The 55652-nt window shown below is 74.4% G+C and carries 54 protein-coding genes (2 of these 54 only partly in view); 33 read left to right on the top strand and 21 right to left on the bottom strand.

The window, feature by feature from the left end:
- Positions 1-152, top strand: the final stretch of a protein-coding gene (locus K4S16_RS10555; protein ID WP_235036696.1) for a phosphomannose isomerase type II C-terminal cupin domain. The gene continues 244 nt to the left of window position 1, outside the view; 152 of the gene's 396 nt are visible here — the last part of the coding sequence; its start codon lies off the left edge, out of view; the stop codon is at positions 150-152.
- Here the strand turns inward: K4S16_RS10555 and K4S16_RS10550 are convergent.
- Both K4S16_RS10550 and K4S16_RS10545 read right to left on the bottom strand, forming a co-directional pair.
- Entirely contained in the window at positions 137-1207 is a 1071-nt protein-coding gene (locus K4S16_RS10550) for an ABC transporter ATP-binding protein (RefSeq protein ID WP_149258653.1), read from the bottom strand. The two genes, K4S16_RS10555 and K4S16_RS10550, sit on opposite strands and share 16 nt — an antisense overlap.
- The gene (locus tag K4S16_RS10545; protein ID WP_149258652.1) at positions 1204-2238 is read right to left on the bottom strand and encodes an ABC transporter ATP-binding protein; all 1035 of its coding nucleotides are present in this window, start codon (positions 2236-2238) and stop codon (positions 1204-1206) included. Before K4S16_RS10545 ends, K4S16_RS10550 begins: the two co-directional genes overlap by 4 nt.
- A gap of 131 nt (positions 2239-2369) precedes the next feature.
- Between K4S16_RS10545 and K4S16_RS10540 the strand changes: the two genes are divergently transcribed.
- Positions 2370-3452 (top strand): RNA-guided endonuclease TnpB family protein, encoded by a 1083-nt coding sequence (locus tag K4S16_RS10540; protein WP_149258651.1) that lies wholly within the window; start codon positions 2370-2372, stop codon positions 3450-3452.
- A gap of 463 nt (positions 3453-3915) precedes the next feature.
- Here the strand turns inward: K4S16_RS10540 and mctP are convergent, their stop codons facing one another.
- Positions 3916-5526, bottom strand: coding sequence for a monocarboxylate uptake permease MctP (gene mctP, locus K4S16_RS10535; RefSeq protein ID WP_149258650.1), 1611 nt, complete (start codon positions 5524-5526; stop codon positions 3916-3918).
- Between the two features lie 4 nt (positions 5527-5530).
- The gene (locus K4S16_RS10530; protein WP_149258649.1) at positions 5531-5782 is read right to left on the bottom strand and encodes a DUF3311 domain-containing protein; all 252 of its coding nucleotides are present in this window, start codon (positions 5780-5782) and stop codon (positions 5531-5533) included.
- Between the two features lie 363 nt (positions 5783-6145).
- Here K4S16_RS10530 and K4S16_RS10525 point away from each other — a divergent pair, with 363 nt between their 5' ends.
- The 4 genes from K4S16_RS10525 to K4S16_RS10515 all read left to right on the top strand — a co-directional run bounded on the left by K4S16_RS10525 (position 6146) and on the right by K4S16_RS10515 (position 10180).
- Entirely contained in the window at positions 6146-8311 is a 2166-nt protein-coding gene (locus K4S16_RS10525; RefSeq protein ID WP_149258648.1) for an anthranilate synthase component I, read from the top strand.
- A 258-nt stretch (positions 8312-8569) separates the two neighbouring features.
- On the top strand, positions 8570-8716 hold the full coding sequence (locus tag K4S16_RS45035) for a GPGG-motif small membrane protein (RefSeq protein WP_165959128.1): 147 nt from the start codon (positions 8570-8572) through the stop codon (positions 8714-8716).
- Between the two features lie 69 nt (positions 8717-8785).
- Positions 8786-9703 carry an SDR family oxidoreductase gene (locus tag K4S16_RS10520; RefSeq protein ID WP_149258647.1) on the top strand — a complete coding sequence of 306 codons (918 nt, stop codon included), beginning with the start codon at positions 8786-8788 and terminating at the stop codon, positions 9701-9703.
- Positions 9704-9775: 72 nt separating this feature from the next.
- Positions 9776-10180 carry a ChaB family protein gene (locus K4S16_RS10515; RefSeq protein ID WP_149258646.1) on the top strand — a complete coding sequence of 135 codons (405 nt, stop codon included), beginning with the start codon at positions 9776-9778 and terminating at the stop codon, positions 10178-10180.
- Between the two features lie 30 nt (positions 10181-10210).
- On the opposite strand, the gene K4S16_RS10510 is transcribed toward K4S16_RS10515, so the two are convergent.
- On the bottom strand, positions 10211-11185 hold the full coding sequence (locus tag K4S16_RS10510) for a YafY family protein (RefSeq protein WP_149258645.1): 975 nt from the start codon (positions 11183-11185) through the stop codon (positions 10211-10213).
- 98 nt (positions 11186-11283) lie between these two features.
- Between K4S16_RS10510 and add the strand changes: the two genes are divergently transcribed.
- Positions 11284-12309: an adenosine deaminase gene (gene add / locus K4S16_RS10505; RefSeq protein WP_200841789.1), complete on the top strand. Its 1026-nt coding sequence runs from the start codon at positions 11284-11286 to the stop codon at positions 12307-12309.
- A 9-nt stretch (positions 12310-12318) separates the two neighbouring features.
- Here the strand turns inward: add and K4S16_RS10500 are convergent, their stop codons facing one another.
- A complete protein-coding gene (locus tag K4S16_RS10500; RefSeq protein ID WP_149258644.1) occupies positions 12319-13572 on the bottom strand; it encodes a DUF1266 domain-containing protein in 1254 nt (417 codons plus the stop codon).
- A 73-nt stretch (positions 13573-13645) separates the two neighbouring features.
- Here K4S16_RS10500 and K4S16_RS10495 point away from each other — a divergent pair, with 73 nt between their 5' ends.
- A complete protein-coding gene (locus K4S16_RS10495; RefSeq protein ID WP_200841788.1) occupies positions 13646-14047 on the top strand; it encodes an NUDIX domain-containing protein in 402 nt (133 codons plus the stop codon).
- Positions 14048-14094: 47 nt separating this feature from the next.
- On the opposite strand, the gene K4S16_RS10490 is transcribed toward K4S16_RS10495, so the two are convergent.
- The 3 genes from K4S16_RS10490 to K4S16_RS10480 are packed head-to-tail and all read right to left on the bottom strand — an operon-like array spanning position 14095 to position 16877.
- Positions 14095-14253, bottom strand: a complete 159-nt coding sequence (locus K4S16_RS10490; RefSeq protein ID WP_149258643.1) for a GrpB family protein — start codon at positions 14251-14253, stop codon at positions 14095-14097.
- Positions 14250-14768 (bottom strand): DinB family protein, encoded by a 519-nt coding sequence (locus K4S16_RS10485; protein WP_149258642.1) that lies wholly within the window; start codon positions 14766-14768, stop codon positions 14250-14252. Before K4S16_RS10485 ends, K4S16_RS10490 begins: the two co-directional genes overlap by 4 nt.
- A 60-nt stretch (positions 14769-14828) precedes the next feature.
- Complete coding sequence (locus tag K4S16_RS10480) at positions 14829-16877, bottom strand: molybdopterin-dependent oxidoreductase (protein WP_149258641.1); 2049 nt, start codon at positions 16875-16877, stop codon at positions 14829-14831.
- Positions 16878-17027: 150 nt separating this feature from the next.
- On the opposite strand from K4S16_RS10480, the gene thyX reads away from it, so the two are divergent.
- The 3 genes from thyX (at position 17028) to K4S16_RS10465 (ending at position 19910) form a co-directional block, all read left to right on the top strand.
- Positions 17028-17759 (top strand): FAD-dependent thymidylate synthase, encoded by a 732-nt coding sequence (thyX, locus tag K4S16_RS10475; RefSeq protein ID WP_149258640.1) that lies wholly within the window; start codon positions 17028-17030, stop codon positions 17757-17759.
- Positions 17760-18051: 292 nt separating this feature from the next.
- Positions 18052-19056: an LAGLIDADG family homing endonuclease gene (locus K4S16_RS10470; protein WP_149258639.1), complete on the top strand. Its 1005-nt coding sequence runs from the start codon at positions 18052-18054 to the stop codon at positions 19054-19056.
- A 131-nt stretch (positions 19057-19187) separates the two neighbouring features.
- Positions 19188-19910: a dienelactone hydrolase family protein gene (locus K4S16_RS10465; RefSeq protein ID WP_235036695.1), complete on the top strand. Its 723-nt coding sequence runs from the start codon at positions 19188-19190 to the stop codon at positions 19908-19910.
- Between the two features lie 34 nt (positions 19911-19944).
- Here K4S16_RS10465 and K4S16_RS10460 read toward each other — a convergent pair whose 3' ends face one another.
- Positions 19945-20349: a PaaI family thioesterase gene (locus K4S16_RS10460; RefSeq protein ID WP_149258638.1), complete on the bottom strand. Its 405-nt coding sequence runs from the start codon at positions 20347-20349 to the stop codon at positions 19945-19947.
- Positions 20350-20466: 117 nt separating this feature from the next.
- On the opposite strand from K4S16_RS10460, the gene K4S16_RS10455 reads away from it, so the two are divergent.
- A complete protein-coding gene (locus K4S16_RS10455; RefSeq protein WP_149258874.1) occupies positions 20467-21267 on the top strand; it encodes a helix-turn-helix domain-containing protein in 801 nt (266 codons plus the stop codon).
- Positions 21268-21273: 6 nt separating this feature from the next.
- Here the strand turns inward: K4S16_RS10455 and K4S16_RS10450 are convergent, their stop codons facing one another.
- The gene (locus K4S16_RS10450; RefSeq protein WP_235036694.1) at positions 21274-22377 is read right to left on the bottom strand and encodes a globin domain-containing protein; all 1104 of its coding nucleotides are present in this window, start codon (positions 22375-22377) and stop codon (positions 21274-21276) included.
- Positions 22378-22940: 563 nt separating this feature from the next.
- Here K4S16_RS10450 and K4S16_RS10445 point away from each other — a divergent pair.
- The 3 genes from K4S16_RS10445 (at position 22941) to K4S16_RS10435 (ending at position 25582) form a co-directional block, all read left to right on the top strand.
- Entirely contained in the window at positions 22941-23756 is an 816-nt protein-coding gene (locus K4S16_RS10445) for a gamma-glutamyl-gamma-aminobutyrate hydrolase family protein (protein ID WP_149258636.1), read from the top strand.
- Positions 23757-23828: 72 nt separating this feature from the next.
- Complete coding sequence (locus tag K4S16_RS10440) at positions 23829-24794, top strand: alpha/beta hydrolase (protein WP_149258635.1); 966 nt, start codon at positions 23829-23831, stop codon at positions 24792-24794.
- Complete coding sequence (locus tag K4S16_RS10435) at positions 24791-25582, top strand: enoyl-CoA hydratase/isomerase family protein (RefSeq protein WP_149258634.1); 792 nt, start codon at positions 24791-24793, stop codon at positions 25580-25582. The genes K4S16_RS10440 and K4S16_RS10435 overlap by 4 nt, the downstream gene beginning before the upstream one ends.
- Before the next feature lie 59 nt (positions 25583-25641).
- Here K4S16_RS10435 and K4S16_RS10430 read toward each other — a convergent pair whose 3' ends face one another.
- A complete protein-coding gene (locus tag K4S16_RS10430; RefSeq protein ID WP_149258633.1) occupies positions 25642-26823 on the bottom strand; it encodes an acyl-CoA dehydrogenase family protein in 1182 nt (393 codons plus the stop codon).
- Positions 26824-26995: 172 nt separating this feature from the next.
- On the opposite strand from K4S16_RS10430, the gene K4S16_RS10425 reads away from it, so the two are divergent.
- Entirely contained in the window at positions 26996-28429 is a 1434-nt protein-coding gene (locus tag K4S16_RS10425) for an aldehyde dehydrogenase (RefSeq protein ID WP_235036693.1), read from the top strand.
- Positions 28430-28432: 3 nt separating this feature from the next.
- On the opposite strand, the gene K4S16_RS10420 is transcribed toward K4S16_RS10425, so the two are convergent.
- Both K4S16_RS10420 and K4S16_RS10415 read right to left on the bottom strand, forming a co-directional pair.
- On the bottom strand, positions 28433-29026 hold the full coding sequence (locus tag K4S16_RS10420) for a TetR/AcrR family transcriptional regulator (protein ID WP_149258632.1): 594 nt from the start codon (positions 29024-29026) through the stop codon (positions 28433-28435).
- A 25-nt stretch (positions 29027-29051) separates the two neighbouring features.
- Positions 29052-30284 carry an ROK family transcriptional regulator gene (locus tag K4S16_RS10415; RefSeq protein WP_149258631.1) on the bottom strand — a complete coding sequence of 411 codons (1233 nt, stop codon included), beginning with the start codon at positions 30282-30284 and terminating at the stop codon, positions 29052-29054.
- 196 nt (positions 30285-30480) lie between these two features.
- On the opposite strand from K4S16_RS10415, the gene K4S16_RS10410 reads away from it, so the two are divergent.
- Complete coding sequence (locus K4S16_RS10410) at positions 30481-33696, top strand: carboxyl transferase domain-containing protein (RefSeq protein WP_149258630.1); 3216 nt, start codon at positions 30481-30483, stop codon at positions 33694-33696.
- Here the strand turns inward: K4S16_RS10410 and K4S16_RS10405 are convergent.
- Both K4S16_RS10405 and K4S16_RS10400 read right to left on the bottom strand, forming a co-directional pair.
- Positions 33629-34474, bottom strand: coding sequence for an ATP-binding cassette domain-containing protein (locus K4S16_RS10405; RefSeq protein WP_149258629.1), 846 nt, complete (start codon positions 34472-34474; stop codon positions 33629-33631). The two genes, K4S16_RS10410 and K4S16_RS10405, sit on opposite strands and share 68 nt — an antisense overlap.
- Before the next feature lie 108 nt (positions 34475-34582).
- Positions 34583-35386: an SDR family oxidoreductase gene (locus tag K4S16_RS10400; RefSeq protein ID WP_149258628.1), complete on the bottom strand. Its 804-nt coding sequence runs from the start codon at positions 35384-35386 to the stop codon at positions 34583-34585.
- Between the two features lie 154 nt (positions 35387-35540).
- Here K4S16_RS10400 and K4S16_RS10395 point away from each other — a divergent pair, with 154 nt between their 5' ends.
- The gene (locus K4S16_RS10395; protein ID WP_149258627.1) at positions 35541-37574 is read left to right on the top strand and encodes an AAA family ATPase; all 2034 of its coding nucleotides are present in this window, start codon (positions 35541-35543) and stop codon (positions 37572-37574) included.
- Between the two features lie 18 nt (positions 37575-37592).
- Here K4S16_RS10395 and K4S16_RS10390 read toward each other — a convergent pair whose 3' ends face one another.
- Positions 37593-38186 (bottom strand): TetR/AcrR family transcriptional regulator, encoded by a 594-nt coding sequence (locus K4S16_RS10390; protein WP_149258626.1) that lies wholly within the window; start codon positions 38184-38186, stop codon positions 37593-37595.
- Between the two features lie 81 nt (positions 38187-38267).
- Here K4S16_RS10390 and K4S16_RS10385 point away from each other — a divergent pair, with 81 nt between their 5' ends.
- From K4S16_RS10385 to K4S16_RS10370, 4 genes are all read left to right on the top strand, one after another.
- Positions 38268-38666 (top strand): nuclear transport factor 2 family protein, encoded by a 399-nt coding sequence (locus K4S16_RS10385; protein ID WP_149258625.1) that lies wholly within the window; start codon positions 38268-38270, stop codon positions 38664-38666.
- A complete protein-coding gene (locus K4S16_RS10380) occupies positions 38663-39079 on the top strand; it encodes a nuclear transport factor 2 family protein (protein WP_149258624.1) in 417 nt (138 codons plus the stop codon). The genes K4S16_RS10385 and K4S16_RS10380 overlap by 4 nt, the downstream gene beginning before the upstream one ends.
- Before the next feature lie 183 nt (positions 39080-39262).
- Positions 39263-40456, top strand: a complete 1194-nt coding sequence (locus K4S16_RS10375) for an acyl-CoA dehydrogenase family protein (RefSeq protein WP_149258623.1) — start codon at positions 39263-39265, stop codon at positions 40454-40456.
- Positions 40453-41526 carry an acyl-CoA dehydrogenase family protein gene (locus K4S16_RS10370; RefSeq protein ID WP_149258622.1) on the top strand — a complete coding sequence of 358 codons (1074 nt, stop codon included), beginning with the start codon at positions 40453-40455 and terminating at the stop codon, positions 41524-41526. The genes K4S16_RS10375 and K4S16_RS10370 overlap by 4 nt, the downstream gene beginning before the upstream one ends.
- Positions 41527-41568: 42 nt before the next feature.
- Here the strand turns inward: K4S16_RS10370 and K4S16_RS10365 are convergent, their stop codons facing one another.
- From K4S16_RS10365 to K4S16_RS10355, 3 genes are read right to left on the bottom strand one after another with little or no spacing between them, the layout of a single operon-like run.
- The gene (locus tag K4S16_RS10365; RefSeq protein WP_149258621.1) at positions 41569-42426 is read right to left on the bottom strand and encodes a 1-aminocyclopropane-1-carboxylate deaminase/D-cysteine desulfhydrase; all 858 of its coding nucleotides are present in this window, start codon (positions 42424-42426) and stop codon (positions 41569-41571) included.
- A complete protein-coding gene (locus K4S16_RS10360) occupies positions 42423-43064 on the bottom strand; it encodes a nucleoside monophosphate kinase (RefSeq protein WP_149258620.1) in 642 nt (213 codons plus the stop codon). Before K4S16_RS10360 ends, K4S16_RS10365 begins: the two co-directional genes overlap by 4 nt.
- Positions 43065-43124: 60 nt before the next feature.
- Positions 43125-43679 carry a universal stress protein gene (locus tag K4S16_RS10355; protein WP_160160876.1) on the bottom strand — a complete coding sequence of 185 codons (555 nt, stop codon included), beginning with the start codon at positions 43677-43679 and terminating at the stop codon, positions 43125-43127.
- A gap of 179 nt (positions 43680-43858) precedes the next feature.
- Here K4S16_RS10355 and K4S16_RS10350 point away from each other — a divergent pair, with 179 nt between their 5' ends.
- The 11 genes from K4S16_RS10350 (at position 43859) to K4S16_RS10305 (ending at position 53361) form a co-directional block, all read left to right on the top strand.
- Positions 43859-44356: an XdhC family protein gene (locus K4S16_RS10350; protein ID WP_149258618.1), complete on the top strand. Its 498-nt coding sequence runs from the start codon at positions 43859-43861 to the stop codon at positions 44354-44356.
- Between the two features lie 13 nt (positions 44357-44369).
- On the top strand, positions 44370-45455 hold the full coding sequence (locus K4S16_RS10345; protein ID WP_149258617.1) for a zinc-dependent alcohol dehydrogenase family protein: 1086 nt from the start codon (positions 44370-44372) through the stop codon (positions 45453-45455).
- 99 nt (positions 45456-45554) lie between these two features.
- On the top strand, positions 45555-46541 hold the full coding sequence (locus K4S16_RS10340) for a sigma-70 family RNA polymerase sigma factor (protein WP_200841787.1): 987 nt from the start codon (positions 45555-45557) through the stop codon (positions 46539-46541).
- A gap of 80 nt (positions 46542-46621) precedes the next feature.
- Positions 46622-47347 (top strand): protocatechuate 3,4-dioxygenase subunit beta, encoded by a 726-nt coding sequence (gene pcaH / locus K4S16_RS10335; protein ID WP_268843219.1) that lies wholly within the window; start codon positions 46622-46624, stop codon positions 47345-47347.
- Entirely contained in the window at positions 47347-47910 is a 564-nt protein-coding gene (gene pcaG, locus K4S16_RS10330) for a protocatechuate 3,4-dioxygenase subunit alpha (RefSeq protein WP_149258614.1), read from the top strand. Before pcaH ends, pcaG begins: the two co-directional genes overlap by 1 nt.
- Positions 47900-49120 (top strand): 3-carboxy-cis,cis-muconate cycloisomerase, encoded by a 1221-nt coding sequence (gene pcaB / locus K4S16_RS10325; protein WP_235036692.1) that lies wholly within the window; start codon positions 47900-47902, stop codon positions 49118-49120. Before pcaG ends, pcaB begins: the two co-directional genes overlap by 11 nt.
- Positions 49117-49890 (top strand): 3-oxoadipate enol-lactonase, encoded by a 774-nt coding sequence (gene pcaD, locus K4S16_RS10320; protein WP_200841786.1) that lies wholly within the window; start codon positions 49117-49119, stop codon positions 49888-49890. The genes pcaB and pcaD overlap by 4 nt, the downstream gene beginning before the upstream one ends.
- Positions 49887-50276: a 4-carboxymuconolactone decarboxylase gene (gene pcaC, locus K4S16_RS46780; protein WP_200841785.1), complete on the top strand. Its 390-nt coding sequence runs from the start codon at positions 49887-49889 to the stop codon at positions 50274-50276. Before pcaD ends, pcaC begins: the two co-directional genes overlap by 4 nt.
- A gap of 28 nt (positions 50277-50304) precedes the next feature.
- Positions 50305-51117, top strand: coding sequence for an IclR family transcriptional regulator (locus K4S16_RS10315; protein ID WP_235036691.1), 813 nt, complete (start codon positions 50305-50307; stop codon positions 51115-51117).
- 51 nt (positions 51118-51168) lie between these two features.
- The gene (locus K4S16_RS10310) at positions 51169-52326 is read left to right on the top strand and encodes a 4-hydroxybenzoate 3-monooxygenase (protein ID WP_149258613.1); all 1158 of its coding nucleotides are present in this window, start codon (positions 51169-51171) and stop codon (positions 52324-52326) included.
- 210 nt (positions 52327-52536) lie between these two features.
- On the top strand, positions 52537-53361 hold the full coding sequence (locus K4S16_RS10305; RefSeq protein WP_235036690.1) for a phosphatase PAP2 family protein: 825 nt from the start codon (positions 52537-52539) through the stop codon (positions 53359-53361).
- On the opposite strand, the gene cphA is transcribed toward K4S16_RS10305, so the two are convergent.
- Positions 53358-55652 carry the 3' portion of a cyanophycin synthetase gene (cphA, locus tag K4S16_RS10300; RefSeq protein WP_149258612.1) on the bottom strand. Its footprint extends 345 nt past the window's final position, so only the last 2295 of its 2640 coding nucleotides appear in the window; its start codon lies beyond the right edge, outside the window; it ends in the stop codon at positions 53358-53360. The genes K4S16_RS10305 and cphA overlap by 4 nt on opposite strands.

The following is a 55652-nucleotide window of genomic DNA, read 5'->3' as shown; positions in this document are numbered from 1 at the left end:
TGCCGGAGGTGGGGGAGCGGGTGCTGATCCGCGCCGGTGACACCCACCGGCTCGGCTCGGACGGCCCGGCCGTGCGCGTCATGGAGATCGCCTTCGGCCGGTTCGACGAGGACGACATCGAGCGCCTCGAGGACGCCTACGGCCGCGCATGATCCGTCCCGGCCCGCCCGTCCGGCTCCGACCCTTCCCGGGGCGGGGCCGTGGTCCCGGCGCCGTCGGCGAAATGGCAGGCGACCGCCTGGGGCGGCCCGCCCCGCGGGACGAGCGCCGGCGTCTCCCGCTCGCAGACGTCGGCCGCCATGTAGCAGCGGGTGCGGAACCGGCACCCGCTCGGCGGCTCGGCCGGGGACGGCACCTCCCCGCGCAGCACGATCTCCCCGGCGCCGTCGTCCGGCCGGTCGCGGACGGACGGCGCCGCCGACAGCAGCGCCCGCGTGTAGGGGTGCTGCGGGTCGCCGAACACCTCGGCGGCCGGGCCCTGCTCCACGACCGTCCCGAGGTACATGACGGCGACGTCGTGGGCGATGTGCCGGACCACGTCCAGGTCGTGGGAGATGAACAGGTACGCCACGCCCAGTTCGGCCTGCAGGTCGGCCATCAGGTTGAGGATCTGCGCGCGGACCGACACGTCCAGCGCGGACACGGCCTCGTCGCACACCAGGAGCTTCGGCCGCAGCGCCAGGGCGCGGGCGATCGCCACCCGCTGGCACTGGCCGCCCGACAGCTGGTGCAGGTGCCGCTGCCCGTGCTCCAGGCTCAGCCCCACGAGGTCGAGCAGCCGCGCGACCTCGGCGTCCTCCCGGTCGCGCGGCACGATCCCGGGATGGACGCGCCAGCCCTCGGCGACGACGGCGGCGACGGTCATCCTCGGGTTCAGCGACGTGTAGGGGTCCTGGAAGACCATCTGCAGGTCGCGGCTCATCCTGCGGCGCCGCCGGGCGGGCACCGACGCCAGGTCCGCGCCCGCGAACTCGATCGACCCGGCGAACGCGGGGCGCAGCCCGACCACGGCCCGCGCCAGCGTCGACTTGCCGCAGCCGGACTCGCCGACGACGCCGAGCGTCCGCCCGGCCCGGACGGCCAGGTCGATCCCGGCGACGACCGGCACCCGCCGCCGCCCGAACCCGTGCCGGCCGGGGCGCTCGTACCCCGCCTCCAGGCCGCTGACCTTGAGCACGACCTCGGTGTCCTGGGCGGTGGCCGTCATCGGGGCTCCTCGCTGGGCCGGGAGGCGGCGACCTCCGCGGAGTGGTGGCAGGCGACGGCGCGGTCGCCGTCCTCGGTGAGCGGCGGATCGTCGGTGCGGCACCTCTCGGTCGCGAACGGGCAGCGCGGGTGGAACGCGCAGCCGCCGGGCCGGTGCCGCGGGTCCGGCGGGACGCCCTCGATCGGCTTGAGGCGCCCGCCCGACCCGGCGTCCGGCACGGCCTCCAGCAGCCCGAGCGTGTACGGGTGGGCGGGCCGCGTGTAGACGGCGTCCAGCGGGCCGCGCTCCACGATCCGCCCGGCGTACATGACCGCGACGTCCTGCGCGACCCGCGCCACGACGCCGAGGTCGTGCGAGACCAGCAGCGTCGCGAGGTCCGCCTCCCGCTGCCGCCGCGCGAGCAGCCGCAGGATCTGCGCCTGCACGGTGACGTCGAGCGCCGTGGTCGGCTCGTCGGCGAGCAGGACCGACGGGCCGAGCGCGAGCGCCATCGCGATCACCGCGCGCTGCCGCATGCCGCCGGAGAACTCGTGCGGGTGGTCGCCGTAGCGGCCCTCGGCGTCGGCGATCCCGACCTCGCGCATGAGCGCGACCGCCCGCTCCCGGGCCTCCCGCCGGCCGAGGCCGAGGCGCCGCCGGAAGGGCTCGGCGATCTGGGCGCCGACGGCGAAGCCGGGATTCAGCGCCGCCATCGGATCCTGGAAGACCATCGCGACGCGGCTGCCGCGCGTCTCACGCCAGCGCCGGGCGGAGAACCCGGCTGTGTCCTCGCCGTCCAGGACGACGGCGCCGGACATGACCTCCGCGCCGGGCGGGAGCAGCCCGATGAGCGCGAGCGACGTCAGGCTCTTGCCGCTGCCCGACTCGCCGACCAGGGCGAGGACGCGGCCGCGCCGCAGCCGCAGGCCGACGCCCCGCACGACCGGCGTGACCTGCCGGCCGGAGCGGAAGCCGATGTGCACGTCGCGCAGCTCCGCGGCCACCTCCCCGGCGGCCGGGGCGTGCGCGTGATCAACGGCTGGAACGGTCATCGGGGTTCCTTCGTGGAGGCCCCCGCCTTCAGGCTGGGGAGGAAACGGACTCCTGTGGAGCGGAATGGAGGAGTCAGGGCGTTTCGGCGTCCGCCGGATCGGCTCGAAGCGCAGCTGCTAGAACGTGCGTCATGGCGCGGCAGGTCAGGCGGGCGTTCAAGTACCGCTTCTACCCCACCGTCGAGCAGGCGGCCGAGCTGTCGCGCACCTTCGGGTGTGTGCGGCTGGTGTACAACAAGGCGCTGGAGGAACGCACCCGAGCCTGGTGCGGCGAGCAACGCCGCATCTCCTATGTGGAGTCCTCGGCCGCGCTGACGCACTGGAAGAAGACCCCCGAACTGGCCTTCCTCGCGGAGGTGTCGTGCGTTCCGCTGCAGCAGGCGCTGCGGCATCTGCAGACGGCGTTCAGCAACTTCTTCGCTAAGCGGGCCGCCCATCCGCGGTTCAAGTCGCGCAAGCGGTCGCGCGCCTCGGCCGAGTACACCCGCAGCGCCTTCACCTGGCGCGACGGGCACCTCACGCTGGCGAAGATGGCCGAACCCCTGGACGTCCGCTGGTCGCGTCCACTGCCTGAGGGAGCTGAGCCGAGCACGGTGACGGTGTCGCGCGACAGCGCCAACCCCCGGCACGAGCGCCGTGACCGCGCCCGCCTGGCCAGAGCGCAGCGGGAACTGTCGCGCAAAGCCCCGGGTTCGGCGAACCGGGACAAGGCCCGCCGCAGACTTGCCCGCGTGCATGCGCGGATCGCCGACCGGCGTCGCGACTTCCTGCACAAGCTGTCGACCCGTCTCGTCCGTGAGAACCAAACGGTCGTGATCGAAGACCTCACCGTCGGCAACCTGCTCAAGAACCGCACGCTCGCCCGCGCCATCTCCGATGCCGCGTGGCGGGAACTGCGGACGATGCTGGAGTACAAGTGCGCCTGGTACGGGCGCGACCTGGTCGTGATCGACCGCTGGTTCCCCTCCTCCAAGCTCTGCGGGGCCTGCGGCACGGTTCGCGCCGAGTTGCCGCTGGACGTCCGAGAATGGACGTGCGGGTGCGGCAGCCTGCATGACCGCGACGTCAACGCCGCGCGCAACATCCTGACCGCCGGGCTGGCGGTGACCGCCTGTGGAGACGGTGTAAGACCTCAACGGGACACCTCCCGGACGGGGCGGTCGTCGGCGAAGCAGGAAACCCAGCGGGCGACCGCTGGAATCCCCTGCCTGTAGGCGGGAGAGGAAGTCAACGTCTTGCCGTAGATCCTCGGTGGAGTCCGGCAGCCACAGCAGGTCGTGGGGGAGCGGCCTGCCCCGCTCGTCCAGGTAGGAGAACCTGCGGGCGTCGTAGGTGAAGCGTCCGGCGCCGGACTTGAGCGGGTAGCCCTCCTGGGGTGCCTGGTGCCCGCCCAGCCGGCGGGCATCCGTGCCCGCAGGTGTTGTAGGTCGCGATCCGCAGGTCGAGCTTGCGGTGCGCGCCGGGGCCCTCGGCGGCCTGCACGCCCGCGGCGGGGACGAGCAGGGCCGCGGCGGCGAGAGCGGCGGTCAGAGGCGCGAGCGGAGGGACGCGTGGTCCTCGTGGGAGGGGCCCCTCCCTTGTCGAAGGCGCCACATGAAGCCGAAAAGAAGACGACCCGGCCGTCCGCGTGAGCGGACGACCGGGCCGTCGCCGTGCTTAGCCCGTGGCCGGGCGGGATCAGGTGCTGGAGCTGAGCTCCAGGTCCTTGACCCTCGGGTCGCCCTCGTCGGCGAGGTAGTCCGCCGCGCGCGTGGCGTCCTCGCCGTCCGCGAGCTTGGCCGCCCGGCAGACCAGGGTGCCGGCGACCGCGACCACCACGTTGACGGCGAGCGCCAGCATGCCGGTGTAGATCGTCGTCTTGGTGTCCAGGCCGAGGTCGCTCAGCGGGTAGGCCGAACCGCCGAAGTGCTCCTTGCCCTTCACCGGGTTCGGGATCTGGTACAGCATCCACAGGCCCGCCGCCATGCCGGCGGCCCAGCCGGCGATGAGGGCGCCGCGGTGGAACCAGCGGGTGAGCAGGCCGAGCCCCACCGCCGGCAGCGTCTGCAGGATGATGACGCCGCCGATGAGCTGCAGGTCGATGGAGAACTCGGGGTCGAGCGCGAGGATGCACAGGACCGCGCCCGCCTTGACGATCAGCGAGACCAGCTTGCTGACCGTGGCCTCCTGCTTCGCGGTGGCGTCCCGGTTGATGTACTCCTTGTAGATGTTGCGGGTGAACAGGTTCGCCGCGGCGATCGACATGATCGCGGCCGGGACCAGCGCGCCGATGCCGACGGCGGCGAACGCCACGCCGGCGAACCAGTCGGGGAACATGTGGTCGAACAGCAGCGGGACCACGGTGTTGGTGTCGGGCTTGCCGCCCGTGCTGACCGGCTTCACGCCCGCGGCGATGGCCATGTAGCCGAGCAGCGCGATCAGGCCCAGCACGAAGCTGTAGGCGGGCAGCGCCGCCATGTTGCGCTTGATCACGTTGCGGTTCTTGCTGGCCAGCACGCCGGTGATGCTGTGCGGGTAGAGGAACAGCGCCATCGCCGAGCCGAGCGCCAGCATCGCGTAGTTGAGCTGGCCGCTTCCGGCGATGGTGATGCCGTCGCCGGGCGCGGGCGTCTTGTCGAACTTGGCCTTGGCGGCGTCGAAGATGTCGCCCCAGCCGCCGAGTTTGGCCGGGATGTACAGCACCGCGACGATGATGACCAGGTAGATCAGCACGTCCTTGACGAAGGCGATCAGCGCGGGCGCGCGCAGCCCGGACTGGTAGGTGTAGGCGGCCAGGATCACGAACGCGATGATGATCGGCCAGTGCCCGTTCACGCCCATCGCCTTCAGCACCGCCTCGATGCCGACCAGCTGCAGCGCGATGTAGGGCATCGTGGCGACGATGCCGGTGATCGCGACGACGAGCGCCAGTGTCGGGGAGCCGAACCGGGCCCGGACGAAGTCGGCCGGCGTCACGAAGCCGTGCACGTGCGAGACCGACCAGAGCTTGATCAGGACCAGGAACACCAGCGGGTACACGACGATCGTGTAGGGGACGGCGAAGAACCCGGCGGCGCCGGCGCCGAACACCAGGGCCGGGACGGCCACGAACGTGTAGGCGGTGTAGAGGTCGCCGCCGATCAGGAACCAGGTGATCCAGCTGCCGAAGCTGCGGCCGCCCAGGCCCCATTCGTCCAGGCTGTGCATGGAGTCGGGCCGCCGCCACCGGGCGGCGACGAAGCCCATCCCGCTGACCAGCAGGAACAGGACGGCGAATACGATGATCTCGGTGAGGTGGTCGCGTGCCATCGGCTCAGCCCCGCTTCTTCGTCATCTGGTACACGAGGACGGTGCAGGCGACGCCCAGCGGGATGAAGGCCAGCTGGATCCAGTAGAAGGCGGGAAAGCCCGCGAGGCGGGGCTTGTCGCTGTTGTAGAGCAGGGTGAGCAGCGGGATCGCCACGGGGATGATCAGCAGCCAGTTCCACGGGCTCCGATCGGTGCGGTCGGAGCCCGGCGGCGGGGGCTGGGTCGGAGTCGGTTCCCGGGAGTCGTCGGGAGTCATGGGGGTCCTCCTCGTCTTGCCCGCGCACGGCCCGCCCGGATCGCGAGGCGGCACCGTGCCGGGGGTGCGGCCGGGCGAGCCTACACACCCGCTGGTCACAGCCTGATATCGGCTTCGGCACGAGTTCGATGGATCGTTCCAGCTCAGGAAGGGCCAGGTAGGAGCCGGTCTCCGCGTGCGAGCAGACCCTCGCGCATGCGCCCGTGGTAACCTCGCCGCATGCGAACCCCAGCCTCCCGGTGGTGGTGGCGCCGCTGAGGCGGTGCCGGTTCGCGCATGTTCCAGACCAGGCGACCGCCCTCACCCGGCGGTCGTTTCGCGTTTTCGCCGCCCGGTGGGGGCCCGACATGAGGGGCCACCGCGGTGGAGACCGTCTCACGACAGCCGCTGACCAGCGAGTTCGTCACGGCCGGGGGAGTACGGGTGAGCCGTACGGCGACCCCGGTCGACTCCGAGCGCAAGTCCGATGTGCTGAACGCCCTCGTCGCCGCCGTGGGGGAGCGGCGCGGCGGCGTGCTCAGCTCCGGCATGGAGTACCCGGGCCGCTACAGCCGCTGGCACATGGCCTACGCCGACCCCTGCCTGGAGATCGTCGCACGCGGCCGGACGGTCGCCGTCCGGCCGCTGAACGGGCGCGGCCGGGTCCTGCTGCCGGCCCTGGCGGGCGCGCTGCGCGCCGCCGGCGAGGTGCGGGCCGACGAGCCCGGGCTGTTCGAGCTCTTCGTCCCCGAGTCGGAGGAGTTCTTCGCCGAGGAGGAGCGCAGCCGACGGCCGACCGTCTTCACCGCGCTGCGCGCCGTCGTCGACCTGTTCCGCTGCGACGACCCCCACCTCGGCCTCTACGGGGCGTTCGGGTACGACCTGTCGCTGCAGTTCGAGCCGCTGCGGACCCGGCTGGAGCGACCTGACGACCAGCGCGACCTCGTCCTGCACCTGCCCGACGAGATGGTCGTCGTCGACCGCAAGCGCGAGACCTCGCACCGGATCTCCTACGAGTTCGAGGTGGGCGGGGCGGGCACCGCGGGGCTGCCGCGCGACACCGGGGCGACGCCGGTGCGGCGGTGCGGGGACCTCCCGCCGCAGCCCGTCCCCGGCGTGTACGCGCAGATGGTGCGCGACGCCAAGGAGAAGTTCGTCAGGGGCGACCTGTTCGAGGTCACGCCGGGCCACGCGATGTACGGGCGCTGCGACGCGCCCGCGGCGTTCTTCGAGCGGCTGCGCGAGTCCAATCCGGCGCCGTACGAGTTCTTGTTCAACCTCGGCGAGGGCGAGTTCCTGGTCGGCGCGTCGCCGGAGATGTTCGTCCGGGTCAGCGGCGACCGCGTCGAGACGTGCCCGATCGCGGGGACCATCAGGCGCGGCGGCGACCCCCTGGAGGACGCCGAGCAGATCCGCACGATCCTGTCCTCGGCGAAGGACGAGTCCGAGCTGACCATGTGCACCGACGTGGACCGCAACGACAAGTCGCGGATCTGCGTGCCCGGCAGCGTGCGCGTCCTCGGCCGCCGGCAGATCGAGATCTACTCCCGCCTGATCCACACCGTCGACCACATCGAGGGGCGGCTGCGGCCGGGCTTCGACGCGCTCGACGCCTTCCTCACCCACATGTGGGCGGTGACGGTCACCGGGGCGCCCAAGGCGTGGGCGATGCAGTTCATCGAGGACCACGAGGACTCGCCCCGCCGCTGGTACGGCGGCGCGGTCGGCTTCGTCGGCTTCGACGGCTCGATGAACACCGGCCTCACGCTGCGGACCGCGCAGATCCGCGACGGCGTCGCCACCGTCCGGGCCGGGGCCACGCTGCTCTACGACTCCGACCCGGACGAGGAGGAGCGCGAGACGCACCTCAAGGCCAGCGCGCTGCTGAGCGCGCTCGCCGCCGCGCGGAAGGGCGCCGGGACCGCCGCGCCGCAGGAGGCCCCGCTCCCCGCGCAGCCGGGCGAGGGCCTCACGGTCCTGCTGGTCGACCACGAGGACTCGTTCGTCAACACCCTCGCCGACTACTTCCGGCAGCACGGCGCCTCCGTGGTGACCCTCCGGCACGGCTTCCCGGTGCGGATGCTGGACGAGTACGCGCCCGACCTGGTGGTGCTGTCGCCGGGGCCCGGGCGCCCGCAGGACTTCGGCACCCGCGCGCTGCTGGACGAGCTGGGCGCCCGGGGCCTGCCGGTCTTCGGCGTCTGCCTCGGGCTGCAGGCGATGGTCGAGCACGCGGGCGGCGAGCTGGCGCTGCTGCCGGAGCCGTCCCACGGCAAGCCGGGCCAGGTGAAGGTGACGGGCGGCGAGCTGTTCGAGGGGCTGCCGGACGACTTCACCGCCGCCCGCTACCACTCGCTGCACGCCACGCCCGACGGGGTGAAGGGGTTCCAGGTCACGGCGCTGACCGGGGACGTCGTCATGGCGATCGAGGACCCCGAGCGGCGGCGCTGGGCCGTCCAGTTCCATCCGGAGTCGATCCTCACCGCGGCCGGGGGCGCCGGGCACCGCATCGTCGCCAACGTCCTGCGCCTGTGCCGTCCCCAAGGCTGAGGACCTGGGACGGGGCCCACTAGTTCCGAAGCACTAGGAATCCTTGGCGGGAATTGGTCCTGAGGTTCCTGTCGCGGCCCCCGCCGCGACGGAAGACTTGTTCCCGGCCACACCGCGCCGCCTTCCGCGCCGCGGGTGATCGCCGTTATCCCGGCGTCGGGGGGAGGCCCGTCCTCCCCCCGACACCAAAACGGGTAATTCGGTCATCCACAACGAGATGGTGGTTTCTTGGCGTTCTCTGGGGGGACGCCGGGGGCCATGATGACAATCCTGTGGCTCATCGCGGTCATCCTGGTGATCGCCGGCATCTACGTGATCCTCGCGCGGCGCGACCTGCTGTGGGGGATCGTCCTCATCGTCGTCGGGCTGCTCGTCGGGCCCGGCGGGGTGAGCATCTTCACCTGACCGAAAACGCGGCCGACCGGGACGAAACCCTGACGTGACCTGTCAGGTTTCGGTGCCAGCATCGTCCCCATGAGCCGTGCACTGAAGGGAAAGACCGCACTGGTCGCGGGCGCCACGCGCGGGGCCGGACGGGGCATCGCCGTCCAGCTCGGCGCCGCGGGCGCGACCGTGTACGTGACGGGACGGTCCACCCGGACCCACCGGTCGGAGATGGACCGTCCCGAGACGATCGAGGAGACCGCCGAGCTGGTCACCGCCGCGGGCGGCGAGGGCGTCGCCGTCCAGGTCGACCACCTCGACCCGGCGCGGGTCGCCGCCCTCGTCCGCCGCATCGACGACGAGCGCGGCCGGCTGGACGTCCTCGTCAACGACGTGTGGGGCGGCGACCGCCTCTTCCAGTTCGGCAAGCCGCTGTGGGAGCAGTCCCTGGAGGACGGCCTGCACATGCTCAGGCTGGCCGTCGACACCCACGCCATCACCAGCCACCACGCCCTGCCGCTGCTGATCCGCCAGCCCGGTGGGCTGGTCGTGGAGGTCACCGACGGGACCGCCGAGTACAACGCGGCCTACCGCAAGGAATGCGGCCTGTTCTACGACCTCGCCAAGAGCGCCGTCATCCGGATGGCGCTCGCCCAGTCGGTGGAGATTGCCCCGTACGGCGCGACGGCCGTCTCGCTGACGCCGGGATGGCTCCGCTCCGAGGCGATGCTCGACAACTACGGCGTCACCGAGGAGAACTGGCTCGACGCCACGAAGACGACCCCGCACTTCGCGATCTCCGAGACGCCGGCGTTCGTGGGACGCGCCGTCGCGGCCCTCGCCGCCGATCCCGACCGGGCCCGCTGGAACGGCGCGTCGCTGTCCAGCGGCGGCCTCGCCCAGGTCTACGGGTTCACCGACGTGGACGGCAGCCGCCCCGACGCCTGGCGCTACATCGTCGAGGTCCAGGGCGCGGGCCTTCCCGCCGACGTCACCGGCTACCGGTAGCGGCGGGGCCGGCCGCCGGTTTGAGGGCGCGCTGACCGGTTATCGGCGTGGAGAGAGGCGAAAGGAGGAGCCATGCCGATGACGAACAAGAGCGGCGAGCCGCGCAAGGGTGAGCTTCCCGGCACGCTCCAGCGCTCTCCGAAGGAGGCCCAGGAGACCTTCGCCAAGGCCCACGACTCCGCCGTCGAGACCTACGGCGAGGGGGAGCGGGCGCACCGCACCGCCTACTCGGCGCTCAAGCACAAGTTCGAGAAGCGCGGCGACCGGTGGGTGCCGAAGGGGCACAAGGGGCCGTCGGACCCGCGGGCGAAGAACCCCGACGCGCGCCGCGGCAAGGGCAGGAGCTTCGGCGGCGTGGACTACGAGGGCAGCAGCAAGCGGGAGCTGTACGAGCGCGCCGCCGACCTCGACGTCCAGGGCCGCTCGAAGATGACCAAGGCGGAGCTGGCGGAGGCGATCGCCCGCAAGCAGGACTAGCCGCCGCCGGCGGGGCCGCGTCCGCGGCGGCTAGTCCGCCGACAGGTACAGCTCCGCGAGCCGGGCGGCGTTGTCGGCCATCCGCTCCCGCAGCTCCGGCGGCGCGAGCACCTCGACCTCCGCCCCGAGCCGCATCAGCTCGGACGCCGCGACGACCGTCGACTCGACCGGCAGCGTCGTCACCACCCATCCCCGCTCGTCGGGCTCGCCGGCGGCCGCGGCCGCCTCCTGGGCCGCGTGCGGCTGGACGGCGTACCGCAGGATCCGCATGCCGGCGGGGGACAGGCGCACCGTGGCCTCCTCGCGCAGCATCGACCGCACGAAGGCGGCGGCCTGCCCGCGCCAGTGCTCCGCGAGGTCGAAGTCCTCGTCGCGCTGGAAGAACTCCCCGGTGGGGCGGACGGCGGCGACGCGGTCCACCCGGTAGGTGCGGTGCGCGCCGCCGACCCGCGCGACCAGGTACCAGGTGCCGTTCTTGAGGACGAGCCCGTGCGGCTCGGCCGTCCGGACGACCTCGGAGCCCTTGCGGCGGTAGCGCAGCTCCACGGTCTCGTCGTCCCACACGGCGCGGGCGAGGTCGCGCAGCAGCGGCGGCGGCCCGCTCTCGCCGAACCAGCCCGGCGCGTCGAGGTGGAACCGCTGGTTCGCGCGGGCGGGCGCGTCCCGCAGCGCCCTCGGCAGCGCGGCGAGGACCTTCAGCTCGGCCGCCGCGAGCGCGTCGGCCCGCCCCATGTCCCCGGCCGGGCCGGGCAGCCCGGACAGGAACAGCGCCTCGGCCTCCTCGCGGGTGAGGCCGGTGAGCCGCGTCCGGTACCCGCCGAGCAGCCGGTACCCGCCGCCGCGGCCCTGGTCGGCGTAGACCGGCACCCCGGCCGCCGACAGCGCCTCCATGTCCCGGTACACGGTGCGCTCGGACACCTCGAGCTCGCGGGCCAGCTCGCCGGCCGTCATCGTCTCCCGCGACTGCAGCAGGAGCACGGCGGAGATCAGTCGGGCGGCGCGCACGGGACCATCCTGCCGAACGGAGGGGTTTCTGACAATTTCGTGGGAGGTTCGGCGGGTTCGCCTGTTCCGGCAGGTCGGATCGCTGTTAGCTTCGCGGCGTGCCTACCGACAACACCAGCATCGCGGCGTTCATCGACGCCCTCCCGAAGGTCGAGCTCCACGTCCACCTCGTGGGCTCCGCCTCCGTCCCGACCGTCCTGGAGCTCGCCCGCCGCCACCCGGACGGGCCCGTCCCCGTCGACGAGCGCGAGCTGCGCGCCTTCTACGAGTTCCGCGACTTCCCGCACTTCGCCGAGGTGTACGAGTCGGTGTCCAGCCTGGTCCGGACGCCCGAGGACGTCGGCACCCTCGTGTCCGGCGTCGCCCGCGACCTCGCCGCGCAGAACGTCCGGTACGTCGAGCTGACCGTCACGCCCTACACCCACCAGCGGGCCGGCATGCCGATGCCCGCGGTGACCGAGGCGCTCGACCTCGCCGCCCGCGAGGCCCGCGACCGGCTCGGCATCCGCGTCGCCTACATCTTCGACATCCCGGGCGAGTTCGGCGCCGACGGCGCCCGCGGCACCCTCGACCACGCCCTGCGGCATCCGCCGGAGGCGCTCGTCGGGTTCGGGATCGGCGGCATCGAGCAGTGCCGCCCGCCGCACCGGGACGCGTTCCGCGACGCGTTCGCCGCGGCCCGCGCCGCCGGGCTGCGCAGCCTCCCGCACGCGGGGGAGATGACCGGCCCGGAGACGATCTGGGAGGCCCTGGAGGGCCTCGGCGCCGAGCGCATCGGCCACGGCACCAGCTGCCTGGACGACCCCCGCCTCGTCGCCCACCTGCGCGAGACGCAGCTGCCGCTGGAGGTGTGCCCGACCTCCAACGTCTGCACCGGCCAGGTCGCCGACCTCGCCGCGCACCCGCTGCCGCGGATGCTGGAGGAGGGGCTGTTCGTCACCCTGAACAGCGACGACCCGCCGATGTTCAACACGACCCTCACCGGCGAGTACCGCGTCGCCGCCGAGGCGTTCGGGCTCGGCCGCGCCGAACTGGCGTCCCTGGCCCGCAACGCCGTGGAGGCCTCGTCGCTGGACGGCGAGGGACGCAAGGCGGTCATCGCCGACATCGACGCGCTGGGCTGAGCCCGGCGGTCAGCCCCAGGCCATGCGCCGCCACGGGCTGCCGGGGTCCTCGGCGAGGACGCGGTGGCCGGTGAGGGAGCGCTCGTACCACTCGCCGAACTCGCCCTCGTCGAACCGCAGCATCCGGCCGAGGACGTACCCGGCGGAGAACTCCCGCCACGACGCGTACACCTGGTGGGCGCGGTGCCCCGCCGTGAGGACGCACTTCTCGGCCTCCTCGGCGTCGCAGTACCCGGCGTTCAGGCCCCAGCGGGCCATGTTCACCGCGCGCCCGAAGTCGTAGCCGTAGACGCTCTCGACCCGGCCGTCCGGCGGGAGGAGGCCGTCCGCCCGGAACCGCGCCTCGTAGCGCAGGACCGTCCCGGACAGCTCCACGACCTCCCGGACGGTCGGCTCGGCGATGTCGCGCTCCCGGCACCAGGCGACGATCGCGTCCTCCCACGCCCTCCGGTCGGTGCCCCTCCCGCGCCGGTCGAGCACCATCTGGATCGCCGGGTCGCTGTTGCGGGCGTCGAGCAGCGCGTCCATCTGCTCGCGCCAGCCCTCGGTGTCGGTGATGCCCCAGTCGCGCTCCAGCAGCACCCGGTCGTCGCGGGAGCTCCCGTCGTCGCCGGCGAGCGTGTTCCAGGCGACGCCGTTCCCGACGGCCAGGTGCGCGCCCACGGCGAGGGCCGCGGCGAGCCGTCCCCACGCGGCGCCGTCCGGGTCGGTGACGAGGATGTCGTGGTCGCGGTCGGGGCGCCGCTCGGCGTCCGCGAGCAGCTTCGCGACCTGCCCGTACGCCTCGCCGCCGGGCGGCATCTGCGCCAGCAGCTCGCGCAGCGGACGCAGCGCCCCGCGCGGCCCCGCGTCCTTCAGGATCAGCCGCGCGGCGTGGACGCCGGCCGCGCCGGCGCGCTTGGGGTCCTGCGACGCCCCGAACGCCGACATCGCCGCCCAGGCCCGCCGCGCCGCCTCGCCGGTCCGCCCCGCGGCGGCCAGGACGTGCGCCGCCTGCGCGTCCAGGCCCGCCCGGACCCCGGCGGGCAGCGACGCGGCCGCCCGGTCGAGGACGTCGAGGACGCGCTGGGCCTCGCCGGTCCGTCCCGCGGCCGCGAGCGCCCGCGCGTACCGGGCCCGCGCCGCCGCGGCGGACGCCCGGTCGCCGCGCGCCTCCATGGCCTCGGCGGCGCCGGCGTAGGCGGCCGCGGCCTCCTCGGCCCGCCCCTGCCGCTCGTACTTCCTGGCACGTTCGAGCGCCCCGGCATCGCCCTGAAACGTCATGATCCCTCCCGGCCACACCGTACCGGCCGCGAAGATCATGGCACCCGCCTTCGCGGCACGACAGGATGGACCGGTGAGCACCCTCATCGACAAGATCGCCTGGATCCACCTCGAGGACGGCAGGATCCTCAGCACCCGATCGCGGGGCAAGGACGTCTACTACCTGCCCGGAGGCAAGCGCGAACCCGGCGAGAGCGACCTCGACACCCTGGTCAGGGAGATCGACGAGGAGCTCGCCGTCGCGATCGTCCCCGCCACCGCCGCGCACCTGGGCACCTTCCAGGCCCAGGCGCACGGCCACGCCGAAGGCGTCACCGTCCGGATGACCTGCTACACCGCCGACCACCAGGGCAGCCCGACGCCGTCCAGCGAGATCGCCGAGGTCGTCTGGCTGACCCACGCCGACCGCGCCCGGGTGTCCCCCGTCGACCAGATCATCTTCGACCACCTCCACGAGACAGGCCGCCTCCACTGACCCCGCCGGGTGCGGGCCCCAGCCCGACCAAGCGCCCCCGGCCGCCGTCAACGACGCGCCCAGCCCTCGGCCCGCTTGAGGGCCCGACCGATCCACGGCATCTTGTCGCGGCCGTAGTCGTCGACGTCGTGATCCGTCCGCGCGGCCAGCGCGCGTTTCAGCGACGCGTACTCCTCCCGGTGGCCCTCGTCGGCGCGGCGTCTCATTCGCCGGTGGAGCCGTCGATGGCCTCGCGGAGGAGGTCGGCGTGGCCGTTGTGGCGGGCGTACTCCTCGATCATGTGGAGGTAGGCCCAGCGCAGCGTCAGCGTGCCGTCCCTGCCCGGGAACTCCTCGTCCAGGGACCGGTCCCTCGTGGTCTGCCGGGCCAGCTCGACCTCCCGCGCGTAGACGGCGAAGTCCTCCTGCGCGCCGGCGGCGGTGCCGAGGTCGAAGTCGCCGTCGGGGTGCTCCTCCGAGCAGTACAGGTCCCCTAGCGTGTCCTGCTTGTCGAACCTGCGACGGAACCACCAGCGCTCGTTCTCCGCGAGGTGCCGAACGAGCCCGAGCAGGGTCAGGCCCGTGGTCGGCAGCGGCCTCGACGCGAGCTGCTCACCGGTCAGCCCGCCGCACTTGAGCATCAGGGTCGCACGGTGGAAGTCCAGGTACTCCTCCAGGGACGCGCGCTCGCCGCCGCTGGTGGGGAAGTCGCCGCGCTCCACGGCGGGTGCAGTCCAAGCCATGGGCGCAAATCCTCTCCCACGGGCGAGCCGGTGGTCCACGGAATATCGCCTCCGCGGCGCTCACGACCCGGGCGGGATCGCGGTGATCTCTACGCGGGTGTCGTGGAAGACGGGGCCGCCGCCGAGGTCGGTGTCGCGCTCGTCGACGACGGCGTTGGGGTTGGCGCCGCCGGAGAGCTTGGCCCAGTGGCCCTTGGCGGTCGCCGCCACGCCGGGGCGGACCTCGTCGGTGACCTTCAGGACGGCCTCGAAGGCGCCCCGGTCGTTGGCGACCGTGACGCGCTGGCCGTCGCTCAGGCCCCGCGCCCTCGCGTCGTCCTCGTGGAGGCGGACGGTGAGGCCGCCCGAGCGGCGCCTCAGCTCCGGGTTGTTGGCGAACTGGGTGTTGAGGAACTCGTGCGACGCCGCCGAGACCAGGGCGAGCGGGTACCTCTCGGCACGCTCGGCGTCGGCGACCTCCGCGGGCGGGACGTATCCGGCGAGCCCGGCGGCGGGGGAGCGGAACTCGAACCGCCCCGACGGGGTGGGGAAGCCGTCGGCGTACGGCAGGAACGGGTCCGGGACCGACATGCGCACGAACCCCTCCTTGCGGAGCCGGTCCAGCGTGATCCCGGCCATCCACGGGTGGTCCGACGCCAGCAGCTGCTCGGCGAGGCTCTCGTCGGAGTCGTAGAGGGCCGGCTCCTCCAGGCCCATCCGGCGCGCCAGCCTGCGGAAGGTCTCGGTCGTCGGCAGGCACTCGCCGGGCGGCGCCACCGCCGGCTCGTTCCACGTCAGGTACAGGTGCCCGTAGCCCTCGTGCAGGTCGGCGTGCTCATGCTGGGCCGTCGCGGGCAGCACGATGTCGGCGTAGTCCGCGGTGTCGGTCGGGAACTGCTCCAGGACCACGGTGAACAGGTCGTCGCGGGCCAGACCCCTGCGCACCTTGTTCTGGTGCGGGGTGCTGCCGACGGGGTTCGCCGCGATCACGAACAGGGCCTTGACCGGCGGGTCCTGGACGTCCAGCAGGCCCTCGCCCAGCCGGCTCATCGACAGCGTCCGCACCGGGCCGGGGCGCAGGTCGTCCCGCCACAGCGCGGCCTTGTTCAGCTTCACGTGCCCGGACGTGGAGAACGCGACCCCGCCGCCGCGCCGCGCCCAGTCGCCGGTCACGGCCGGGATGGCGGAGATCAGCCGCAGGGCGGCCCCGCCGCCGGAGTGCCGCTGGAGGCCCTGCGTCGCCCGGATGGCGGTGGGGCGGGTGCGGGCGATCCGCTCGCCGAGCGCGACGATGCGGTCCGCCGGGACGCCGGTGATGCGCGCGGCCCGGTCCGGGGTGTACTCGGCGATCCGGGCGGCGAACTCGTCCCAGCCGAGCGTGCGGCGGGCCAGGAAGCCGGCGTCCTGCCCGCCGAGGCCCACGATGACGTTGAGCAGGCCGAGCGCGAGCGCGCCGTCCGTGCCGGGCAGGGGCGCCAGGTGCTCGTCGGCCTGGCGCGCGGTCCGGGTCCGCACCGGATCGATCGCGACCAGGTGCGCGCCCGCCTTCCGCGCGTCCTGGACGAACTTCCACACGTGGTGGCCGCTCGTCAGGGGATTCGTCCCCCACAGCAGGACCAGCCGGGCGTGCGCGAGGTCCTCGGGGTCCATGCCGCCGGGCGAGCCGACCGCCTCGGCCATCCCGGCGTTGCCCGCCGCCGAGCAGATGTTGGCGTCGTGGGCCGAGGCGCCGAGCGCGTTGAAGAACCGCCGGCCCGAATAGCCTTCGAGGCCCTGGAGGTAGCCGAGCGTCCCCGTCCCCCAGTAGGGCCAGACCGCCTCTCCGCCGTGCTCTCGGACGATGTCCTCCAGCCGCGCGGCGATCTCGTCGAGCGCCTCGTCCCAGCCGATGCGCTCGAACCGCCCCTCGCCCTTGGCGCCCACCCGGCGCAGCGGATGCAGGATGCGGTCCGGCTGTGCGGCGCGCTCCAGCCACCGGTTCACCTTCGCGCACAGGGCCCCGCGCGTGTACGGGTGGTCGGGGTTGCCGCGCAGCCGGACGGCGGTCCCGTCCCGCACGGTGACGACCCATGAGCACCCGTCGGGGCAGTCCAGCGGACAGGCTCCGAGCACGGTCGACTCCGATGGCATCGGACCTCCCCAGGCTGCATGAATGACCCAGTGTGGGCCAAAATGCCATGAGTGTCACTCAGGTTGGTGGCTGACACCCGCCATGCCAGAAGGTCGCTCGTCGCCGCTAAGGTTGCCGGGACGGTCGAGTAGAGATGAAGGGGAGATTCGATGGCAGACGGCGAGGCGATGGACATCGAGTTCCGCAGCGACGTGGTGGTGGAGCTGATCAAGTCCGCGGCCTCGGACGCTGATGTGCTGTGGGCGGCACGAGTGTCGACCAAGGGCGAGAACTCCTTGGCGGAGATCGAGGCCGACCCCGAAAGGTCCAAGGGCCTCATCAACTTCCTCATGCGGGACAGGCACGGCACGCCGTTCGAGCACTCGTCGATGACCTTCTACGTGAAGGCGCCGATCTTCGTGTTCCGCGAGCAGATGCGGCACCGGACGTTCTCGTTCAACGAGGAAAGCGGCCGCTACCGCAGGCTGGAACCCGTGTTCTACGTGCCGGGGCCCGACCGGAAACTTGTGCAGGAAGGAAGGCCGGGCAAGTACGTGTTCGTGGACGGCACTCCGGAGCAGCACAAAATCGTCACAGCCGCAATGGAGGAGAGTTACCGCCAGGCGTATCGCGCCTACACGGAGATGCTGGACGCGGGCATCGCACGTGAGGTCGCGAGGAGCGTTCTTCCTGTGGGGCTGTACTCGTCGATGTACCTGACCTGTAATGCGCGCGCCTTGATGAACTTCTTGTCCCTGCGAATCAAGCGTGAGGACGCTACCTTCCCCTCGTTCCCGCAACGGGAGATCGAGATGGTCGCAGAGTTGATGGAAGAGGAGTGGGCGAAGCTCATGCCTTTGACGCACGCCGCCTTCGAGGCCAACGGTCGCGTCTGTCCCTGACGGCGGTGGGATGCCCTGTGGACGCAGGGCCTACTGATATCCGATCACCGGCAGGGGCGTCTTGTCCGACCTCCGTGGTTCACTTTCCCTCTCGCGGCATCGAGCGAAGCATGGTGAGGGGGGCAGGATGTTGGTCGGATATGATGACAAAACGGATGTGTTGACGGATCGTGGCTGGAAGCCTTGGCCGCGGGTGGACGGGACAGAGATTCTCGGAGCCGTAGATCCGCTAACAGGCGCACTGGAGTATCAACCAGCGACTGCCGTATATCACCGTATGGTCGATGGCCCGATGTACAGAGTCCGCTCGGAACAGATCGATCTGCTGGTGGGTGTCGAGCATCCACTCTGGGTTCAACGGGTCGACACGCGTGCGGCGCGACGGGGAGAGCAGTCGTACGCCCTCGAGACGCCGGGGGCTCTCATGCACAAGCGCGTCCGTTACGACAAGACGGCAAGATGGCTGCGTGGAGCCGATCCGGAGGTGCGGGTCCCCTCGACAAGCCGGGTATGGACGAGGTCGGACAACGGCGCGCGCTGCTTGCGGACCTATCCGGGTAGAGCTTTTCCGGCGAGGGCTTTCGCGGCATTCCTTGGTTACTTCATCTCGGAAGGGTCGATCAACGGGAACCAGATCATTCTGGCGCAGAACCGAGGTCCCGTGCTGGATGCCATGGTCCGAGTCTTGGGCGAGTTAGGTTTGTCTGCCTATGTTCCGGCTTCAGGTCATGGGTGCGTCCGAACCCAGTGCGTTCAGCTTAGGGACTACTTGGCCCCGTTGGGGCGAGCGGTCGACAAGCAATTGCCTCGGGAGGTGCAGGACTGGGCGCCTGAGATCATTCGGGTTCTGATTGAAGCGATGGTGGAAGGTGACGGCACAACGCACGCCGCAAGCGGACACCGAGTGATCTACACCGCCTCCGAAGAACTGGCTGGAGGGATACAGGTTCTCGCTGTCAAGGCGGGTATCAGCGCCAACATACGTATTGATGATCGTATCGGGCTGTTGCGGGTGATGCCGAACGGGCAATCATTTCGCAATATCCGGCAGACGTATGTCGTCTCGTTGGTGTCCAGGCGCAACAGGCCGCTTGTCAATCACGGGCGCAGCCAGTCCAGCCGGTACTGGAATAAAGACGGATATAACGATGGTGTTGAGAACTATTCGGGCGGACTTCATGGCGCAGCCGTCCCGTGGGGACTTCTGCTCGTCCGGCGAAACGGCAAGATCGTCGTTTCGGGGGCGGGTTCGAACTTCGGGACTGGAGGTCGACGCGGAGCCGTTCAGGGGCGCTGAGGTCGATGGCAGTTTCGGTCGTGGGTTCGCGGAGGTGGGGAGGCGTCGGTCCTGCGGTGGTGCCGCGAGTTGGGGGCGACTGGGGCGGGGCTCTAGGCGCGCCCGGCCCGCCTGGGGGAGTATTGGACGCTATGTCTGACATCTCCATTCCGATGGGCGCCGGCGAGCTGCCGGGGTACCTCGCCGTCCCCGACGGCGAGGGGCCCTGGCCGGGCGTCGTGATCGTGTTCGAGGCGATGGGCGCGAACGCCGACATGCGCGCCCAGGCCGACCGGTTCGCCGCGAACGGCTACCTCGCCGTCCTGCCCGACCTCTACAACGGGGCCCCCTGGGTGCGCTGCGTCGCCAAGGCGATGCGCGACATGCGCGCCCAGCGCGGGCCGACCTACGACCACATCGAGGCCACCCGCGCGTGGCTCGCCGGCAGGGACGACTGCACCGGCGACGTCGGAGTGTGCGGGTTCTGCATGGGCGGCGGGTTCGCGCTGGTCGCGGCGGCCAAGTACGACTTCAAGGCCGCCGCGGCCAACTACGGGATCCTGCCGCGCCGGCCGGAGGAGTCGCTGCGGGGCGCGTGCCCGATCGTGGGCAGCTACGGGGCCGCCGACCCGACGCTGCGGGGCGCCGCCGGCCGGCTGGAGCGCGCCCTCACGGCCGCCGGCGTGCCGCACGACGTGAAGGAGTACCCGGGCACCGGGCACGGGTTCCTCACCGGGCTCACCCCGCCGCCCCCGCTCGGCCCGGTCGCGAAGATCGTCATGGGGTTCGGCAAGGGCCGCGAGAACGCCCCGGACGGCTGGGCGCGCATCCTCGCCTTCTTTGCCGAGCATCTCGCTAAAAAATCTACAACGTAAAGGCATTTGCCGTGGCGCCCTGTCCTCCCCGGGATCAGGGCCCCAGTACGGCCTGCGTCTGGGTCACCTGGGCGACGCGGCGCCCGGTCGCGTCGAGCAGGTCGGTCTGGACGACGATCGAGGTCCGGCCGGTGTGCAGCGGGCGCGAGACGCCCTGGACGCGCCCCTCCCTGACCCCGCGGAAGAAGTTGGTCTTGGACTCCAGCGTCGTCGTGGAGGCGCCGGGCGGGAGGTTCAGGAACGCGCACGCCGCGCCGAGCGTGTCGGCCAGCGCCATGAGGGCGCCGCCGTGCATGACGCCGCCCGCGGTGCAGCGGTCGGCGGCCCAGTCCAGATGGCCGGTGACCTCCTCGGGTCCGGCGGTGTCGATCTCCACGCCGAGCGCGCGGGCGAACGGCATGGCGTCGGTCAGCTGGTCGGGGGTGAGCCCGGTCGTCATGAAGCCTCCTCCGGCGGTGTCGGAACCCACCCTGGTGATCCGGCGGCACCGCGTCCATTACCCCGGACGTAATCGCGGGCCTGACCCGGGTGTCGGTAGCGTCGTGCCGTGACGACGATGACGACGGGGTTGAGCGACGTGCGGCCGATCGGGGACCAGCTCCGGGCGTGGCGGCAGCGGCGCAGGCTGAGCCAGCTGGAGCTGGCGTCGGAGGCGGACGTGTCGACGCGGCACCTGAGCTTCGTGGAGACGGGGCGCTCGGCGCCGAGCCGGGAGATGGTGCTGCGGCTCGCCGAGCACCTGGACGTGCCGCTGCGCGACCGGAACCTGCTGCTGGTGGCCGCCGGGTACGCGCCGGTGTTCGACGAGACGCCGATCGAGGAACCGAAGATGGACACGGTCCGCGCGGCGATCCGGCAGGTCCTGGAGGGCCACGAGCCCTACCCGGCGGTGGTGGTGGACCGGTTCTGGAACCTGATCGACGCGAACGGCGCGGCGGCGTTCTTCATGGAGGGCGCCCCGCCCGAGCTGCTGGAGCCGCCGCTGAACGTGCTGCGGCTCAGCATGCACCCGGACGGGATGGCCAAGAACATCCTGAACCTGGCGGAGTGGCGCGCCCACATGATCGACCGCGTCCGGCGCCATGTGGCCCTGACCGCGGACGCGTCGCTCGCCCAGCTGTACCGGGAGCTGCGGAGCTTCCCCGGCGACGTGGGGGAGGCGATGGCCCCGCCCGCGGACCACGAGGTCTTCGTCCCGCTGCGGATGCGGGTGGACGGCCGCGAGCTGTCGTTCTTCAGCACCATCGCGACCTTCGGGACGCCGGTCGACATCACCGTGGCCGAGCTGGCGATCGAGTCGTTCTACCCGGCGGACGCCAAGACGGCCGGGTTCCTGCGGGAGCGCGCCGGCCTGTGACGGGCGTCAGTCGCCGGCCGTGAGCAGGTCGTGGTGGACGCGCGTCAGCGGCACGCCCAGCCGCTGCAGGGCGGAGACCGCCCCGCGGACGAGCGGGGCGGGGCCGGCCACGTAGGCGTCGTGGCCGGCGGCGCCGTCCACGATCAGCGGCAGGACGTCCGGCACGCGGCCGGCGACCGCGCCGGGCGCGGGTTCGCGTGAGACCACCGGGACGACGCGGAGCCGGGCGTGGGCGGACTCCAGCAGCCGAAGCCCGGGGAGGTCGTAGAGGCCGTCCTCGGTGCGGGCCGCGACGACGAGCAGGACGTCGCGGTCCGGGGCGGAGGCGACGGCCTGCTCGGCCAGCGCCTTCACCGGGGCGAGGCCGGTGCCGCCGCCGATCAGCAGGAGCGGGCGGTCCGAGTCCGGGTCGAGGGTCATCGCGCCCTCCGGCGGGCCCAGCAGCACGCTGTCGCCCGGCCCGGTGTGCCGGACCAGCGCGCCGCTCACCCATCCGGCGGGAACGGCCCGGACGTGCAGGCAGACCGTCCCGTCCCGGCGGGGCGCGTTCGCGATCGAGTAGGGCCGCCAGACCCGGGGCCAGCTGGCCGACTGCACGCTCACGTGCTGCCCGGGCGCGAACGGCAGGGGGCGCTCGGGGCGCAGCGTGAGGACGGCGAGGTCGAAGGCGCGGCGGTCGTGCCGGACGACCTCGGCGACCCACCACGGCGGGGCGTCCGCGGCGTCCCGCTCCGCCGCGCCGGCCATGGCCTCGGCCGCGGAGCGGTAGGCGGTGCGCCAGGCGGTCTCGGCCTCGGCCGTCCAGACGTCGGCGGCGAAGGTGCGCAGCGTCGCGACCACGGCCTCCTCGACGTCCGGATAGTGCTCGCGCAGCACCCCGTACTTGCGGTGGCCGCGCCCGAGGCCCTCGAGGTGGCGGGCGAGTTCCTCCGGGTTGTCCTGGCTCCACGCGATCCGGCTGAGCGCGTGGAAGAACCGGTCGTGCTGGCCGCCCATCGCGGGCGGGAACAGGGACCGCAGTCGGGGCCGGGCCGCGAAAAGGCGGCCGTAGAAAAAGCTCATGGCGCCCGCCGGGTCGGCCTCGAGGCGTGCGAAGCATTCTTTGATCACGCGAGTTTCCGATGGCATTCGGCGGCACGCCTTCCCTTCGGGCTGTTTCCGGCGGCCGGACGGCGGGTGCGACGGTCGATCCGTGCGCGTTCGCTGCCCGACTCGGTGAGATTCTCTCACCAATCTCCGCAGGTGTTCAATGGATTGCTCGCGAAGAGCCTCGTGATCGCTACTGTCAGTAACGAAGGTTCAATTCTCCGTGACCCCCGGTAAGTGCCGCAGTCAACGCATACTGATCAGTATCGGATCTGTGTTCCGACGTTCAGGAGGAACCGGTCGGATGGGGAGGAAGAACCCCTATCCCGGGAGAAGATTTCAGAATTCTTCGTGTTTCCTGCTGCGCGCCGCCAAAGGCCGCGCCGCGGCCCGCGGCGGCGCGGTGCGCCGATCTCGCCGCTTTCCACGGCGGACGTGCGTGCCGTGCGGCAAGCTGGCCGGGAGGAGGGCCCCGGGGCCGGGCGGCGCGAGGGGGCGGGTGACGCACGGTGACGTGCGGCCGACAGGCGGATCACCCATAGCGGCCGCCGCCCCGCGGCCGGTGCTCAGCAGAGGGGGAGACACACATGTCGCAAGCCGCGTGCGGGGCCCCGCGCCCCGCGGCCGGTGAGGGCGCGCCGCCGCTCATCGGCATCACCGCCTACCAGGAGCCGGCCCGCTGGGGGAGCTGGGTGCGCGAGGCCGCGCTGCTGCCGGTGCCGTACGCGCGCTCGGTCGAACGGGCCGGCGGCGTCCCGGTCCTGCTGCCGCCGGCCGCGACCCTGCGCGGGCTGGGCACCCTGGTCTCCCGGCTGGACGGCGTCGTGCTGGCGGGCGGCGCCGATGTCGACCCCGAGCTGTACGGCGCCTTCCGGCACTACGAGACCGGGCCGCCGCAGCCGCAGCGCGACCGGTTCGAGCTGGCCCTCGCCCGCGCCGTCGTGGCCGCCGATCTGCCCTTCCTGGCCGTCTCCCGGGGCATGCAGGTGCTGAACGTCGTGCGCGGCGGCGCCCTCGTCCAGCACCTGCCGGAGGCGGTGGGCCACAAGGGGCACGCCCCGCAGGCCGGGCTGGTCGGCTCCCACCGGGTGCGGATCAGCGAGACGAGCCGGATCGGCGGCATCCTCGGCGGCTCGGCCGACGTGCCCACCTGCCACCACCAGGCGGTGAGCCGGCTCGGCAAGGGCCTGACCGCCGTCGCGTGGGCCGAGGACCAGGTCGTCGAGGCCGTGGAGCTCCAGGGGCACCGCTTCGGGCTCGCGGTCCAGTGGCACCCCGAGGAAGGAGACGACCGGCGGCTGTTCGAGGCCCTCGTCGCCGAGGCCGCGGGCCGCGGGCAGGCGCCCGCGGCGCCGCCGGCGCCGGTGCGGCAGGCGGCCGACGCCGGTGCCGCCGGCCGCTGAGGCCGGGGATTGATCGGCGGGCCACCGGGGAGGCCGTGGGGAGGATTCCCGCCGACCCCCGGAGGCCGCCGCATGCCCCTGCACCCGCAGACCGTGAGCTTTCTGGAACTGCTCGCCTCGTGGACGGCCGCGCCGCCGGGAGGGGGCGGGGACGCCGAGCCCGCGATCGAGGAGATGCGGGAGCGGATCGGCGCGGCGTTCCCGGTCGAGCGGCGCGAGCTTCCGGAGGTCCGCGACATCGAGGTTCCCGGCCCGGGAGGGCCCGTGCCGGTGCGCCTGTACCGCCCGGAGCCGCCCGAGCGGGGGCCGCTGCCCGCCGTCGTGTACCTGCACGGCGGGGGATGGGTGCTCGGCGGCGTCGACAACGTGGACGCCTTCTGCCGCGACCTGGCGGCCGCGGCGGAGTGCGCCGTGCTGAGCGTCGGCTACCGGCTCGCCCCCGAGCACCCGTTCCCCGCGGCGGTGGACGACGCCTGGGCCGTCGTCTCGTCGGTGGCGCGCGGGCCCGGCCGGTACGGGGTGCGGCACGGGGCCGTCGCGGTCGCCGGCGACAGCGCCGGGGGCAACCTCGCCGCCGCGTGCGCGCTGCTGGCCAGGGACGCCGGGGTGCGGCTCGCCCACCAGCTGCTCGTCTACCCGGTGACCGACACGGCGATGGACACCCCGAGCTGGCGGGAGTACGGCACGGGGTACGGGCTGGACGCCGGGTCGCTCGCCCGGTTCATGGACCTCTACCGGGACGGCGCCGACCCGTCCGACCCCCGGCTCGCCCCGCTGCGCGCCGCGGACCTGGCCGGCGCCGCGCCCGCCACCGTGATCACCGCCGAGTACGACATCCTGCGCGACGAGGCCGAGGAGTACGCCCGCCGGCTCGCCGCCGCCGGCGTGCCGGCGGAGCTGCGCCGCTACGACGGCGTCGTGCACTCCTTCTTCCTGCTGCCCGAGATCTTCGACGCCGGTGCCGAGGCCGTGGAGTTCGCTGTGCGACGATTGCGCGCGGCATTCGACGACCACTCGCGGCAGGGGAGTGCGGCATGACGCGGTACGACGCGTACGAGCGGCTGAGGATCGACTGGGCGGCGGACGGGGTGCTGCGGGTCACGCTCAGCACGCCGGGCAAGCTGAACGCGGTCGACACCACCGGGCACCGCGAGCTGGCGGAGATCTGGCGGGACGCCGACGCCGACGACGAGGTGCGCGTGGTCCTCGTGCGCGGGGAGGGGACGGCGTTCTCCGCCGGCGGCGACCTCGCCATGATCGAGGAGATGATGACCGACCACGCGTCCCGCCGCCGGATCATGCGCGAGGCCCGCGACATCGTGATGAACGTGGTGAACTGCTCCAAGCCGGTGGTCAGCGCCGTGCAGGGCCCGGCGGTGGGCGCGGGGCTCGCGGTCGCGCTGCTGGCCGACGTCTCCGTCGCGGGCCGCACCGCGAAGATCATCGATGGGCACACGCGGCTGGGCGTGGCGGCCGGCGACCACGCGGCCATCGTGTGGCCGCTGCTGTGCGGGCTCGCGAAGGCCAAGTACTACCTGCTGCTCAACGACGTCCTCACCGGCGAGGAGGCCGAGCGCATCGGCCTGGTCTCGCTGTGCGTGGACGACGCGCAGGTGCACGAGCGCGCCCTGGAGATCGCCGGGCGGCTCGCCGCCGGGCCCGCCGAGGCGCTGTCGTTCACCAAGCACGCGCTGAACAACTGGCTGCGCCTCGCCGGGCCGACGTTCGACGCGTCCCTGGCGATGGAGTTCTTCGGGTTCACCGGCCCGGACGTGCGCGAGGGCGTCGCGGCGATCCGGGAGAAGCGCCCGCCCCGCTTCGGCTGAGGCGCGGCCCGGCGGTCCCCGGGGCGGCCCGGCGCCGGCCGGACCGCCCACGGCCCCGGTCAGTACGACTTGGGGAGCCCCAGCTCGTGCTGGGCGATGTGGGCGAGGACGAGTTCCTCGGCGACCGGGATGTTCTTGCCAATGCGGGCGTCCCGGAACATCCTGGCGATCGGGTACTCCAGCGAGTACGCCATGCCGCCGTGGGTCTGGAACGCGCGGTCGGCGGCCTGCCAGGCCGCGTCGGCCGCGGTGAGCTTGGCGATGTTGGCCTCCGAGCCGCACGGCCGGCCCCGGTCCCAGAGCCAGGCGGCCTTGTAGGTCATCAGCCGCGCCAGCTCCAGCTGCGCCTTGATCCGCGCGAGCGGGAACGCGATGCCCTGGTGCGCGCCGATCGGCCTGCCGAACGGGGCGCGCTCGACGGCGTACTCGCAGGCGATCCGCAGCACCAGCCCGCCGGATCCGACGCCGCCCGCGGCGGCGAGGATCCGCTCGGGGTTGAGGATGTCCCACAGGACGGCGAAGCCCTGATCGGGCTCGCCGAGGACCCGGTCCGCGGGCACGCGCACGCCGTCCAGGAAGACCATGCTGGACGCGACGGTGTTGGTGCCGAGCTTGGGGATCGGCCGGTAGGTCAGCGTGCCGTCGGCCACGGCCTTCTTGACGTCCACGAGCAGGACGGTGAAGCCGGCCGTGCGGGGCCGGGCCTCCGCGGCCGGGATCGTCCGGGTGACCAGGACGAGGAGGTCGGCGCGCTCGATGCCGGAGATCCAGATCTTCTGGCCGCTGACGACGAAGGAGTCGCCGTCGCGGCGCGCCTGGGTGGCGATGTTGATCGCGTTGCTGCCCGCGTCCGGCTCGGTGACGGCGAAGCACGTCTCGATCTCGCCGGAGACGATCTTCGGCAGGAGTTCGCGCCTCTGCTCGGCGGTGCCGTGCCGGGCGATGGTGAGCCCGCCGAACGCGGGCGTCAGCAGGTACATGAAGGACGCGGCGCCGCCCGCGCCGCCCTCGGCGAGGGCCTCCAGGGCCACCGCCAGCTCCAGCAGGCCCTGGCCCCCGCCGCCGTACTCCTCGGGGACCGCCAGGCTGTGCCAGCCGCCGTCGACCAGCTCCCGCCAGACCTCCTCCGGCCAGCGCTTGTCCGCGTCGCACCGGCTCCAGTAGTCCTGGTCGTACTTCCCGGCGATCGCCAGCACGCCCTCGCGCACCGCGGCCGCGCCCTCCGGCAGGTCGAAGTCCATCGCGCCTCCCTCGCAAGCTCCCTCGTCGACTCTCGCCCGGCTCACGGTAGCCGACCGAAGTAAGTGGTCACTGACGAGGGGTGGTCATGAACGCCGCTTCGCGGGGTAGGCGAGACGGGGACCTCGGCACCGGGGGACCGGCGGAGGGATCCGACGACGGGAAGGGGAGGCCATGCGGCCGCGCGACAGGTGGATGCTGGCCGGCGGGCGGTGGAGCCAGGGGACCGGGGACGAGACGTTCACGGTGACCGATCCGGCGACCGGCGAACCGCTCGGGGTGGTGGCGGCCTCGTCGGCGGCGGACGTGGACACGGCCGTGGCGGCGGCCCGCGGCGCCGCGCCCGGCTGGGCCGCTGTGCCGGCCGCCGAGCGGGGCGCGGCGCTGCACGCGGCCGCGCGCGCGGTCGAGGAGCGCATGGACGAGCTGGCCGCCCTGGTGACCGCGGAGATGGGCAAGCCCACCGGTGACGCCCTCGGCGGCGTGGAGGCCGGCATCGGGACCCTGCGCCAGTACGCCGAACTGGGCCCGCTGCACGGCGGGCGCAGCCTCCAGGGCGGTCGGGACGCCGCCGACTTCATGGTCCGCGAGCCGTGGGGCGTCGTCGCCGCGATCACGCCGTGGAACGACCCGGTCGCGATCGCCTGCGGCCTGGTCGGCGCGGCCGTGGCGACGGGCAACACCGTCGTCCACAAGCCGTCCGAGCGGACGCCCCACACCGGCGCGATGCTCGCCGAGCTGATCGCGGGGCGCCTGCCCGACGGGGTCCTGAACATGGTCACCGGCGGCGGCGCGGTCGGCGAGGCCCTCGCCGGGCACCCGGGCGCCGACGTCGTCGCGCACGTCGGCTCCACCCGCGCCGGCCGCCGCATCGCCGAACTGGCCGCCCGGAGGGGCGCGAGGACCGTCCTGGAGAACGGCGGGGCCGACCCCCTGATCGTGGACGCCGGCGTCGACCCGGCATGGGCCGCCGAGCAGGCCGCGCTCGGCTGCTTCGCCAACGCCGGCCAGATCTGCACCTCGGTCGAGCGCGTCTACGTGCACGAGGCCGTCGCCGAGCCGTTCCTGGACGCGCTCACCGCCCGCGCGCGGGACCTGCGCATGGGGCCTGGCGCCGACCCGTCCACGGAGCTCGGGCCGCTCGTCGACGAGCGCCACCGCACCCAGGTCCACCAGCAGGTGGAGAAGGCCCTCGCCGACGGGGCGCGGGCCCTGACCGGCGCGCGCCTGCCCGGGGGACCCGGCTGCTTCTACCCGGCGACCGTGCTCGCCGGCTGCGCCGACCACATGGCGGTCATGGCGGAGGAGACCTTCGGCCCCGTCGCGCCCGTGCGCACCGTGGCCGGGTTCGAGCAGGCGCTGAAGGCTGCGCGCCGCTCCCGCTACGGCCTCGCCGCGACCGTCCTCACCCGCGACATGGCGCACGCGCAGGCAGCCTGGCGCACGCTGGACGCCGGCACCGTGAAGATCAACGCGGTGTTCGGCGGCGCTCCCGGCGGCGCCGCCACCCCGCGCCGCGCCAGCGGCCACGGGTTCGGCTACGGCCCCGAGCTCCTGGACGAGATGACCGCGGTCAAGGTCGTCCACATCCGGAGCGACGTCCCCTGACCGTCACCCGCCGTCGCGGACCGAGGGCCGCGCGGTGGCGGCCATGTAGCGGGTCACCATGCGGGCGACGAAGTGGGCGAACACCTCCGGTGGCCCGGACGGCAGCATGATGTGGCTCATCGTCAGGCGCACCGCCGCGTCGGCGATCTCGGTGAGCGCCTCCCGGTCCAGATCCGGCCACTGGCGCAGGGCGTGCTCGGCGATGCGGGCGCTGGCGGCGAACAGCACCGGCTCCGCCTGCGTGGTGAGCAGCGGCAGCATCTCGTCGCCGCCCGCGCCCGTGAGCACCGCCTTCTTCAGCTGGTCGTCGGCGGAGGTCTCCAGCGAGAACACCACCGCGGCGACCACCGCGGAGTACAGGTCGTCGTGCTCGGACAGCACGGCGTCGATGCCGTCGAGGTAGCGCTCGTTGTCGCGGATCACGACCGCCTGCGCGAGGCCCCACTTGTCGCCGAACTCGTTGTAGACGGTCTGCCGGCTGACCCCGGCGGCGGCGGCGACGTCGCGCATCCGGACGGCGCGGTAGCCGCGCTCCACCAGGAGGTCTGCCGCGGCGTCCAGCAGGGATTCGCGCACGGAACGGCCGGCGGTGCCCATGTGTCGTCGCCCTCCAGGGTGCTGGTCAGAAGACCATTATCCCCCGCGGGCCGCCGCCGGGCCATCGTGCGCCCGCCGGGTCGCCGCCGTCGAGCAGGTGCGCGAGCGGGAGGGTGGCCGCGCCGACGGCGACCGCCTCGGGACCGAGGCGGCACAGGTCGACGGAGGTCCGCGCGAACGGGTGCCGCAGCGCGTAGGCGGCGGCCGCCGCGGTGATCCGGTCCAGCATCCGGCGACCGATCAGCAGCCCGGCCCAGCCGCCGATGATGATCTTCTCCGGGCCGAACAGGTTGACCAGGTCGGCGATGCCCGCGCCGAGGTGCTCGGCGACGTCGTCGCGCAGGGCGGCCGCCGCCGCGGACGGGTCGGCCAGCAGCGCGGCGAGGGCCGCCTCCTCGCCCGTCCCGGCCGGGCCGCCCGCCGCCCGGTACCGTTCCCGCAGGGCGGTCGCGCCGACGTAGGCCTCCAGGCAGCCGCGGGAGCCGCACCGGCACCGCGCGCCGCCGACCCGGGACGTCGTGTGGCCCCACTCGCCCGCGCTGCCCGCCGCGCCCCGGTACGGCGAGCCGTCGATCATCACGGCGGCGCCGATCCCGGAGCCGATGAGGACGACGACGGCGTCGCGGTGCCCGCGCCCGGCGCCGAGCCACATCTCGGCCTGGCCGAGCGACGTCGCGCCGTTGTCGACGAACAGCGGCAGGCGGGTGCCCTCGCGCAGCATCCGCTCCAGCGGCACGCCGTCCCAGCCGATGGTCTGGCAGTGCACGACCGCCTCCGGGCCGTGCTCGACCACGCCGGGGACGCCCACGCCGACCCCGATGACGGACGCCGGGTCGACCGACGCGCCGTCGATCACCGCCGGCAGGCCGTCCAGGATGTGCCGGACGACGGCGCGCTCGTCGTGCCCGCCGTCCCCGAGCGGCAGGTCGGCCTTGGCGAGCCGGGTCAGCGCCAGGTCGAACAGCTCGACCACCACGCGCGTCTCGCCGACGTCGACGCCGACGAGGTGGCCGTACCCGGCCGCGGCCTTCAGCAGCACCCGCGGTCGGCCGCCGTCGGACTCGACGCTGCCCGCCTCCACGACGAGCCCGGCGCCGATCAGCTCGCCGACCACGTTGCTGACCGAGGCCGGGCTGAGCCCGGTCTCGCGGGCGAGGTCCTGGCGGCTGAGCGGCCCGTCGAAGTACAGCCGCCGCAGCAGCACCGACCGGTTGGCGCGGCGCAGGTCGCGCACGGTCCTCCGGCGCCGTTCCGGCATCGGCCCCCCTCGTCCCGCGGCAGGTCGCCTCCCCGCGGCCTCCCAGGTCGTGACCCGCCATTATGTCCGCTTGGAAGACGGTGGGGAACAGGCCCCGATCCCGTCGTCCGCGCGCGCCGGGGCATCCGGGCGCGGCCCCCCGCGCCCCGCTCTCTAGAGTGAGGGCCGACCGGCTCAGGCGAGGTGAGGAGGCCGGGTGGGCGGGATCCTTGTGGCCAACCGGGGAGAGGTCGCGCTGCGGGTCGTCCGGGCCGCGGCCGAGCTGGGGCTGCGGACGGTCGCCGTGCGCACCCGCGACGACGCGGCCTCACCGCACACCAGGCGCGCCGACGAGACGCGCGTCCTGCCCGGCGAGGGCGCCGCGGGATACCTCGACGCGGACGCGCTCATCGCCGCCGCCAAGGACGCCGGCGCCACCGCCGTCCACCCCGGCTACGGCTTCCTGAGCGAGAACGCGGGCTTCGCCGCCGGCTGCGCCGGGGCCGGGCTCACCTTCGTCGGGCCGCCGCCGGAGCTGCTGGAGCTGTTCGGCGACAAGACCGCGTCGCGCGGCCTGGCACGGGAGGCGGGCGTCCCCGTGGCCCCCGGCACGCCCGGCGCCGTGAGCCCCGCCGGCGCGGAGGCGTTCGCCCGCGAGCACGGCGCCGTCGTGCTCAAGGCGCTCGCGGGCGGCGGCGGGCGCGGCATGCGCGTCGTCACCGATCCCGCGGCGGTGGCGGACGCCTACGAGCGGTGCCGGTCGGAGGCGCTCGCCTCCTTCGGCAGCGGCGAGCTGTACGCCGAGAAGCACGTGCCGAGCGCGCGCCACATCGAGGTCCAGGTCGCGGGCGACGGGTCCGGCGCCGTCACCCACCTGTGGGAGCGCGACTGCAGCGTCCAGCGCCGCCACCAGAAGCTGATCGAGATCGCCCCCGCGCCGGCGCTGCCCGGCGCCGTCAGGGACGCGCTGCTGGACGCCGCGTTGCGCCTGGCGGCCCGTGTCCGCTACGCCGGGCTCGGCACCTTCGAGTTCCTCGTCGACGGCGAGGAGTTCTGGTTCCTGGAGGCCAACCCGAGGCTCCAGGTCGAGCACACCGTCACCGAGGAGATCACCGGCGTCGACCTGGTGAAGGCGCAGATCAGGCTGGCGATGGGGGAGGACCTCGCCGGGGTGGGCCTGGCCGCGCCGCCGCCGGCGACCGGCTGCGCCGTCCAGGTGCGCGTCAACGCCGAGACGATCGCCGCGGACGGGACGCCGCGCCCGAGCGCCGGGACGCTCACCGCGTTCGCGCCGCCGTCCGGTCCCGGCGTGCGCGTCGACACCCACGGGTACGCCGGCTACCGCACCAGCCCGCGCTACGACCCGCTGCTCGCCAAGGTCATCGCCCGCGCCGAGGACCTGCCCTCGGCCGCCGCCCGCGCCCACGGCGCGCTCGGCGAGTTCGAGATCGCGGGCGTCGCCACGAGCATCCCGCTGCTGCAGGGCGTGCTGCGCCACCCCGGATTCACCGCCGGCGGGGCCCGCACGTCCTTCGTCGCCGACCACCTGCCCGAACTGCTGGAGAGCGAGCACCGCCGGTACTACGTCGAGACGGCCCCGGCCGCCGGAGCGCCCCAGGCGCCGGCCGCCCCGGACGCGCCGCCCGGCACCGTCGCCGTCCCCGCGCCGATGCAGGGGACGGTCGTGAGCGTGGAGGTGTCCGAAGGCGACCTCGTCCGGGCGGGCGCGCCGGTGCTGGTCCTCGAGGCCATGAAGATGGAGCACGTCGTCCGCGCGGGGGAGGCGGGCATCGTCCGGGCTCTTGCCGCCGCGCCCGGCGAGACCGTCGCCGAGGGCGCGCCGCTGCTGTTCACCGAGCCCGCCGAGGCGGGCGGCGACCACGCCGCCGAGGACGAGGCGGCCGACCTGGACCTCATCCGCGCCGACCTCGCCGAAACACTGCGCCGCCACGAGACCGGGCTCGACGCCGCCCGCCCCGAGGCGGTCGCCAAGCGGCACGCGCGCGGCCGCCGCACCGCGCGGGAGAACATCGGCGACCTGTGCGACCCTGGCACGTTCGTCGAGTACGGCGCCCTCGCCATCGCCGCGCAGCGGCAGCGCCGCTCCCTGGACGACCTCATCGAGCGCACGCCCGCCGACGGCATGGTCTGCGGCATCGGGGACGTCGACGGCGCGCAGGCGGTCGTCATGTCCTACGACTACACGGTCCTCGCCGGGACGCAGGGCCACCAGAACCACCGCAAGACCGACCGGATGCTCGACATCGCCCACCGCCGCCGCCTGCCGGTGGTGCTGTTCGCCGAGGGCGGCGGGGGACGCCCCGGCGACACCGACACCACCGCCGTCTCCGGCCTGGACGTGACGACGTTCCACGCGATGGGGCGGCTCAGCGGCGCCGTCCCGTCGGTGGGCATCGCGAGCGGGCGCTGCTTCGCGGGGAACGCGGCCCTGCTCGGCTGCTGCGACGTCATCGTCGCCACCCGCGACGCCAACATCGGCATGGGCGGCCCCGCCATGATCGAGGGCGGCGGCCTCGGCGTCTTCACGCCCGAGGAGATCGGCCCGGTCGGCGACCAGGAACCGAACGGCGTCATCGACATCGTGGTGGACGACGAGGCCGAGGCGGTCCGGGCGGCCCGCCGCTACCTGTCCTACTTCCGGGGCCCGGTGGACGACTGGACCTGCGACGACCAGCGGATCCTGCGGCACGTCGTCCCGGAGAACCGGATGCGCGCCTACGACGTCCGCCGCGCCGTCGCCCACCTCGCCGACAACGGGTCGGTGCTGGAGCTGCGCCGGGCGTTCGGCGTCGGGATCATCACCGCGCTGGTGCGGATCGAGGGCCGCCCGCTGGGCCTGATCGCCAGCAACCCGGCGCACCTCGGCGGCGCCATCGACCGCGACGCCGCCGACAAGGCCGCCCGGTTCCTGCAGCTGTGCGACGCGCACGGCCTGCCGGTCGTGTCGCTGTGCGACACCCCGGGCTTCATGGTCGGCCCGGACGCCGAGCGCACCGCCACCGTCCGGCACTTCAGCCGCCTGTTCGTCATCGGCGCCAACCTGCGCGTCCCGATCGTCACGGTCGTCCTCCGCAAGGGGTACGGGCTCGGCGCGCAGGCCATGGCGGGCGGCGGGTTCAAGGCGCCGCTCGCGACCCTCGCCTGGCCCACCGGTGAGATCGGCGGCATGGGGCTGGAGGGCGCCGTCCGGCTCGGGTTCCGCAAGGAGCTGGAAGCCGCCGAGGACCCGCAGGCGATGTTCGAGCAGATGGTCGCCGCCGCCTACGAGTACGGCAAGGCGCTCCACGCCGCCACGGTGTTCGAGCTGGACGACGTCATCGACCCGGCCGAGACGCGGCGGTGGATCACCGCAGTGCTGGCCGCCGCACCGCCGGCCGACGACCGTCCCCGCCCGTGGATCGACACGTGGTGAGGTCCGGGCCGGCGCGGTAGGCGTCGCGCACCCGGGGATCGGCCCGCACCTCCGCCGGGGGGCCGGCCGCGATCATCCTGCCGCCGTCGAGCACGTGCAGGACGTCGCACACCCCGAGCAGGGCCTCGATCTCTTCCTCGACGACCAGCACCGCGAGCCCCTCCTCGGCCAGGTCCCGGAGCAAAACCTCCAGCGCCCGCGCGTGCCGCACCGGAAGGCCCGCCCACGGCTCGTCCAGCACGAGCACGGCCGGTTCGGCGGCGAGGGCCCGCGCCAGGTCCACCAGCCCGGCGACGCCGGGCGGCGCGTCGCGGACGGGCGTGTCCGCATGGTCCTCGATGCCGAGGCGGGCGAGGAGGGCGGCGGCGACGGCGCCCGCGCCGCGGCGCGCGTCCCAGCGGCGCCGCCACCGGTCCCGCGCCGTGCGGCCCGGGTGCTCCCGCGTCATCGCGTGCCTGGCCGCGGCGGCCTGGACGCTCTCGCGCACGGTCGCCGCGCCCGCCGCGCCCGTCTGCTGGAAGGTGCGGGCGATGCCGCGCCGGGCCCGCTCCCGCGCCGCGCTGCGGGTCAGGTCGGCGCCGTCCAGCAGCACGCTCCCCGCCGCCGGGCGCCGCAGCCCAGTGATCACGTCGCAGAGCGTCGTCTTGCCCGCGCCGCTCGGGCCGGCGAGGCCGGTGACCGCGCCGGACGGGACGGTGAGCCCCGCCCCGTCGACCGCCGTCAGCCGCCCGAACCGGACCGTCACGTCGCGCACCCGCAGGCCCCGCGCAGCGGCCATGGCACCCGCCCCCTCGCGCCTCGTGTGATGTGGATCACTGGGAGGCCACACCCTACTGAGGGAGCGCGGGCGGCGGCAACGGACCGCGGAGGGTCAGGGCGCCGCGGGTCAGGACGGGTGCGTCGCCAGGCGGTCGCGGGTCCACTCCTTGACCCCGGCGACGAACGCCTCGACGTCGGCGGCCTTGCCGGAGGCCATCTCGCCGAACCAGTCGGGCACGTACCGCTCGAACCGCCCGCTCTCCAGGACCTCCAGCACGGCAGCGGCCACCTCCTGCGGCGGCAGGGCGTCCGACACGTCGCTGAGCGGCGGCTCGTTGCCGGGGAGGGTGAACAGCTCCGTCCCGGCGATGAGCGCGGGCTGGATCACGTGGACCCCCACGCCCGTCCCGTCCAGGTCGACCGCCATGCTCTCCCAGAACGCCGTGAGCGCGGCCTTGGACGCGGAGTAGGCCGCCTCGTGCGGCGGGCCGAGCCGCGCCGCGACCGAGCCGACCGCCACGAGGTGCCCCCCGCCGCGCGCGAGCATGCCGGGCAGCAGCGCCAGCGTGAGCCGCACGGGGGACAGGTAGTTGAGCCGCATCGCCTCGTCGGCGTCGGCGGCCGAGAGGTCCTGGACGCGGCGCCGCTTCGGCATCCCCGCGTTGTTGACCAGCACGTCGACGCCGCCGAGCTCGCGCTCGGCCTCCGCGGCGAGGTCGGCGACCGCGTCGAGGTCGGCGAGGTCGGCCGCCCACATCGCCGACTCCGGGGCGTGCTCGCGGCACCGGGACAGCACCTCCGAGAGCCTGTCCTTGCGCCGCGCCACCAGGCCGACCCGGGCCCCGGCGGCGGCGAGCGCCTCCGCCACCACGGCGCCGATGCCCGACGAGGCTCCCGTGACCAAAGCGGACCGTCCGGTGAGAGTCGCCATGCGTACCAACGTCACACACCCCGCGCCCACCGGCAAGGCGCAGCGCCGCCGCCCCCGGAAGCGCGTCCCGTGAAATGTCCAGCGCCGCCCGCTCCGGATCGGTAAGGTCGTGGGTTTCGCCCCCCACCACCCTCGCAGCCGGAGGTCTGTCCGCATGCCCGCCGAGCCCGCCGACCCTTCCGAAACCGCGGTCCTCGCAGCCGAACGCGCCCACCTCGCCGAGTCCCGCGCCGCGCTGCGCCGGATGCGCGAGCACGCCGAAGGCCTCAGCGCCGACGTCGCCGCCGACTGGGTCTCCAAGCAGTTCCTCGAGTCGCTCCTCGACCAGCGGGTCAGAGCGCTCGCCGACCACCCCGGAACCCCGCTGTTCTTCGGCCGGATGGACCGCGGCGGCGAGGCCGGCCCCGACCTCCCCGCCGTGATGTACGTGGGGCGGCGGCACGTCCACGACGGCGACGAGGGGCGGCCCCTCGTCCTGGACTGGCGGGCCCCCGTGTCGCGGGCCTTCTACCAGGCCGGACCGGCGGACCCGATGGGCTGGCGGCTGCGCCGGCGCTTCGGCTTCCGGGCCGGCGAGCTGACCGCGTTCGAGGACGAGCCCCTCGACGGCGGCGGCACGCCGCCGGGGACGGGCCCGTCCCGGATCCTGACCGAGGAGATCGAGCGGCCCCGGACCGGCCCGATGCGCGACATCGTCGCCACCATCCAGCCCGAGCAGGACGTGATCGTCCGCGCCGACCTGCCCCGCAGCGTCTGCGTCCAGGGCGCGCCCGGCACCGGCAAGACGGCCGTCGGGCTGCACCGCGCCGCCTACCTGCTGTTCACGCACCGGGAGCGGTTGTCGCGGTCCGGCGTCCTCATCGTCGGACCGAACCGCGCGTTCCTCGCCTACATCGCGGCGGTGCTGCCCGCGCTCGGCGAGGTCCGGGTCGAGCAGGCCACCATCGACGACCTGGTCGGCCCGCCGCTGGCCGGCGAGCCCGCGGATACGGCCGCCCTCAAGGGCGACGCCCGGATGGCCGACGTGCTGCGCAAGGCGCTGTGGCTGCACGTCCGCAAACCGGAGGAGGGGCTCGTCGTCACCCGGGGCGCGGCGCGATACCGGCTCGCCGACCACGAGATCCGCGAGACCGCCGCCGCGCTGCGCGGGACGACCCGCTACGGCGCGGGCCGGGCCGCGTTCGCGCAGCGGCTCGCGCACCAGGTCCTCGTGCGGATGGAGCGGCGCGGCGAGGCCCCCGACGACCGCGTCCAGGACCAGGTCGCGCGGAGCAGGCCGGTCAGGCAGGTCCTCGACGCGGTGTGGCCGAAGGTGACCCCCGAGCAGGTCCTGCACCGGCTGCTGTCGGACGCCGAGCTGCTGCGCAGGGCCGCGAAGGGGGTGCTGGACGAGGACGAGCAGGCCGTCCTCCTGCGGGGCAAGGCCGCCCGCTCGCACCGCTCCGCCAAGTGGACCGCCGCCGACCGGGCCCTCCTGGACGAGCTGAACGACCTCATCGAGCGCACCGCCTCGCTCGGCCACCTGGTGGTGGACGAGGCGCAGGACCTGTCCGCCATGCAGTTGCGGGCGCTCGGCCGCCGTTGCGCGACGGGCTCGGCGACCGTCCTCGGCGACCTCGCGCAGGGCACGACCGCGTGGTCGGCGCGCTCGTGGAAGGAGGTCCTCACCCACCTCGGGCAGGACGGGGAGGTCACCGAGCTCACCCTCGGGTTCCGTGTTCCGGGGACCGTCCTCGACTTCGCCGCCCGCCTGCTCCCGCACGTCGCGCCCGACCTGGAGCGGCCGCGCTCGCTGCGCCCCGGCGCCGGGGCGCTCACCGTGCGGCGCGTCCCCGACGTCGTCGCCGGGGCGGCCGAGGCCGCGCGCGCCGCCCTCGCCCGCCCCGGCTCGGTCGGCCTGATCGTCCCGGACGCGCGGGCGGACGAGCACGCGGCGGCGCTGGAGGCCGCCGGGCTGGAGCACGAGGTCCTCGGGCCCGAGTCCGAGGGCACCGGACGGCTGCTGGTGGTGCCCGCGACCCTGGCCAAGGGCCTGGAGTACGACCATGTGGTCGTCGCCGAGCCCGCCGCCATCGCCGCCGCCGAGGCGCGCGGCCTCGCCCGCCTGTACGTGGTGCTGACCCGCGCCGTCACCACGCTGACCGTGCTCCACGAGGCCGACCTCCCCGCCGAGCTGGCGGAACCGTAGTCGGCGGCCGGGCGGCCCCTACGTCCGGCCCGCCGCCCGGTCCCGGCACTCCCGCGGGCGCAGCCCGTCGAAGGCGATGCGGAGGACGTCGTCGCGGGCCCCGGCGCGTCCGGCGGCGTAGGACATGCCGGCCAGCAGCGCCATGACCTCGCCGGGGCCGACGTCGGCCCGGACGGCGCCGGCGTCCTGCGCCCGTTCGAGGAGGACCCCGATGGCGGCCCTCAGGCCCGGCCCGGCGCGCCCGGTGGCCTCCCGGGCGTCGACGCCGACCTCGGCCAGCGCCTCGGTGACGGCCTGCTTGGTCGCCGCCTGCGAGACCACCCGGGAGAAGAAGCCGAAGAACGCGGCGCCCGGGTCGGGCGCGGACCGCAGCTCCCGCGCCTCGGCCGCCAGCCGTTCCAGCAGCGCGACGAGCACTGCTTCCAGCAGCGACTCCTTGGTGGGGAAGTGCCGGAACACCGTGCCGATGCCGACGCCCGCCTTGCGCGCCACCTCCTCGGTGGGGGCGGAGGTCCCCTGGACGGCGAAGACCTCCTCGGCCGCGGCGAGGACCTTGGCGCGGTTGCGCAGGGCGTCGGCGCGCAGCGGTCTGCCGGAGGCGGGTGCAGTCATCGCGGCCTTCCGTTGACAAGTGGAGTATCGGCTCCGTATTTTCTCATCCGGAGCACGTACTCCGATTGTAGGGGAGATCGCATGTCAGAGTTCGCCAGCCCCCGGGCCGTCTTCCAGCGGCTGATCGACGGGATCATCGCGCGGCGGCCGGAGGGGCTGCCGCAGCTCTACGCGAAGGACGCGGTGGTCGTGCACCCGTTCGCCCACCCGGCCTCGCGCCTGGAGGGCCGCGAGGCGCTGCGCCGGCACTTCGCCCGGCTGGAGACGCTGCCGGTGGAGATGCAGGCGCGCAACATCGTGGTGCACCAGACCGCCGACCCCGAGGTGATCATCGCGGAGTTCGAGTACGCGGGCCGCAACACCGAGAACGGGCGGGAGTTCGTCGTGCCGAACATCTTCGTCCTGCGGGTGCGCGACGGGCACATCGTGGAGTCCCGCGACTACGCCCACCACCGCGCGTTCGAGGAGGCGATGGCGTGACGGCTCCGGGCGCCCCGACCCCCCGCGAGGTGTTCGCGCGGCTCAGCGCGGGCATCTCGGCCGGGCGCTGGGACGATCTCGCCGCCCTCTACGCCGAGGACGCGGTCGTCGAGCAGCCGTTCGCCCTCCCGCCGGCGCCGCCGCGCCTGGAGGGGCGCGCAGAGATAGACCGGCACTTCCGCGCCGCCGCGCGGGGGCCCCTCGAACTGCGCGCCCGCGACGTGGTGGTGCACGAGACCGCCGACCCCGAGGTGATCGTCGCGGAGTTCGGCTACGACGGCCGCGTGGTCCCGCCGGGCCGCGCGTTCCGGGTCGCCAACATCCAGGTGCTGCGGGTGCGCGACGGGCTGATCGCCGAGACCCGCGACTACCACGACCATCCGGGCTTCGCGCGGGCGATGCGGGACGGCTGAGCCGGGGACGGCCGAGCGGGACCCGGTGCGGACCGGCCGTGCCGGGGGGAGTCGTCCGGAACCGCCGGGCGCGGGCGGTTGACTGGCCGTCCCGGCCGTTCCTAGGGTGGACTCGCCATACCGACCGGTTGGTATGTGCCGTTCCGGGTGGCCGCCGCCACCCACGCCCCGCGCGGAGGCCCCGTGAGCACAGCACCGCCCGACGCCGGCGAACTGAGCCGGCTGGTCGGCGAGTTCCTCGCCGGCCACGACCCCTCGGCGACCGAGCCGCTGGAGTTCCTGCGGGCCCGGTTCGACGCCGGGCTCGCCTGGGTCCACTACCCCGAGGGGCTCGGCGGGCTCGGCGCGCCGCGGCACCTGCAGCCCGCCGTCGACCGCGCCTTCGCCGAGGCCGGCGCCCCCGCCAACCATCCCGAGCGCAACGGCATCGGGCTCGGCATGGCCGCCCCGACGATCCTCGCCTTCGGCACCGAGGAGCAGAAGCGCCGCTTCCTGCGCCCGCTGTGGACGGGCGAGGAGCTGTGGTGCCAGCTGTTCAGCGAGCCCGGCGCCGGCTCCGACCTCGCCGCGCTCGGCACCCGCGCGGTCCGCGACGGCGACGCCTGGACGGTCAACGGCCAGAAGGTGTGGACGTCCATGGCGCACGAGGCGCGCTGGGCGATCCTCGTCACCCGCACCGACCCGGACGTCCCCAAGCACCGCGGCATGACCTACTTCGTCTGCGACATGACCGCGCCGGGCGTCGAGGTCCGGCCGCTGCGGCAGATCACCGGCGAGGCCGAGTTCAACGAGGTGTTCCTCACCGACGTCCGGATCCCCGACGAGCACCGGCTCGGCGAGGTCGGGCAGGGCTGGCAGGTCTCCACCACGACGCTGATGAACGAGCGCGTCGCGATCGGCGGCCAGGCCATGCCGCGCGAGAGCGGCATGATCGGCGTCGTCGCCGCGCTCTGGCGGGACCGCCCCGAACTGCGCACCCCCGGCCTGCACGACGCCCTGCTGCGCGCGTGGGTGGAGACCGAGGCCGCCCGGCTCACCGGGGAGCGGCTGCGCCAGCAGCTCACCGCCGGGCAGCCCGGCCCCGAGGGGTCGGGCGCGAAGCTGGCCTTCGCCAAGCTCAACCAGGAGGTGTCCGGCCTGGAGCTGGAGCTGCTCGGCGAGGAGGGCCTGCGCTACGACGACTGGACGATGCGCCGCCCCACCGAGGTCGACTTCACCCGCCGCTCGCCCGGCTACCGCTACCTGCGCGCCAAGGGCAACTCCATCGAGGGCGGCACCTCGGAGATCCTGCGCAACATCATCGCCGAGCGCGTCCTCGGCCTGCCCGGCGAGATCCGCGTCGACAAGGACGTGGCCTGGAAGGACCTGCCCAGATGAGCGACCTGCTGTACGGGGAGATCGAGAACGACCTGCGCGCGAGCGTCCGGCAGGTGCTGGACGACAAGGCGCCCTGGACCTCCGTCCTCGCCGGCGCCGAGAAGGACGAGCCCTACGACGCGCCGCTGTGGCGGGCCGTCGCCGGCGGGCTCGGCTGCGCGGGGCTGCCGGTCCCCGAGGAGCTCGGCGGCGCCGGCGCCACCTGGCGCGAGACCGCCGTCGTGATGGAGGAGCTCGGCCGGGCCGCCGCGCCCGTCCCGTTCCTGACCAGCGCCGTGATCGCCACGGCGGCGCTGCAGGCCGCCGGGGAGCGGGAGCTGCTCGCGCGGCTGGCCGCCGGGGAGGCCGTCGCGGTCCTGGCGGTGCCGTTCAGCGCCGCGCCGGGCGACGTCCCCGCGACGGTCCGGGTCGCGGACGGAGCGCTGACCGGCGAGGTCACCAGCGTCGCCGACGGCATGGCCGCCGAGGTGCTCCTCGTGCCGGCCGGCGACGGCCTGTACGCGGTGGACGCCGCCGACGCCCGCCGCACCGCCGCCACCTCGCTCGACATGACCCGCCGGCTCGCCGACCTCGCCTTCTCCGGCGCCCCCGCGCGGCGTGTCGCCGAGGGGACCGGCGCCGTCACCGCCGCGCTGCGGACCGGCGCCGCGATGCTGGCGTCCGAGCAGCTCGGGCTCGCCGAGCGCTGCCTGGACGACACCGTCGCCTACGTCAAGACGCGCTACCAGTTCGGCCGCCCGGTCGGCTCCTACCAGGGCCTCAAACACCGGCTCGCGGACCTGTGGACCTCGATCACCCAGGCCCGCGCGGTCGCCCGCCACGCCGCGTCCTGCGTCGCCGCGGACGACGCGGACGCGCCGGTCGCGGTCGCCGTCGCGCAGGCGCACTGCTCGGCGGTCGCCGTGAAGGCCGCCGAGGAGTGCGTGCAGATGCACGGCGGCATCGGCTTCACCTGGGAGCACCCGGCGCACCTCTACCTGAAGCGCGCCAAGGCCGACTCCATCGCCCTCGGCACCCCCGACCGGCACCGCGCGGCCCTCGCCGAGCTGGTGGACCTGCCTCCGGCCTGACGCCGGGACGGACGGCCCCGCCCCGGACACGGGGCCGTCCGCCTAGCCGGTGATGACCGCCAGGATCCGGGCGCCCTCCGGGAACGCGCCGCGCTCGGCCAGCGCGAGCACGCCGAACATCATCTTGGCCGTGTAGATCCGGTCGAGGACGACCCCGTGCCGGCGGGCGAAGTCGTCGGCGAAGGCGTCCAGATCCGGGGTCGTCCGCGCGTAGCCGCCGAAGTGGAAGCCGTCCTCGACGCTCCAGTCCCCGCGCCGCCCGCCGTAGGCCTCGTGCTGGAGGCGCGCCACCTTCGCGGTCATGAAGCCGCCCTTGAGCACCGCGAACCCGACGGCGCGCTGGCCCGGGGCCAGGCCGGCGGCGAGCCCGGCCAGCGTCCCTCCCGTCCCGCACGGGCAGCACACCACGTCGAACCCCGGGACCTCCGCGCCCAGCTCGGCGCAGCCCCGGACGGCGAGCGCGTTGCTCCCGCCCTCGGGCAGGAGGTAGAAGTCGCCCCACCGCTCGTGCAGCGCCTCGACGACGTCGGGCTCGTGCTTGCGCCGGTAGGTGGTGCGGTCCATGTAGGTGAGGCGCATGCCCATGCGCTCGGCGTGCGCGAGCGAGGCGTTCAGCGGCAGGTGCTCCTCCCCGCGGATCACGCCGATGGTCGCGAACCCGTGGATCCCGCCCGCCGCCGCCACGGCGCGGATGTGGTTGGAGTAGGCGCCGCCGAAGGTCAGGAGGGTCCCGTGCTCGCGCGCGGGCCCGATGTTGTGCCGGAGCTTGCGCCACTTGTTGCCCGGCAGCTCCGGGTGGACGAGATCGTCGCGCTTCAGGAAGAGCCGCAGGCCCCGGCGCGCCGCCCGCTCGTCCGCCAGCTCCACCACGGGGGAGGCCGGCTCGGGAGGAGGGGTCATGGCATCGGCAGGCCGAGCCTCTCGCGGAGCGTCCGCTGGACCTCCTCGATGCCCGGCCGCGCGTCGACGGTGACCACGTACTCCTTGCGGCCGAACAGCTCCAGGATCGGGTCGGTCCTCTCGTGGAAGTCGCGCAGCCGCTCGGTGAGCGCCTCCTCCGTGTCGTCCTCCCGGGGCACGAGCTTGCCCCCGCACACGTCGCAGCGCCCCTCCTGCGTCGGACGGTCCGCGATCAGGTTGTAGTCCATCCCGCACTCGGCGCACAGCCGCCGGGCCAGCACCCGGCGCCGGACCTCGTCGTCCGGCAGGTCCAGGTGGATCACACCGTCGATGTCGTAGCTCTCCAGGAAGAACTCCGTCTGCCGCCGGCTGCGCGGGAACCCGTCGATGACGAACCCGTAGTTCCAGTCGTGCTGGGCCAGCCGCTCCCGCACGACGCTCTCCGCGAGGTCGTCGCCGACCAGCTCGCCGGCCGCCATGATGCGCCGCACCTGCGCGCCGAGCTTGGTGTGGTTCTTGACGTGCCAGCGGAAGATGTCGCCGACGCTGATGTGGACGATGTCCAGATCGCGCGCGAGCAGCCCCGACTGCGTCCCCTTGCCGCTGCCGGCAGCACCGATGATCACGTACTTGCGCATGGGGAGAGCCTATGCGCGCCGTCCCGGTCGGCGGTGGAGGCGCGGTCGGCGGGGGTGCGGTCAGAGGGGGAGGCGCAGGCGGCGGCCGAGGCGCCGGAAGCGGGAGTCGGGGACGCTCTCGGGCGACTCGTCCCGCACCGCCAGGCTCTCCAGCAGCGTGTCGAACGCGGGCGGGCGGACGCACACCAGGGTCGCGCGGGCCCTGCGGGCGCAGTGCAGGCGCACCGACGGCCGCAGCAGCCGCGAGAACGGGCCCCGGTCCCCACGCCCGACGACCAGGATGTCGTCGTCGCCCGCCAGTCGCACGAGGGTCGCGCCGGGCTCCCCGACGAGGGCCAGGGCGGTCATGTCCACGCCCTCGGGCGGGCCGCCGCACACCTCCGCCAGGAGCCGGGCGACGAGCTCGGCTCCGGAGGCGCGCAGCGCCTCGGTGATCCCGCAGCCGAGCTGGCCCGCGGCCGACACGTGCGGGGGCAGCGGCGCGGCGTGGGCGACCAGCAGCGGCAGCCGGCGCAGCCGCGCCTCGCCGATCGCCCAGGAGAGGGCGCAGCGCGCGCCCGCGGAGTCGTCCACCCCCACCACGACGCGGGGCCCGCCCTCCGGTCTCGCGATCACGGTCCCTCCTGTGGCCGCCGGGTGACAGCAGTCTAGACAGAAGGCATACCCGTTCCTACGCGCGAGTTCCACGTTTCCGCGGCGGCGGTTCGCGGCGGTTCTCCGGCGGACCGCGGCGAGCCGGCGGGCGAGGGCGTGGCCCCTGGACCATCCGGCGCCGCGCGGGGCAGACTTCGGGTATGGCCGCACCGCACGAGCACGACTCCTCCTGCGCCGTCGCGCACGGCGACGTCCAGCCCGACACGGGGGAGCGGACCCTGGTCGCGGTGTTCGCCGGCCCCGTCGCCGACCACCTCCTGCGCTACGCCGCCGACCTCGGCTACCGCACGTTCCTCGTCGACCCCGACAAGGACCGCGACGGCACCGCCGACCTGCCGCCCCTGGACGCCACCGCCGACGTCGTCGTCACCGACCACCACCGGCCCGAGCTCGGGCCCGTCCTGCGCGACGTGCTGACCCAGCCCGTCCGGTGGGTCGGCGTCATGGGCAACCCGCGGCATCCCGCCCCGCACATCCCGGCCCTCACCGAACTCGGCGTCCCGGCGGCCGACATCGCCCGCGTGCACCGCCCGATCGGCCTGAACATCGGCTCCAGGACCCCCGCCGAGATCGCCGTCGCGACCCTGGCCGGACTGATCGCCGACCGGAACGGCCGCCCCGGCGGCTTCGAGTTCTAGTGCGGGCGCCCTAGTGCAGGCGGTCGCCTACGACTCCTTCGGCGGCCCCCTGGAGATCCGCGAGCTGCCCGACCCGCGGGTGCCGCCCGGCGGCGCGGTGATCCGGGTCGAGGCCACGGGCGTCTGCCGGAGCGACTGGCACGGCTGGCAGGGCCACGACCCCGACATCCGCTCCTTCCCGCACGTCCCCGGGCACGAGCTGGCGGGCACGGTCGAGGAGGCCGGCGCGGGCGTCGCCGGCTTCCGGCCCGGCGACCGCGTGACCGTCCCGTTCGTGTGCGCCTGCGGACGCTGCGCGTCCTGCGCGGCGGGCGACCAGCAGGTCTGCGAGGCCCAGACCCAGCCCGGCTTCACGCACTGGGGGTCGTTCGCGCAGTACGTCGCGATCGACGCCGCCGAGGTGAACCTGGTCCGGCTCCCGGACGAGATGGCCTGCACCACCGCGGCCGCGCTCGGCTGCCGGTTCGCCACCGCGTTCCGCGCCGTCCTCGCGCAGGGCCGGGTGCGCGCGGGCGAGTGGCTCGCGGTGCACGGCTGCGGCGGCGTCGGGCTGTCGGCCGTCATGGTCGCCGCGGCGGCCGGCGCGCGGGTCGTGGCCGTCGACGTGTCGCCGCAGGCGCTGGAGCTGGCGCGCCGGTGCGGCGCGGCCGCCGTCGTCGACGCCTCCGCCCATGACGACGTGGCCGAGGCCGTGCGCGAGGCCGCCCACGGCGGCGCCCACGTGTCGCTGGACGCGCTCGGCAGCCCCGCCACGGCGCGCGCCTCGGTCGGGTCGCTGCGCCGGCGCGGCCGGCACGTCCAGGTCGGGCTGCTGCCGCCCGGCGCGGGCCGCGCCGACCTGCCGATGGAGCGGGTGATCGGCTGGGAGCTGGAGATCGTCGGCAGCCACGGGATGGCCGCCCACGCCTACGGCCCGATGATGGAGCTGGTCCGCGCCGGGACGCTGCGCCCCGACCTGCTGGTCGGCCGCGTCCTGGCGCTGGAGGACACTCCGGCCGCCCTCGCCGGGATGTCCGGCGCGGGCATCACGGTGATCGAACCCTGGCGGCGGCGGTCTTCCGACCACGGTTCCGGCCATGGTCACGGGCTTCGCGCGTAGGATCCGAAGGGACGCACGTGTTCTGTCGGTGGGCCCGCCTACGGTCGGAGGCGGTGGCGCCCGCCGCCCTCGCCGCCACGGCGATGCCGCCCAGCAGAGGTGACGACCACCATGCCGAACACCATAGAGACGGACCGCGACTTCCTGGCCCTCGCCGACCCCTACCGGCGGGAGCTGCTGGCGCACTGCTACCGGATGCTCGGCTCGATCCACGACGCCGAGGACCTCGTCCAGGAGACCTACCTGCGGGCGTGGCGCTCCTACGACGGCTTCGAGGGCCGGTCGTCGCTGCGCACCTGGCTGTACCGGATCGCCACCAACGTGTGCCTGACCGCGATCGACCAGCGCGGCCACCGGCCGATGCCGTCCGGGCTCGGGGCGCCGAGCGAGGAGCCCGAGCGGCCCGTGGTGGCCTCGGACGAGGTGCCGTGGCTGGAGCCCGCCCCCGACGCCCTGCTCGGCGCGGACGCCGCCGACCCGGCGACGATCGTCACCGCGCGCGAGAGCACCCGGCTGGCGTTCGTCGCGGCGCTGCAGCACCTGCCCGCCAAGCAGCGGGTCGTGCTGATCCTGCGCGACGTCCTGAAGTGGCGGGCCGCCGAGGTCGCCGAGCTGCTCGACACCTCCACCGCCGCGGTCAACAGCGCGCTCCAGCGGGCGCGGGCGCAGCTGGAGGAGAACGCGCCCCTGCGCGACGAGCTGGTCGAGCCGACCGACCCCGGGCAGCGCGACCTCCTGGAGCGCTATGCGAAGGCGTTCGAGGACGCCGACATCGGCGGCCTGATCGAGCTGTTCAAGGAGGACGTCATCTGGGAGATGCCGCCCTTCCCCGAGTGGTTCGTCGGCGCCGAGACCGCCGTCCGGCTCATCAGGGCGCAGTGCAGCCCCGGCCCCGGCGACATCCGGATGGTCCCCGCCGCCGCGAACGGGCAGCCCGCCTTCGGCCTCTACAAGCGCGACGCCGACGGCGTGCACAGCGCCTACCAGCTGCAGGTGCTGTCCATCACCGGTGACGGCGTCGCGCACGTCTCGGTGTTCTTCGACACGAGCCTGTTCCCGCTGTTCGGTCTGCCCGAAGCCCTCTGAGCCCTGCCCTTGCCCTTCCACTGGGCGGAAGCCGCGAGACGGTGCGCGCCGGGCCGGCTGCGAGGGTGGAGACCGCGGGGATGGTGCGACGTCCCCCCGCGGAGTGGGAATGGGGAAGGCTGAGCAGAAGGGATGAGGGCATGACGCACCCGCCGTACCTGTACCCGGGGTACAAGAGCACCGTGCTCCGCGCCCCCTCGCAGGACCTGGTCATGCCGAAGCTCGGCCCGGACAGCGTCGAGCTGGCCTCCCCGGTCTTCGGCCACCAGGAACTCGGGCGGCGGGACCACGACCTCACCGTCCAGCACGCGGGCGAGCCGCTCGGCGAGCGGATCGTCGTGGCCGGCCGCGTCCTCGACGGCGCGGGCCGCCCGGTGCGCGGCGCCCTCGTGGAGGTATGGCAGGCCAACGCGGCGGGGCGGTACAACCACCTCGGCGACGTCCACCCGGCGCCGCTCGACCCCAACTTCACCGGCGCCGGACGCTGCCTCACCGACGACGACGGCCGCTACCGGTTCGTCACGATCAAGCCGGGCGCCTACCCGTGGGGCAACCACCACAACGCGTGGCGGCCCGCCCACATCCACTTCTCGGTGTTCGGCACGGCGTTCACCCAGCGGCTCGTCACCCAGATGTACTTCCCCGGCGACCCGCTGTTCGCCCACGACCCGATCTTCCAGTCGATCCCCGACGAGCGGGACCGGCGGAAGCTGGTCTCGCGGTTCGACCTGGACACCACCACACCGGAGTGGGCCCTCGGCTACCAGTGGGACATCGTCCTCGGCGACACCCCGACGGAGGCCTGATGAGCACGCCCTCCCTCCCGCCCTCGGCCATGACGCCGTCGCAGACGGTCGGCCCCTTCTTCGGGTACGCGCTGCCGTACGAGGCGGGCCCGCAGGTGGTCCCGCCGTGGCGTCCCGACGCGATCCGGGTGCGCGGGCGCGTCCTGGACGGCGCGGGGCAGCCGGTGCCGGACGCGCTGCTGGAAATCTGGCAGGCCGACGAGAACGGCGAGATCGCGCGGCGCCCCGGCGGCATCGTGCGCGAGGGGCACGGCTTCTCCGGCTTCGGCCGGTGCGGCACCGACGCGGCCGGGGGCTACTGGTTCAGCACCGTCAAGCCCGGCGCGGTGGGCGGCGGCGCCCCCTACATCGCCGTGCTGGTCTTCGCCCGCGGCCTGCTCAAACCGGTCTTCACCCGGCTGTACTTCCCCGAGGACGAGGCCGCCCGCGCGAGCGACCCGCTGCTCGGCGCCGTCCCGGAGGAGCGGCGCGCCACGCTGGTCGCCGAACGCGAGGGCGAGCGGGAGTACCGGTTCGACGTCCGCCTCCAGGGCGACCGGGAGACGGTGTTCCTTGCCTTCTGACGAGGACGTGCCGCCGCCCGGCGCGCACGGCTCCGCGGAGGGCCGCCGCCCGGCGCCGGACGCGGGGCTGCTGTCGCCCGTCCGGGCGGGGACGGAGGCCGAGGCCGCCACCAGCGACCTCGCCTACCTGACGGCCATGCTCGACGCGGAGGCGGCGCTCGCCCGCGCGCAGGCCCGGCTCGGTCTCGTCCCCGGCCCCGCCGCGGAGGCGATCACCGCCGCCGCCGACGCGGACCGGTTCGACCTGCCCGGCATCGCCCGCCGGGCGCGCGGCTCCGGCAACCCAGTCGTGCCGCTGGTCGCCGACCTGCGCGCGCTCGCGGGTCCCGCGGGCGAGCACGTGCACAAGGGCGCCACCAGCCAGGACATCGCCGACACCGGCGCCATGCTCGTCGCGGCCCGCGCCAGGCGCGTCGTCCTCGCCCACCTCGACCGGGCACTGGACGCGCTGGCCGGGCTCGCGGCGCGGTACCGCGACACCCCCATGCCGGCCCGCACGCTCGGCTGGCAGGCGCTGCCGACGACGTTCGGCGCCAAGGCGGCGGGCTGGCTGATGGGCTGCCTGGAGGCCCGGGAGGGCCTCGCCGCGGTGCCGCTGCCCGTCCAACTCGGCGGCCCGGCGGGGACCCTGGACGCCTTCGGCGACCGGGCGCTCGACCTCGTCGCCGCCTACGCGCGGGAGACGGAGCTGGCCTGCCCCGTCCTGCCGTGGCACACCCGCCGGACGCCCGTCGCCGGGCTCGCGGCGGCGCTGGCGGTGGCCGCCGGCGCCCTCGGCAAGATCGCCACCGACGTCTGGCTGCTGGCGCAGAGCGAGGTCGGCGAGGCCGCCGAGGCGGCTGGGGCGGGAAGGGGCGGCTCGTCGTCGATGCCGCACAAGCGCAACCCGGCGCTGTCGGCGCTGGTGCGGTCCGCCGCCCTGCAGGTCCCGGCGCAGGTCCAGGTGGTCCTCGCCGCGCAGGCCGCGCCGCACGAGCGGCCCGCGGGGGAGTGGCACGCCGAGTGGCAGCCGCTGCGCGAGTGCCTGCGGCTGACGGGCGGCGCCGCCGAGACGGCCGCCGAGCTGCTGGAGGGCCTGGAGGTGTCCACCGAGCGGATGCGCGCCGACCTCGACGACCTCCTGGACGTCCTCGGCGACGACCCTGGGACCGGCGCCGCGGCCGCCCTCGTCGGCCGCGCCCTCGACGCGTACCGCAGGAGCCGCACATGACCGCCGCACCCCGGCACCGCCTCGACGGGCCGGACGGCGCGCCCGTCGTCGTCCTCGGCCCGGCCCTCGGCACCACCACGGACCTGTGGCTGCCGCAGATGCCCGCGCTGACCCGCGCCTGGCGCGTGCTGCGCTACGACCTCCCCGGCCACGGCGGCGCGCCCCCGCCCGGCGGCCCGTTCACCGTCGAGGACCTCGCCGACGGGGTCGCCGCGCTGCTGGACGGCCTCGGCGTCGACCGGGCCGCCTACGCCGGGGTCTCGCTCGGCGGCGCGGTCGGGACGGCCCTCGCGCTGCGCGCCCCGGACCGCGTAGCGAGCCTGGTCCTGTGCTGCACCTCCCCGCGCTTCGGCGACCCGGCCGCCTGGCACGAGCGCGCCGCGCTCGTGCGCCGCGAGGGCGTCGGCCCGGTCGCCGACACGGCGCCGGGACGCTGGTTCACGCCGTCCTTCACCGGCGCGGAGCCCTACGCGGCGATGCTGCGCGCGACCGGCGCCGAGGGCTACGCGGGCTGCTGCGACGCCCTGGCCGCGTTCGACGCGACCGCGCGCCTCGGCGAGATCCGCGCGCCGACCCTGGTGGTCGCCGGCGCGCAGGACGGCCCGACCCCGCCGCGCGGCCACGCCGACCGGCTCGCCGCCGGCATCCCCGGCGCCGTCCTGACGGTGGTCGAGGGCGCCGGGCACCTGGCGAACGCCGAGCGCCCGGCCGAGGTCACCGAGGCGATCACCGCGCACCTGGACCGCACATGGAAGGGATCCCGCCGATGAGCGAGCGCCTGTCCGACGGGGAGCGGCACGAGCGGGGCATGAGGACGCGGCGCGAGGTGCTCGGCGACGCCCACGTCGACCGCGCCGAGGCCCGCAAGGACGCCTTCACCGCCGACTTCCAGGACCTGATCACCCGCTACGCGTGGGGCGAGGTGTGGAGCCGCCCCGGCCTGGACCGCAGGACCCGCAGCTGCATCACGCTGACCGCCATGGTCGCGGGCGGCCACCTGGACGAGCTGGCCATGCACGTGCGCGCCGCGCTCCGCAACGGCCTGACCCCCGACGAGATCGGGGAGGTGCTCCTGCAGACGGCGATCTATTGTGGAGTGCCCGCCGCGAACTCGGCGTTCGCCGTAGCCCAGCGGGTGCTCAGCGAAGACCGGTGACGGGCGTGAGCCCGGGCGGAGGGGCCACGTGGGAGACGACAGCGCGGAACGCGCGCGGCCGGTCAGCGTGGCGGGCAAGGTGATGGCCATCCTCAACGCCTTCGCGCAGGGTGGCGTCCGCCTCAACCTGAGCGAGATCTGCCGCCGCGCCGGCCTCCCGCTGGCGACCGGCCACCGGCTCGTCGGGGAGCTGGTCGGCGGCGGGTTCCTGGAGCGGGTCCCGGACGGCACGTACCGCATCGGCACCCGGCTGTGGCGCATCGGCAGCCAGGCCCCGGCGGTCACCGGCCTGCGGGAGCTGGCCCTCCCGCACATGGAGGACCTGTACGAGGCCACCCACGACAACGTCCAGCTCGGCGTGCTCCGCGACGCGCGGGTGCTGATCGTGGAGCGGCTGCGCGGGACGCGGTCGGTGCCGGTCGTGACCCAGGTCGGCGCGACGCTGCCGCTGCACACCACCGGCGTCGGGAAGGTGCTGCTGGCGTTCGCGCCGCCGGCGGTCCGGGAGGAGGTCCTGGCCGGTGAGCTGCCCCGGTACGCGGCGCGCTCCATCACCGACCCGGCCGAGCTTCGGCGCTGCGTCGAGCAGGTCCGCCGCTCCGGCTACGCGGTGACCCGCGACGAGATGACGCTCGGCGCGTCGTCGGTCGGCGCCCCCGTGCGGGACGGCGCGGGCGAGGTGGTCGCGGCGATGTCGCTGGTGTCGAGCACTCGCAGCGCCGACCTGCGGCGGCTGCTGCCGCCGCTGACCACTGCGGTCCGCGCCCTGTCCCGGGACGTGGCCGCGCACTGGAGCGGACACTCGGAAAGCTTTTCCGCTGAGCGGAATTCCGGCGCCTGAACCTGCGGTGACGTCCGCGAACATGCGGGCGGACCCACACGAGGAGGATCGATGCGTACCCAGGTCGCGATCATCGGCGGAGGCCCGGCGGGACTGCTGCTGTCGCACCTGCTCCACCTCCAGGGGATCGACTCGGTCGTCCTGGAGAGGCGCGACCGCGACTACGTGGAGCATCGGCAGCGGGCCGGGATGCTGGAGCAGGGCACGACCGACGTGCTGCGCGAGAGCGGCGCGGGGGAGCGGCTCGACCGCGAGGGCCTCGTCCACCACGGGCTGGAGCTGCGGTTCGGCGGCGCGGGGCACCGGATCCCGCTGACCGGGCTCACCGGCCGGACCGTGACCGTCTACGCGCAGACCGAGATCGTCAAGGACCTGGTCGCCCGGCGGCTGGCCGACGGCGGCGACGTGCGTTTCGAGGCGGAGGTCGTCGCCCTGGACGCCTCGGCGCCGAGTGTGACCTTCCGCAGCGGCGGGCGGACCCGCACGCTCGACTGCGACTACATCGCCGGCTGCGACGGGTTCCACGGCGTCAGCCGGCCGGCGGTCCCGGGGCTGCGGACGTTCGAGCGCGACTACCCCTTCGCCTGGCTCGGGATCCTCGCCGACGTCCCGCCCTCCACCGACGAGCTGATCTACGCCAACCACGACCGCGGGTTCGCGCTGCACAGCCTGCGCTCGCCGCACGTCAGCCGCCTCTACCTCCAGGTGCCGCCGGACGAGGACATCGCCGCGTGGCCCGACGCCCGGATCTGGGACGAGCTGGCGGCGCGGTTCGCGACGGACGACGGCTGGAGGCTGCGCGAGGGCCCGGTCACCGACAAGTCGATCACGCCGATGCGCAGCTTCGTGGCCGAACCGCTGCGGCACGACCGGCTGTTCCTCGCCGGGGACGCGGGCCACATCGTCCCGCCGACCGGGGCGAAAGGACTCAACCTGGCGGTGTCGGACGTGACCGTCCTGGCGCGGGCGTTCGCCGACCGGTACGCCTCGGGATCGCACGCGCTGCTGGACGGCTACTCCGACGCGTGCCTGCGGCGGGTGTGGCGAGCCGAGCACTTCTCGTACTGGATGACCACGCTGCTGCACGCCGACCCGGCCGCGACCGCCTTCGAGCGCCGGCTCCAGCGCTCCCACCTGGACTACGTTGTCTCCTCGGAGGCCGCCATGACCTCGCTGGCGGAGAACTACACCGGCCTTCCCCTCGACTAGCCGCGCGGGGGCGGGGCGCCCGGTGAGAGGCACGTCACCTAAATTGGCAGCCTCTGAATTTTTGCCAACCAGGCAAGTTCGGTCTACGGTGGGACTTCCCCATGCGGACGCGGAAGGTGAGAGGCTTCGGCATCCGCTCGACGACGCCGCCCGGCCGGACGGCGTCCGCGAGCCCGCCCCCCGCCCGGCCCCCGCCGGCGCGGAAGACCCGTGAAGGACAGCGCAGTGAGCCTCCTCGACCAGCCGCCCCGGCCGGCCGGCGCTTTATCGCGACTGCGCAGGCCCGGACCCGCCGGCTCGGCCGGGGGACGGCCCGGCGGCCGGCCGCGGCCCGTCCGCGAGCTGCTGCTGATCATCGTGCTGTTCGCCGCATACAAGCTCGGGCGGCTGCTGGCGGACGGGCGGGTGAGCGAGGCGTTCGACAACGCCCACCGCGTCCTGCGCCTCGAACGCGTCCTCGGCCTGCCCGACGAGGTCGCCGTCCAGCACGGCCTGCTGCACAGCCAGACCCTCGTGCACGCGGCCAACGCCTACTACGCCGGCGTGCACTTCCCGGCGGCCGTGCTGTTCCTGCTCTGGGTCTACCTGCGGCGGCCCGCCCACTACCGGTGGGTGCGCCGGGTCCTCGTGGCGCTCACCGCCGCGGCGCTCGTCCTGCACCTGCTCGTGCCGCTGGCGCCGCCGCGCATGCTGCCCGCGACCGGGCTCATCGACACCGCCGCCCGGTACGGGCCGTCGGTGTACGGGGCGCCGCAGAGCGACACGATCGCCAACCAGTACGCGGCGATGCCGTCCCTGCACATCGGCTGGGCGGCCGTCATCGCGCTCGGCCTCATCGTCACGTCCCGGACGCGGTGGCGATGGCTGTGGCTCCTGCACCCGACCGCGACGGTCGCGGTCGTCGTCGGCACCGCCAACCACTACTGGCTGGACGGCATCGTGGTGCTGGCGCTGCTGACGGTCACCGCCCTGCTGCTGCGCCCGCCGCCGGCGGACGGCCCGATGGACGGGCCGGTGGACGGGCCGGCGGGCTAGCCGGCGGGCTCGGCGCCCAGCGTCTCGAGCAGTTCGACCACGGGCTGGAGCTTCTCGTACAGCAGCAGGACGGGCTCGCCCGGCTCCGCCATGTCCAGCGCCGAGGTCAGCGCTCCCTTCAGGTCGCCCGCCGGGTGGTGGCGCACGCCCGGGCGGGCCTCCCGCAGCCCCTTGACGATCAGCCGGGTCATCTCGCCCGAGCGGCGCCCCCGCAGGTCCTCGTCCTCGTAGACGACGACGCGGTCGAAGGAGCCCGCCAGCGCCCGGGCGGTCTCGCCCACCAGCTCGTCGGAGCGGTCGCCCGGCAGCGTCACCGCCGCGACCCCCGACCCGCCCCAGCGCCGCTCGACGAACGCGCCCACCGCCGCGACCGCCGCCGGGTTGTGCGCGTAGTCGACCAGGACCGGGTTGGCGCCGACCTGGTACACGCAGCCCCGGCCGGGGTTGCGGGTGTGCGGGTCGAACGAGCGCAGCGCCCGCGCCAGGACCTCCACCGGGACGCCGAGGGCGCGGGCGGCGGCCGACGCGGCGAGCGCGTTGGCGATCACGTGCCGGGCGTGCCCGCCGAACGAGCCCGCCACCTCCGCGGCCGGCAGGATCGGGGTCCGGCGGTCGCCGCGCGCCTCGGTCAGCCACCCGTCCCGCACGCAGTAGCCGACCCCGCCGCCGCGCAGGTGCTCCGCGAGGACGGGGGCGTCGGGGGACAGGGCGAACAGGCGCAGCACCGGGTCGCGCTCGCGGACCCCCGGCCGCTCGGCGAGCCCCGCCGACGCCTCGTCCTCGGCGTTGAGGACCACGTGGCCGCCGCGCCGGACCTCCTCGGCGACCAGCGACTTGATGTCGACCAGGTCCTCCAGGCACTCGGTGTCGTCCACGCCGAGATGGTCGCGGGTGATGTTGGTGACGACCGCGACGTCCGCGCGGTCGTAGCCGAGGCCGCGCCGCACGATGCCGCCCCGCGCGGTCTCCAGCACGGCCGCCTCCACCGACCGGTCGCCGAGTACCATCTCCGCCGAGCGCGGCCCGGACGCGTCGGACCGGTGGACCAGGCGCCCGCCCACGTGGACGCCCTCGGTGCTGGTCATGCCGGTCCGCCGCCCGTCCAGCTCCAGCATGTGGGCGATCATCCGGACGGTCGTGGTCTTGCCGTTGGTGCCGGTCACCGACACGACCGGCACCCGCGACGGCGTCCCCTCCGGGTACAGCAGGCCGATGATGTCGGCCGCGACGTCCCGTCCCGCGCCCTCGTGCGGCGCCAGGTGCATCCGCAGGCCCGGCGCGGCGTTGACCTCCAGGATCCCGGCGGCGCCGTGCTCGGCGGGCGGCGGGGAGGCGATGTCGGGCAGCCGCAGGTCGATGCCGCACACGTCCATGCCGACGGCCCCGGCGGCCCGCACGCACATCGCGGCGACCTCCGGGTGGACGTCCGCGGTGACGTCCCGGCTGGTGCCGCCGGTGGACAGGTTCGCGTTGCGGCGCAGCCAGACCCGCTCCCCGGCGGCGGGCACCGACTCGGGGCCGTGCCCCTGCCGCGCCAGCAGCGCCAGCTCGGTGGGGCCGAGGACGAGCCGGGTGAGCGCCCGGTCGTGGCCCTCGCCGCGCGCCGGGTCGGCGTTGACCCGTTCCACCAGCGCCGCCACCGGGGCCGTCCCGTCGCCGGTCACGCACGCGGCGGTCAGCTCGGCCGCCGCCGCGACCCGGCCGCCGACGACCAGCACCCGGTAGTCCTTGCCGGGGATGTAGCTCTCGACGAGGACCTCGCCGCCGTCCCCGGCCGCCGAGGTGAACGCGGCCACCACCTCCGGCGGCGTGGTCAGCTCGATGTGGACGCCCTCGCCCTGGTGCCCCGCCAGCGGCTTGACGACCACCGGGCCGCCGACGGCGCGCAGCGCCTCCAGCGCCTCGCCCGGGGACGCCGCGACCCGGCCCTCCGGCACGGGCAGGCCGGCGTCGGCGAGCAGGCGGTGCGCGAGCCGCTTGTCGCCCGCGACCTCCATCCCGATCGCCGAGGTGGCGTCGGTCATCGCCGCCCACACCGTCCGGCGGTAACGCCCGTACCCGAGCTTCAGCAGGTTGAGGCCGCCGACCCGGCGCACCGGCACGCCCCGCTCGCGCGCCGCGCGCGCCAGCGCCGCCGTGCTCACCCCGAGCCGCTCCTGCTCGTGGACGGCGGTGACGGCGGCCAGGTCGGCGGAGGCGTCGGGGACGCGCCCGGCGAGCGCCCCGTTGACGATCCGCACCGCCAGCGTGATCAGGCGCTCCACCACCGGGCTCGCGGACGGCTCGTCGCG

This window comes from Actinomadura sp. K4S16 (assembly GCF_008327685.1).
GTDB lineage: Bacteria > Actinomycetota > Actinomycetes > Streptosporangiales > Streptosporangiaceae > Spirillospora.
Note: the sequence above shows the minus strand (reverse complement) of the source record. Positions and strands in the feature narration are given on the sequence as shown.

Coding starts and splice junctions, on each gene's coding strand:
- mctP (WP_149258650.1), bottom strand. CDS start 5,526: ATGGCACGCGACCACCTCACCGAGATCATCGTATTCGCCGTCCTGTTC.
- K4S16_RS10400 (WP_149258628.1), bottom strand. CDS start 35,386: ATGGCGACTCTCACCGGACGGTCCGCTTTGGTCACGGGAGCCTCGTCG.
- K4S16_RS10395 (WP_149258627.1), top strand. CDS start 35,541: ATGCCCGCCGAGCCCGCCGACCCTTCCGAAACCGCGGTCCTCGCAGCC.
- K4S16_RS10465 (WP_235036695.1), top strand. CDS start 19,188: ATGTCTGACATCTCCATTCCGATGGGCGCCGGCGAGCTGCCGGGGTAC.
- K4S16_RS10500 (WP_149258644.1), bottom strand. CDS start 13,572: ATGACGTTTCAGGGCGATGCCGGGGCGCTCGAACGTGCCAGGAAGTAC.
- pcaH (WP_268843219.1), top strand. CDS start 46,622: ATGGTGCGACGTCCCCCCGCGGAGTGGGAATGGGGAAGGCTGAGCAGA.
- K4S16_RS10485 (WP_149258642.1), bottom strand. CDS start 14,768: ATGGCTTGGACTGCACCCGCCGTGGAGCGCGGCGACTTCCCCACCAGC.
- K4S16_RS10515 (WP_149258646.1), top strand. CDS start 9,776: ATGCCGATGACGAACAAGAGCGGCGAGCCGCGCAAGGGTGAGCTTCCC.
- K4S16_RS10370 (WP_149258622.1), top strand. CDS start 40,453: ATGAGCGACCTGCTGTACGGGGAGATCGAGAACGACCTGCGCGCGAGC.
- K4S16_RS10390 (WP_149258626.1), bottom strand. CDS start 38,186: ATGACTGCACCCGCCTCCGGCAGACCGCTGCGCGCCGACGCCCTGCGC.
- K4S16_RS10480 (WP_149258641.1), bottom strand. CDS start 16,877: ATGCCATCGGAGTCGACCGTGCTCGGAGCCTGTCCGCTGGACTGCCCC.
- K4S16_RS10385 (WP_149258625.1), top strand. CDS start 38,268: ATGTCAGAGTTCGCCAGCCCCCGGGCCGTCTTCCAGCGGCTGATCGAC.
- K4S16_RS10545 (WP_149258652.1), bottom strand. CDS start 2,238: ATGACCGTTCCAGCCGTTGATCACGCGCACGCCCCGGCCGCCGGGGAG.
- K4S16_RS10470 (WP_149258639.1), top strand. CDS start 18,052: ATGTACAGAGTCCGCTCGGAACAGATCGATCTGCTGGTGGGTGTCGAG.
- K4S16_RS10540 (WP_149258651.1), top strand. CDS start 2,370: ATGGCGCGGCAGGTCAGGCGGGCGTTCAAGTACCGCTTCTACCCCACC.
- K4S16_RS10350 (WP_149258618.1), top strand. CDS start 43,859: ATGGCCGCACCGCACGAGCACGACTCCTCCTGCGCCGTCGCGCACGGC.
- K4S16_RS10365 (WP_149258621.1), bottom strand. CDS start 42,426: ATGACCCCTCCTCCCGAGCCGGCCTCCCCCGTGGTGGAGCTGGCGGAC.
- pcaG (WP_149258614.1), top strand. CDS start 47,347: ATGAGCACGCCCTCCCTCCCGCCCTCGGCCATGACGCCGTCGCAGACG.
- thyX (WP_149258640.1), top strand. CDS start 17,028: ATGGCAGACGGCGAGGCGATGGACATCGAGTTCCGCAGCGACGTGGTG.
- K4S16_RS10435 (WP_149258634.1), top strand. CDS start 24,791: ATGACGCGGTACGACGCGTACGAGCGGCTGAGGATCGACTGGGCGGCG.
- K4S16_RS10460 (WP_149258638.1), bottom strand. CDS start 20,349: ATGACGACCGGGCTCACCCCCGACCAGCTGACCGACGCCATGCCGTTC.
- K4S16_RS10310 (WP_149258613.1), top strand. CDS start 51,169: ATGCGTACCCAGGTCGCGATCATCGGCGGAGGCCCGGCGGGACTGCTG.
- K4S16_RS10530 (WP_149258649.1), bottom strand. CDS start 5,782: ATGACTCCCGACGACTCCCGGGAACCGACTCCGACCCAGCCCCCGCCG.
- K4S16_RS10490 (WP_149258643.1), bottom strand. CDS start 14,253: ATGAGACGCCGCGCCGACGAGGGCCACCGGGAGGAGTACGCGTCGCTG.
- pcaC (WP_200841785.1), top strand. CDS start 49,887: ATGAGCGAGCGCCTGTCCGACGGGGAGCGGCACGAGCGGGGCATGAGG.
- K4S16_RS10455 (WP_149258874.1), top strand. CDS start 20,467: ATGACGACGGGGTTGAGCGACGTGCGGCCGATCGGGGACCAGCTCCGG.
- K4S16_RS10430 (WP_149258633.1), bottom strand. CDS start 26,823: ATGGACTTCGACCTGCCGGAGGGCGCGGCCGCGGTGCGCGAGGGCGTG.
- K4S16_RS10360 (WP_149258620.1), bottom strand. CDS start 43,064: ATGCGCAAGTACGTGATCATCGGTGCTGCCGGCAGCGGCAAGGGGACG.
- K4S16_RS10405 (WP_149258629.1), bottom strand. CDS start 34,474: ATGGCCGCTGCGCGGGGCCTGCGGGTGCGCGACGTGACGGTCCGGTTC.
- K4S16_RS45035 (WP_165959128.1), top strand. CDS start 8,570: ATGATGACAATCCTGTGGCTCATCGCGGTCATCCTGGTGATCGCCGGC.
- K4S16_RS10520 (WP_149258647.1), top strand. CDS start 8,786: ATGAGCCGTGCACTGAAGGGAAAGACCGCACTGGTCGCGGGCGCCACG.
- K4S16_RS10440 (WP_149258635.1), top strand. CDS start 23,829: ATGCCCCTGCACCCGCAGACCGTGAGCTTTCTGGAACTGCTCGCCTCG.
- K4S16_RS10550 (WP_149258653.1), bottom strand. CDS start 1,207: ATGACGGCCACCGCCCAGGACACCGAGGTCGTGCTCAAGGTCAGCGGC.
- K4S16_RS10420 (WP_149258632.1), bottom strand. CDS start 29,026: ATGGGCACCGCCGGCCGTTCCGTGCGCGAATCCCTGCTGGACGCCGCG.
- K4S16_RS10425 (WP_235036693.1), top strand. CDS start 26,996: ATGCGGCCGCGCGACAGGTGGATGCTGGCCGGCGGGCGGTGGAGCCAG.
- K4S16_RS10415 (WP_149258631.1), bottom strand. CDS start 30,284: ATGCCGGAACGGCGCCGGAGGACCGTGCGCGACCTGCGCCGCGCCAAC.
- pcaD (WP_200841786.1), top strand. CDS start 49,117: ATGACCGCCGCACCCCGGCACCGCCTCGACGGGCCGGACGGCGCGCCC.
- K4S16_RS10445 (WP_149258636.1), top strand. CDS start 22,941: ATGTCGCAAGCCGCGTGCGGGGCCCCGCGCCCCGCGGCCGGTGAGGGC.